This window comes from Enterococcus sulfureus ATCC 49903 (genome assembly GCF_000407605.1).
Classification (GTDB): Bacteria; Bacillota; Bacilli; order Lactobacillales; family Enterococcaceae; genus Enterococcus_G; species Enterococcus_G sulfureus.
Map to the genome: position 1 here is coordinate 346,029 of NZ_ASWO01000005.1, position 57,671 is coordinate 403,699.

Here is a 57,671-nt window from a genome sequence, read left to right on the forward strand (position 1 = left end):
TGAATAATCGCATCGCCTTCATACCATTTTGCTAACGTATCGCCAATTCCTGCGATCATATAGTCGATTGGCGATTCTAGTAGTACACTTGGCTCGATCAAAGTCAATGCGATCGCTTCAGGAAAAATATCGTAACGATCCATCGAGCCATCTTGATTGTACATCACGCTTAGAGGTGTATAGGCGGCGCACGTTGCAGCAAGTGTAGGCAAGATAAGAACAGGTACTTGAAGTTGATGTCCGATTTGTTTGGCAAGATCAGCGATTTTTCCGCCTCCAACAGCTAAGATCGCCTCACAGTTTTCTTGTACAAAGCGTGTGCGTAATTCTGCGACTTTTTCATCGCAACATTCACCGCCATAGTGAACATTTACTAAATCAAATGAGGTTAGATCGGGCAAATACTTCGTCGCAGCCTTTAGAGAACGTGTTCCGTGAATAAATAAAAGTTTATGCAAGTTTCGTTTGATTAAGTGTTCGGGTAAAGTCGCCCATGCGCCATCTTGGCAAACATATTCTTGTGGGGCACCGCGAACGATCAATGAATGGGTCATGATTTCACACTCCTTTAGTCCTCTATAGTGTAAAAGATATTGCATAAGGATACAATAGATAATCTTAAAAAAGCATAAAAAATCGAAAAAATACAAAATAGAAAAATAAAAAAGCAAAAAAATGAATGAATATTGAATAATATAAGAAAAAATAGAATAAAAAACAAATATTATACAAAAATATACTTTTCAAACTACTAATAACATGTTATGATAAGCGAGTCATTATTTTATGAATTTTTATACATTTCAAATCAAAGGGGTTTTTTTATGAAAGGAAAAAATAAAAATTGGTTGATGGTCGTATTCGCATGTTTACTCATGTTGGGTGTTGCCTTACCAAGTATGAGTGTGCATGCACAAGAAAGTGATCCAACATTTGATGCGATCAAGAAAAAAGGGGAAGTCGTCGTTGGATTATCTGCGGATTATGCTCCGTATGAATTCCACGCGCAAGTCGATGGCGAAGATACAATCGTCGGATTTGATATTTCACTTGCTCAAAAAATCGCGGATGATATGGGTGTAAAATTAAAAATCGAAGAACTAGGTTTTGATGCCTTACTAGGTGCGCTAAAAACTGGAAAAATCGATTTGATCATCTCAGGAATGTCACCAACTGAAGAACGTCTAAAAGAAGTCGACTTTTCAGATCCATACTTAGAAACAACTCAAAAAATCATCGTACGTAAAGATGATCTAAATAAATTTAAATCAGTCAATGATTTTGATGGCGTAAAAGTCGGTGCACAAAAACAAACGACACAAGAAGCACTAGCAAAATCAGAATTAAAAGGGTCAAATGTCGTATCGTTACAAAAAGTTCCAGATATCGTCTTGAACTTAACAAACAATAAAGTCGATGCAGCTGTGTTAGAAGGTCCAATTGCCGAAGCTTATGTGCAACGTGATGATTCATTAGCATTTGCCAATGTGGCTTTTGCGGATGATCATAAAGAAACTGCCATCGCGATGCCAAAAAATGCGCCGGAACTAAAAGCGGCAGTCAATAAATCGATCAAAGAAGTCAAAGATCAAAAATTGATGGATAAATACAAAAAAGAAGCCAATGAATTGATGTTCCAAAAAGATCAAAACTTCTTCCAAAAATATTATAAATACTATGTAAGTGGTGCGGGATATACATTATTCTTAGCCGTGATTGGGGTCGTGTTTGGTGCGATCGTCGGTGGGATCTTAGCATTAATGAAACTTGGAAAAGTTCGTGTGGTACGTTGGATCGCAACAGCCTACATCGAATATGTTAGAGGAACACCTTTATTGGTTCAAATCTTTATCGTGTACTTTGGTTCTGGCATCATCGGAATCGAATTATCAAAAGTTGCGGCAGGGTGTATTGCCTTAGCCTTAAACAGTGGAGCGTATGTGGCTGAGATCATCCGGGCGGGGATCAATGCTGTTAACAAAGGACAAATGGAAGCAGCTCGTTCTCTAGGGATGAACCAACGTCAAGCGATGCAATTTATTATTTTCCCACAAGCGATCAAAAATATTTTACCTGCTTTAGGAAATGAGTTCGTAACCGTAATCAAAGAATCTTCTATCGTATCTGTTATTGGGGTATCCGAGTTGATCTTCCAAGCCGGAAACGTTCAAGGCGCAAGTTTCAAACCATTCTTACCTTACTTGATCGTATCGTTGATTTACTTTGTGATGACCTTTACGTTATCTCGTTTACTAGGTGTTGCTGAAAGGAGAATGAATACAGATGCTTAATATTGAAAATTTACACAAAACATTTGGCAAAAATGAAGTCTTAAAAGGAATCGATATGACAATCGAAGCTGGTGAAGTTGTCGTGATCATCGGCCCTTCAGGAAGTGGGAAAAGTACGTTTTTACGTTGTTTAAACTTACTTGAAACCCCAACTGATGGGAAGATCATTTTTGAAGGAACCAACCTTTTAGATAAAGGGGTCAATATCGACCAATTGCGTCAAAAAATGGGGATGGTATTCCAAAGTTTCAATTTATTCCCACATAAAACGGTTTTAGAAAATATTACGATCAGTCCAGTCAAAGTCAAAAAAGAAGCCGATGCTAAAGCAAAAGCTGAAGCGGAACGTTTACTTGATCTTGTAGGATTGAAAGATAAAAGCCAAGCCTACCCATCAAGTCTTTCTGGTGGACAGCAACAACGTGTAGCCATTGCCCGTGCATTGGCGATGAATCCTGATGTCATGTTGTTTGATGAACCCACATCAGCACTTGATCCTGAGATGGTCGGGGAAGTATTAGCTGTAATGCAAGGGTTAGCCAATAATGGGATGACAATGGTTGTCGTGACACATGAAATGGGATTTGCTCGTGAAGTGGCCGACCGTGTGATCTTTATGGATGAAGGGGTGATCCAAGAAGAAGGAACACCAGAACAAATCTTTACGAATCCTGAAAACCCACGTACGCAAAGTTTCTTAAATAAAGTGTTATAAAAGGAAGTTAACTATGGATCAAACAAGAGTAGCCAAACGGTTTCAAACACCAGATGAAAATTTATTGATGGATATTGGGATCTTAGCCAAGCAAACAAGTGGTCTGATCGATTTATCGATTGGCGATCCTGATTTGAATACAGAGGCTGCAATCATTGAGTATGCAATGAATGCAGCAAAAGAAGGACATACGCACTATACACTTTCTGATGGAAGTGAAGAATTTCGCCAAGCGGTCGCTGATTTTTATCAGCGAACGTATCAAATGCCTGTCGATAAAAATCAGGTGCGTGCGACAGTAGGTGTTTCCCATGGGTTATACCTAGCGTTGATGGCGATTTTAGATCCAGGTGACGAAGTGATCATTCATGAACCTTACTTTTCACCGTATAAAGATCAGGTCGAATTAGCAGAAGGTGTTCCTGTGATCGTGCCAACGTATGAAAAAGACGGGTTCCAATTAGATCCTGAAATTTTAGCACAGGCCATCACCCCAAAAACCAAAGCGATCATTCTCAATAATCCGAATAATCCAACTGGAGCGGTATTTAGTGAAGCGACGTGTCAAGCGATCGCAGATCTTGCGATTCAACATGATCTGTTTATTTTATCCGATGAAATCTACGAAGCGTTCTCGTTTGATCAACCATTTTATCCAATGGCGACATTTGCACCTGAGCATACGATCACATTTAGTGGTTTTTCAAAAGCTTTTGCGATGACCGGATGGCGTATTGGTTATATGATCTCACCAGTTTTCGTCAATGATGTCGCGCGTTATTTGAACGAAAATATTTCGTATTCAGCTAATGCTTTGTCTCAACAAGGGGCGATCTATGCTTTAGAGCATGCAGAAGAGATCATACCAAGTGTGGTCAAGATCTTTAAAGAGCGTTTAGCTTATGTTGAATCTCGGGTCGCGCAACACCCAAGACTTGAGATGAATCCAGTCAAAGGGACGATGTATGCCTACATCAATGTGAAAAAAACCAAGATGAATGCACTAGAATTTACGAAAGTCTTATTAGAAGAAGCCAAAGTCTTAGTGATTCCAGGAGATGCGTTTAGTGAGACGAAACCCACGACACATATTCGGATTGCAGTGACACAAGATATCGAACAATTAAAAGAAGCATTTGATCGTATCGATCAGTGTGTTTGATCCATTGAAGAAAGAAGCGAAGATTCGCTTCTTTTTTTTAGATTTTTTTTATGAGAAATACGGTTACATAAGAAAGGCTATGCTATAATGAGAAAAATATTAAAGGGGGAACACCAATGAGAGCAGTATTAACTGTAATTGGACAAGATAAAGTGGGGATCGTAGCTGGTGTGAGTACACAATTAGCTGAATTGAATTTAAACATCGTAGACATGACGCAGACGATCATGCAAGATTTTTTTACGATGATGATGATGCTAGAAGTACCAGAAGATGTAGATTATGAAGTCCTTCGTCAAGCCTTAGATACATGTGGCGAAACGTTAGGTGTCAAGATCACGATCCAAAACGAAGCGATCTTTGATGCAATGCATAAATTATAATCAGGTGTAGACAGGAGAGAATCATGGAAAGCAATCAAATATTAGAAACGATTCGTATGGTCGAAGAAGAAAATCTAGATATCCGAACGATTACAATGGGAATTTCTTTATTGGACTGTATCGATGCAGATGTGGATGTCGCGTGTGAAAAGATTTATCAGAAAATTACCACAAAAGCCAAGGATTTAGTAGCAGTTGGTGAAGCGATTGAAACGGAATATGGAATCCCAATTATCAATAAACGAATCTCAGTGACACCGATCGCGTTGATTGCTGCGGCAAGTCATGTCGATAAAACGGAATGTGTGAAGTTTGCCAAAGCACTAGATCGTGCAGCCAAAGCAGTCGGAGTCAATTTTATTGGTGGATACAGTGCATTAGTCGAAAAAGGCTACCAAGCAGGCGATCTTCCGTTGATCCAATCGATTCCAGAAGCGTTAGCACAAACGGATTTTGTGTGTTCATCGGTCAATATTGGCTCGACTAAAGCGGGAATCAATATGGATGCGGTCAAATTGATGGGCGAGATCGTTAAGGAAACCGCCGATACATCCGATATGGGCTGTGCGAAATTAGTCGTGTTTGCCAATGCAGTTGAAGACAATCCCTTTATGGCGGGGGCATTCCATGGTGTTGGAGAAGCCGATTGTGTGATCAATGTGGGGGTTAGTGGTCCTGGTGTGGTCAAACGCGCGTTAGAAAAAGTCAAAGGACAATCGTTTGACGTGGTTGCCGAAACGGTTAAACAGACAGCATTTAAAATTACTCGAATGGGCCAACTCGTTGGTCGTGTCGCTTCTGAGCGCTTGAATGTACCCTTTGGGATCGTGGATCTATCCCTAGCGCCAACTCCTGCTGTAGGCGATAGCGTGGCTTTGATCCTAGAAGAAATGGGACTAGAGTCTGTGGGCACACATGGGACAACAGCGGCCCTTGCCTTGTTAAATGACGCAGTGAAAAAAGGCGGCGTCATGGCATGTAACCATGTCGGTGGTTTATCGGGCGCATTTATCCCAGTTTCTGAAGATGCAGGGATGATCAAAGCAGTCCAAAATGGATTATTAAATCTTGAAAAACTAGAAGCGATGACAGCGATTTGTTCAGTAGGTCTTGATATGATCGCGATCCCTGGTGAAACAAGTGCAACAACGATTGCGGCGATGATTGCAGACGAAGCGGCCATCGGAGTGATCAATCATAAAACGACTGCGGTACGTTTGATTCCAGCTAAAGATACAAAAGTCGGAGATATGGTAGAATTTGGTGGCTTATTAGGAACAGCTCCTGTCATGAAAACCAATCCCGCACAATCAAGTGACTTTATCACGCGTGGTGGTCGAATCCCAGCACCGATCCATTCATTTAAAAATTAACAAAAAGCAGCCTGTCTATACGACAAGCTGCTTTTTTTAGAAAATAAAGAGATTGACAAAATGAAGCAAAATAAATCCATAGATTGCAATCGAGATCGGTTTTAACGTTAAAATAATCAAGAGGTATTCTTTAAAATTCATACGACTGATTCCCGCGATAAAACAAGCGATATCGTCGGGGGCAAAAGGGATCAAAAAGGTCAACATCATAAATCGCTTGATGTTTTTATGATGTTTTTCAATTGAAGCTTCAAAACGTTCATAAGCTTTTTTCGATAAGACCATTTTAACAAAGGCATGTCCATAATGTTTGACTAAAAAATAAGCGATGATTTCACCAATCACTAGCCCGATATAGCTATAGACCAACCCATGAAATGTCCCAAAGAGCAACATGCCTGCTACAGTCGAGATTCCTCCAGGTAAAATCGGTACAATCACTTGGACGATTTCTAAGATAATGAAAAATAAAATGCCTAAATGGCCAAATTGTTCGATGAAAGTCTGTAATGTTTTTGTGGAATGGAAGATGCCTAAATGGATTCCGTATGCTACGACACCGATTAGAGAAAGTACTCCTATTAACGGTAAAATTTGTAAAAAGAGGTGCAACCATTTTTTCCAACCTGTTTTCATGAATTGTCTAAACTCCAATCTAAGTCTTATCTATCTATTTTAAACGATAACTTGGGTGATAGAAAGTCTAAAGTGGTGGATTTGTTTTTTTTAACGGTTTCGGCTACAATAAAACAGAACTAAAAAGGTAGGGTGATTATGAAGTATACACATTATATTTGGGATTTTGATGGCACACTGTTTGATACATATCCGATTATTTTAAAAGGATTTATGGACACGTTAAACACGTATCAGATTCAAGCAGACGAAAAAGAAATTTATTACTTATTGAAATCAAAATCATCAAAAGCAATTGCGGAGAAATATGGATTAGATTTCGCTGAATTTACACGAGTATTCAAATCATTTGAAGCCAAAGATACACGTGAACCAGTGCCATTTGAGGGTGCAAAAGCGATTTTAGAAAGAGTGATCGCAGAAGGTGGAAAAAATTATATTTTGACTCATCGGGATACACCGGGAACAAATGAACTGTTAGCAACATATGAGTTAACCGACTATTTCGTGGAAATCATTGGATCAGAACGACCATTTCCAAGAAAACCTGCACCAGATTCGCTCTTGTATTTAATCGATACCTACAAAATGGAAACATCTCAAGCAGTCATGATTGGAGATCGTTTTATGGATATCGATGCTGGAAAAGCTGCAGGGATCAATACCGTATTCTTTGATCAAGATCACTTGTTAGAAGATGTTTCCGCTACTCAAAATGTCACGCATTTACTGGATATAGACTAAGAAAAAACTAGTTTGTCTTTTGATGAATTAGTTTTTTTGCGTAGGTATCTATAAGGAGGAAATAGGATGCCTATAGAAGAATCGATTTTTAAACGTGTAAGCAAATGGATCAAAGACCATATCAGCTGGACCTTATTGATCGTAAGTATGGTTAGCGCTCTAGCACTTGTGTCATTCATACTCTATATGAAGCAATCTTCACCTGTACCACAACAATTACAAGAAGAGACGATAACTTCAACAAGTGAATCAACGGCTGAAAGTACGTCGTTTCTTTTTGTCGATGTCAAAGGTGCAGTAGTCAAGCCTGGCGTGTATCAAGTGGCACCTGGAGCACGGACACAACAAGTGATCCAATTGGCTGGAGGGATGACAAAAGAAGCTGAACAGCGTGCGATCAATCTAGCACAAAAAGTCGTCGACCAAGCCGTCATCTATGTGCCAACAACAGGGGAACAAACACCAGATACATGGTCGAATCAAACAAGCGCAACGAATAGTGAACGTGATTCAAAGAAGGTCAATTTAAATACAGCAGATGAAATGACCTTGATGACATTAAACGGTATCGGTGAGAAAAAAGCACAGGCAATCGTTGCGTATCGTACGCAGCATGGGCCATTTAAAACGGTCGAAGAATTAAAAGAAGTCGATGGATTTGGTGAAAAGACAGTTGAAAAATTGAAAGACTCGATTACAATAGAATAAAGTAGACAAATGTCTAGAAAGGAGGGGCAAAATGACGAAACGAATTCCTTGGGATCAATACTTTATGGCACAGGCTTCTTTATTATCGTTACGAAGTACGTGCACGCGTTTAGAAGTAGGCGCAACGCTAGTGAAAGACAAGCGAATTATTGCAGGTGGGTATAACGGTTCAGTCAGTGGGGATGATCATTGTATTGATCACGGATGTTATGTTGTTGACAATCACTGTATTCGTACGATTCATGCAGAAATGAATGCCTTATTGCAATGTGCAAAATTAGGTGTATCGACGAACGGAGCAGAGATTTATGTGACACATTTTCCTTGTCTACAATGTACTAAGTCGATTTTACAAGCTGGGATTAAGACGATCCACTATTTAAATAATTATCGAAATGATCCATATGCGTTAGAGCTGATTGAAAAAGTAGGCGCTAAAGTCCATCAAGTAACATTAGATCCGCAGTACTTCGAAAAGTTATCATTTATTCCTTCAGAAAGTCAGGAAGATGAGGCTTAAAAACTTCTTCTTCTTGCCTGTAGGGCTAGCTACTGTATTTTATTTTACCTTCCTCTCTTTTTCTATCTTTTCATTCATGACCACCCTCTTTTTTTTCAGTCTTACCGTGTATCGTAGACAATGGCATATCTTGCTGATTGCTATGGCCTTAACGACGATCTTCGTCGTAAGAAATCAATGGACAACCGTTTCATTGATACAAGAACAACCGGTTACAGGGTTAGTTCGTGTATATGCAGATACGATCGTAGTATCTGGAGATCAAGTGACATTTGATGGCGAATTATCAAGGCAAAAAACAAAATTTCGTTATCGTGTCAAGAATAAAGCTGAACAGCAACACTGGCAAAATCGTTCGCAAAAACACGTAGAATTTATGGCAACTGGAACATTTACAACCCCACTTCCGGCAACAAATCAACATGGTTTTGATTATCGACGCTATTTAATGAGCGAGCATTATCAAGGTGTCGTTATCATTACCGATATGAAGCATACGCATAAATTACATTATTTGACACTTTTTTCGCATTATCTTCGTATGCGAGCCATTGCTCATGTAGAAAAACATCTTCCTCATACAGCTGCTTTATGGATAAACGGACTGTTGTTTAATTACCGCCAAACAGAATATTATGAAAGTTTGAGTCAATTTACGAATAATGGTCTGCTTCATCTGTTCAGTATCTCTGGGATGCATGTGTACTTTTTTTTAGGTTGGTTAGATTTTTTCTTTCGGCGATCTGGCTTTACGGCAACTCGGCAATTGCCATTTTTTGTTGTGTTTAGTCTCTTGTTAGTCTCTTTATTCGGCGGATCGATCAGTATTCTTCGAGCCGTTTGTGCCTATTTACTTTACTGGAGTGTCCGAGAGTTTGCGCTTCAACTAAGTGGCACAGACCGCTACGCAATTATTTTACTGCTTTGTTTGATCATTGAACCTCAGACGTTATGGCAATTATCTGCACAACTTTCTTTTTTATTTTCCTTCTTTTTACTTTTCATTCCAATGAAAACGAATACAATAAAACAAAAACTATGGACGGCACAGTTGTTTCCGTTGCTTAGTATTCCCATGTTGCTGTATCATTTTTTTGATTGGCCACTTGCTAGTGGGATTTGGACGCTTCTACTCGTTCCTTATTTCGAACTGATTTTACTTCCTGGAGCAGTCTTTGTCTTTTTGATTGCAGGAGTTGAACCAATCAGTCATATTTTGGCCAATAGCTTAACCTTGAGTATGCACATGATCAGTCAAATCATAGCATGTATTCCATTGATAAAATGGCATGCGGGGACGATTCCTTTTTTTGTTGCCGTCAGTTGCACGATAGGAATGCTATGGGCGATCACGACAAAACATTATGGTTATTTTGTGGTGTGCTGTGTGCTGATTCCATTTGGTGTGACTCTAGTTCATCCATTCGAAAAAATCACATTTTTAGATATTGGACAAGGGGATTCGATTGTGATTCAAAGTCAATATAATCGGGAAGTATATCTAATCGATACTGGTGGAAGACTTCCATTTCAAACGGATAATTGGCGTCAGCAGACCAAAAAAGCCAATGCAGAGTATTCATTGATTCCATATTTAAAAGGAGAAGGAATCCATGTGATTACAGGATTGTTTTTGACACATGGAGATACGGATCATATGGGTGATGCTGCAAAGATATTAAAGGAGTTTCAGGTAAAGACGGTCTATCTTGGGTCAGGCAGTCAAACACATTCGAATATCAAGCGGTTGATCAAGCAGTTTCCAAAGCAAAACTTTCAGGTCGTAACGGTGAATCAACTGATTGGTAAAGAACTGCCTTTACAAGTATTAGCACCTAAAAATGTAGGAAAGGGAGAAAATAATGATTCGCTTGTATTGTATACGACAGTTGCCGGAAAAAGAGTGTTATTAACAGGGGATTTAGAAAAGTCTGGTGAACTTGAGCTAATCAAACGATATCCTAATCTGTTAGTCGATGTATTAAAAGTTGGGCATCATGGAAGCAAAACCGCAACAGATCCTTTGTTTTTAGACAAAATCAAACCAATAGAAGCAATCGTATCGGTAGGCCGAGAAAATCGCTACCATCATCCCCATCAAGAAACACTTGATACCTTACAAGATGCACATATCAAGATTTTACGCACCGATCAACTAGGAATGATCCAATATCGAAAATGGAGAACGATCAGCCAGCAAATTCATTGGTTAGATGACTAGAAATCCTTTAGATTCCGTGATAACATAAGTCTGAAAGTAGGAGGAAGTATGACGATTAAACAATTAGTAGCTACTATCGAACAAGAGCCACTTGCTTCTTGTTATTTAGTTGAAGGAAATGAGGAATATTTTCAACAATTTGTGCGCCAGGCATTCTTTAACCGATTAAAAATGGATGAAAATCATTTGAACTTTAGTCATATCGATATGGATACCCAAACGATAGATGCGTTATTAGATGAAGCAGAAACATTGCCTTTTTTTGGAGATGAACGACTGATTTTTATCGAACAGCCTTATTTTTTAACTTCAGAAAAGCGTACCGGTGCTCCAGAACAAAATCTTGATCGTTTACTGGCCTATCTAAAAGACCCAGTCCCTTCAAGTATCCTTGTGTTCTTTGCCAATTATGAAAAATTGGATGAACGAAAAAAAATAACAAAAGCCTTGCGAAAATCTAGTGTAATATTAGATGTTAAACCACCGAGCGATCAAGAAGTAAAAAAAATCGTACAAGCCAAAGTAAATGAAGCCAAAGTCGATATTGAACCAGCTGCCCTGGCTTACTTGCTAGAAGCAACTGAACTGAATCTAACGAAGATCATGCGAGAATTAGAAAAATTGGTCGTCTATGCCAATCAAACCAAACAAATCGATTATCAAGCTGTGACTCAATTGATCCCGAAAACATTAGAAAACAATGTCTTTGAACTAACACAAGGCATTTTACAAGGAGAAACCGAGCAAGCGATTCGTCAATATCGTGAATTGGTCGTACAAGGAGAAGAGACGATCAAAATCAATGCGATTTTGATTGGTCAAGTAAGATTGTATTTACAAGTAGCTTTACTGATGAAAAAAGGCATGCAACAAGGCGCAATCGCGCAGCAGGTCAAAGCGCATCCGTATCGTGTCAAATTAGCGATGCAGCAAGTTAAAAAATATACGACACGTGAATTGATGGCCTTATATGACGAATTAGTAGAAAATGACTATCAAATGAAGACAGGTCAAATGGCAAAAGAATATCTATTTGAATTGTTTATTTTAAAAACGACACGAAAAAGTGCATAAAAAAAGAAGCCACTAGTGGCTTCTTTTTTTAGACTTATTTCGCGATTTTTTTGCTTAAGCGAGATTTGTCACGACTAGCTTTGTTTTTGTGGATTAATCCTTTAGTTTCAGCCATGTCGATAGCTTTAACAGCATCTTTAAATAACGCATCAACGTTATTAGCACCAGCAGCTACAGCTTCGTCAAATTTTTTGATCGCAGTACGCATTGCGCTTACTTGTGCAGAGTTTTTTGCATTAGCAGTTTCGCTAGTACGTACGCGTTTGATAGCAGATTCAATGTTTGGCATATTTTTCACCTCCAAAAAAAATTCTTATACGAATACGAAAAACGTATAAATCAACACTAGTCATTATACCTAATGATCAACACGATTGCAATTAAAAGTTGTAAAGAATGTTTACTTAACACAAAAAAATAAAGAAAGCAGAAATTCTGCTTTCTTTATTTTTATTTGCTCATCCACCAATAGCCGATCAAGATGATACCTAATACAATACGATACCAACCAAAGACGGTAAAATCGTGTTTTTTGATATAAGACATCAAGAATTTAATCGCTAGAACGGATACGATGAAAGATACGACCGTACCGGTTAGTAAGATAATCAAACTTTCTGTACTAAATGTATTTCCAGCATGGAAGAATTTGTACATTTTAAGTAAACTTGCACCAAACATCGTTGGAATACCTAAAAAGAATGAGAATTCAGCTGAAACAAAACGAGAACCACCTAAAATAATTCCACCCAAAATCGTTGATCCAGAACGAGAAGTACCGGGGATCAAAGCAAGGACTTGGAACATTCCGACTAAAAAGGCAAAACGATAACTGATTTGGTTTAAAGTACTAACTTTAGGAGTTACCGTACGATTGCGACGTTCGACGACAATAAACGCGATCCCATAAACGATCAAGACGATAGCTACAGAAATAAAATTATAAAATGTAGCATCTAACCAATCATCTAGGAACAATCCAATGATAGCAGATGGGATAATCGCAAAGATTACTTTAAACCAAAGGCTCCATGTATCGCGTTTTTCTTCTAGTGTTTTACTAGGCGCAAACGGATTTAGTTTTGTAAAATACAAGACGACTACAGCTAAGATCGCACCAAGCTGAATGACCACATTAAACATAGTCATAAATTCAGTCGATTCTTTGATTTTTAAGAATTCATCGGCTAAAATCAAATGTCCCGTACTACTGATTGGAAGCCATTCTGTGATTCCTTCAATGATCCCAAAAATAATAGCTTTAATAAAATTTTCAATAAACAAGTAGTTCATTCCTTTCAAAAAAATTTCACCTTTTTTAGTATACCTTGTTTAGATTCAGAAAAAAAGAAAAATTGTAGCTTAAGACCTGATCTACGGGCATAAAACTACAACTTTTCTTAAAATACTTAAGATTGTAATAAGGTACGTGAAATTTCTTTACCTTGTTCGATAAATTTAGTACTTGCGAAATCTTCAATCGTAAATTGACCGTTCTCAAAACTTAAACGCGTAACAGAACCATTGTCGATATCCACTCTAACATTGTTTTCATCATTGATGAGATGCATCAAAAAGGAGATCGTTAAGCCATGAGAGACGACGAGTGCTTTTCCGCCGCCTTTTTTTTCTACACGATGGGCGATATCTTCAAATCCAGTTCGCACGCGATGACTTAATGTTTCGTAAGTTTCTGCCCAATTTGCGGTATCGACATCGTAAATCGCTTCGCAGATCTCTTTAAACGTTACTTTTTTCGCAATCATCTCGTCATAATCCGGAAAATTCAGAATGCGTGGGATCACGCCCCACATTTCAGCATCATACCCACCTTCTAATGAACCAAAGCACCATTCGCGAATTCTAGGATCCACGCGGTAATCAATGGTTGACGCTTCTGGATGTTCGCCTAAAATCAAACGCATCGTTTCGATTGCGCGGCCACTATCACTAGAAACAGCTTCTACGAATGGAGTTTCTTTTAGTCCTAAACCAAGATAATGGATGCCTTGTACACCTGATTTTGTAAGGGGTGTATCGCACCACCCTTGGACGCGTTGAATCGTATTGAACATCGTTTTACCATGTCGTACTACATAGAGTTCTGTTTTTGCCATGAAAATTCCTCCTTTTTATTCGTTAAAAAATGGATTCGTTTGTTTCTCATCGCCAATCGTGGTTTTCTCGCCATGCCCTGGGAATGCTTGGGTCTCATCAGGTAACGTAAACAGTTGTGTGGTAATGCTACTTAACAGTTGTTCTAGATCCCCACTGTATAAGTCTGTACGACCAATACTTCCTTTAAATAAAGCATCGCCACAAAAGACGATACCGTCAAAAATAAAGCTGACGCTGCCAATCGAATGTCCCGGTGTAGGGACGACTGTAAAGTGAAAAGGACCGATCGTATACGGTGTAAATAGATCAAATTCATGTTCTGCAGGCTCTAAAATCAGCGGAGCCATCTCTGGATGACGACCAGAAAGATTTTTGATTGGATCTTGGAGCCATTCTTGTTCAGCTGAACTGACGTACACAGGAACCTCAAATGTCTCTCTGACACTTGTTACTGCACCAATGTGGTCATAATGAGTATGGGTCAATAAGATCGCTAGTAATTGTGTACCAGATTCTTTGATAGCCTGAATCAAGGTCGTCTCTTCGGCACCAGGATCAATAATCAAAGAAAAACCACCATGCTCGATTAAATAGCAATTTTCTTGGGCAGCTCCAGTAATGTAACGCGTAATTTTCATTGCGTCTCCTCCTTTAAACGGGTTGACTTCAGTATAACGTAAAACCGTAGACAAACAAAGAGACGACACTTTTTTAAATCAGCAACAAAATAGCAAAAATTTACTAAGAAAAAACTAAAAAATTTCACAAAAAAATATGTCTGCTTACTAGATACGCTATGATAAGACAAAAGGGGGGACTGCCAATGAACAAAATCATACGAGTGTCTTTATTAGGCCTCCTTTTTGTCGTGCTTTCTGCTTGTCAACGAACAGAACAAGCTTTTTTAACTCAACCAGTAAAAGAAGTGTTGCCGACAAAAGAAAATTTAACGACACAGCAAAATTTTTTATTGTTGCAAAAAGATAGTCAACTTTTCCCACAAAGCCAAGGTGTTTATGATGTCATCGGAGATCAATTAACGATTGTGAAACAGTATGTCCCTGCAGTCGATTCGACCAAGATGCAAGCCAATACGATAGTGATCGAACAAAAAAAATTAGAACAAGTCAAACAAGATTTTCAGCGTAGTTTTCCAGGACTTCAATACGAAGATGATCCTTATAAAGTATATGAACAAAAATTTACTCAAACGAAAGTCGAGTTACATGATGGATATTTCGTATTGCGCGCACAGCCTTCATTTGAGCAAACGTTCCAATTTGTCGACAATAGTGATACAAAAGTTATCGATGATAATGGAACGATCTATGAAATTCAATATAGCGACTGACACATAAGAATTTTTCTTATGTGTTTTTTTGACATTTCATCACTTTCCTTCGTTTATAAACATAAAGGAGGAATTTGAATGGATATGTATATGTTAGAATTACGTCAAGCTAAGGTGTTGTATATTTTGGTATTGATCAGTATTGCGATGGCTTTTGATTTTATTAGTGGAGTCTTTGCCGCGCGATATACCAAAACGGTTACGTCAAAACAAGGTATCAATGGAATCCTTCGTAAAATCGCCAGTTTATGTTTATTGTTGTTTTTTCTACCGATTGCTTTACTGATCCCGATGAAAGCTGGAGTCGGGATGTTGTATTTGTTTTATTTAGGTTATCTATGGTTTGAGGTCCATTCGATTTTAGAAAATTATCAAAAACTTGGGATTGATACACAATTATTTCAAGCATTTATCGTCCAGCTCAAAAAGCTCCTTACGAACTATACCAAACGCAAATAAATGTGAAATACCTGTCCAAATCCTAAAAAAATCCTAACCAAAACCATCTTCTCGTTACCTTTTTTTTAAAAAACTGCTATGCTTTGAAAGCAAACTATATGGGTGAGGGAGTGTACAAAACGTGGCACAAAAAAAAGGAACGTTTGGATTGGAACAAATCAAAAAAATCATCGTGATGATATTTACTGGGATTGCAGGTGCATTAAGTATCAATTTCTTTTTGAATCCAGCGCATGTGTTTTCAGCTGGAATGAATGGGCTTGCACAAATCATCGTAGGGTTAGCGCAACAATATTTAGGGATCTCGTTAAGTATTGGACTATTTATTTTGATTTTAAATATTCCAATTTTTATTTTAGGCTTTATTAAATTAGGTGGAAGTTCTACTTTTTTAAGTTTTATCAATGTGGTGCTGATTTCAGTATTTACGATTTTATTGCCAGAAGGACAAGTCACGGATAATATTTTATTAAATGCTTTAGTCGGTGGTGTTTTGATTGGGATCGGAGCGGGATTTTCACTAAAAATGGGATTTACAACAGGTGGGATGGATATTTTATCTTTAGTTTTTTCTAAGATCACAGGAAAGACGGTCGGCAGTTATATGTTGTTGCTCAATGGGATTATTGTATTGATCGCCGGATTTTTATTCTCATGGGAAAGTGCACTTTACACCATTATTTCGATCTATGCCATGAGTCGTGTGGTGGATACGATTCATACGAGCCATCAAAAAGTTACGGCGATGATCACGACACGCCATGCAGACCAAGTAGGAAAGAATATTTCAAAACATGTCTTTCGCGGAATGACCTTACTTCCTTCTATTGGTGGGTATTCTGGGATCAATAGCCAAACGATCATGATGGTCATCACACGTTATGAATTATATGATTTGGAACAAGCTGTTCTTGAAATCGATGAGAATGCGTTTATCAATATTTTACCAACACAATCAATCACTGGACGATTTGCTTCGGATGATGAGCAACGGATTTTTAAAGCAACAGGCGCTTTTCCAGAATTAAAAAGAAATAAGCGATAAGCAATTTACAAATTGTAAAAAAACAAGTATCATTTGTCTAAATAGAGGACAGGGGGATACGACATGAGTCAAGAACCAGAAGAAGTAGGGGTAGACGAAGAATTAGAAGAAATTAAAGAGCGTATTTTAATGGCTCTAGAGACCGTAATCGATCCAGAGCTTGGGATTGATATCGTAAATTTAGGATTAGTATATGAAGTTGATTTTGCAAAAGACACGGGAGATACGATCATTAAAATGACTTTAACTACAATGGGCTGCCCGTTAGCAGATGTATTGACTGAAAATATCCATGATGCATTAGCAGAAGTCGATGAAGTCAATAAAATCGAAGTCAAATTAGTCTGGTATCCAGCGTGGACAACCGATAGAATGAGTCGTTATGCACGGATTGCTTTAGGGATTCGCTAAGGATAATATAAGAAAAAACCAACCGCCTGTTCATCATTCAGACGGTTGGTTTTTTTATACGGTATAAAAAGCGTAAAGTTGAGATAGATAAGCGAGTAAACCGATTGTTATCAATAAAAAAGTCGCAATAGTTCGGACTCTAGTAGAGACGATCGTATTTAGGATACTCAATATCAATAGACTGAACAATCCTAGCGTAAACAAATAAGTGCGCCCAGAAGAAGCCCAAATAGTTGGGGAGAAAGCTAAAATCATGCGTACTACGATCGCCGCACAAAACATCAAGACCCAAATTATTCTTAGCGTAAACGAAGTCTTTACACGCAAGTAACACCATAGAATACTGATAGTGATGCCAAGTAAGATCAGTTCTGGAATCCAAGTCTTAAAATTTGAGAATTGAAAGGTCGTTCCGTACTGTGTGAATTGCGCGTAAAAGAATTCTCTAAAGGTACTTGGGATAAACTGAAAGAGATTATAGGTGAGAAAAAGACTAATGGCGATCGGAATCAACGGTAGAATATAATCAAGCTTAGACAGTTTTTCTTTGGTATATAGTGCGAGTGCTAGCACAAATAATAAGACAACGGGTAAAGCAAGCTGATCAAAAAATAAATGACGGACCGTCGATGAAAAACCTAACTCAAGTTTACGAAACAAACTTAAGGCTTCATAATCCGGAAACCATTGTGCTACTTCTGATGCATAGCGTACCTGATTTCCATTAGAAAAGAGGATAACCCCTAAATTTGCGAGGGTAATTCCTAAAAAAGGCAGAATGCGGGCAACAAGTAAATCTGATCGATAAACTAAATAACCGAGAACAAGTACACTATATGTTCCAAATAAAGGAAGCATTTGTTCGTGATTGGTCGCATAAATACTAGCAAGCAGGCCAACAATATAAAGTGTTTTGTTGCATCGTTTTTGTAGCAATGCCCAAATACTATAACTTGCTAATAAAGCGCTAGCGTAGACCCATAAGTAATTGGTGCTTGTGGCAATCCAACCAGTATCATAAAATAAAGAAAGGGGGATGCAACAAAATAGCGCAGTCGAGACTAGAAGATCACACGTACGTGTTTTAGATCCACGAACAAAAAACGCTGGTAAAACACTAGCGATCGTCATCATCAATGCATTGATCAGACGGAAAAACCAAAAGTGGGTCACGCTATAAAGGGTAAATGTTTCGATAACCAATCGTGAACTCCAAGTGCTATAGCGATGGGCTAAAAACTTAAAGTAGTTACCGTTATAGTCATGACGTAACGGTTCGAAAAAAAGCAATTGATCATCTTTAACATGGGTCAAAGGAATCGTAAGATGAAATAGCAAAAAGAATAGAAAAATCAAGAAAATTGTGATATAAGATGATCTATATCGGGTATGGAACCATTCCATAAAGACACTCCTAACATAATAGCATTCTAGTTTATTCTATCGGTTCTATATTAGAAAAGCTAGACATAATCAAAGAAATGAGGAATATTCTATGCAAGTAAAATGGGTAGTAAAAAAATTTTCTGAACTAACCCCACAAGAACTTTATGCGATCATGGTCGTCAGACAAGAAGTATTTGTAGTTGAACAAGCATGTGTCTATCAAGATGCAGATGGGTGGGATCCAAAAGCGTTGCACTTATTTTGTATGGACGAACAACAACATGTTTTAGGATATAGTCGTTTATTTTTAGCAGAAACGAAATATCAAGAGGCGTCTATAGGGCGCGTCGTTGTGGCAAAAAAAGCTCGTAAAACAGGCTTAGGTCGTGCATTACTTAAAGAAGGACTACGTTATTTAATTGAAGAAAAAAAACAAAAAATCTTTTATATCCAAGCGCAGCACTATTTAGAATCATTTTATGCGAGTTTTGGATTTCAAACGACATCGACACCTTATGAAGAAGACGATATCTTACATGTAGACATGATAAAAACGATATAGATTTAGCTTTTATTTGCGGATTTATAGCGTTTCAAGTATGATACGTGTAAGAAGAAGAAGGGACTGTATTTGATGGAAGAAAAACAAAATAACGTGTTGATTCACGGGATTTTTGAATATTTAGATATCCCGGATGCGATTGCACAAGAAACAATCCAAGAGAATGTCGTATATTGTTATGAAAACGGCTCATGGACACACCATGAACACGAGCAAGAAATCATCCAAGCAACAATGGAACTTGGCTTTCGTCCATTTCTATTGATCCAACAAGATCAAGAAGTCGTGGTGTTGTATGTAGATAAACTAGTTGAAAATGCAGATGCAATCAAAGAAACGCAAAAACAAGCACATGAGCGAGTAAGCCAATGGTTGAAAGACGCTGAAGAAGAATGCTATCATGTGCTAGTCTTTTCAGATAATCAGCTAGTTGATCCTGTACAAAAAGAGGTCGTGATTCGTAAAAATGCTTCACAATCCTTTTCGATTTTGTAAAAAACAACAAGTATGAGAAAATGAAAAAGAGAGAAACGTTTGAATAAAGCGGATTCTTCTCTTTTTTTTGTAGTTTTCTGAAAAAAATATTGCAATCATTCACATTATTCTCTAATATGAGTAAGAGTCGTTTAGATAGAGAGGGTGCATTATGGAAAAGGAACATTTACAAAGAAAACTAGGTGCGCGTCAGATACAAATGATTGCACTTGGAGGAGCCATTGGTGTTGGCTTATTTATGGGATCAGGAGCTACAATTGCGTGGACCGGTCCTTCAGTGATTTTAGCTTATCTAGTAGCGGGTATGTTTTTATATTTGATCATGCGTGCGTTAGGCGAAATGTTGTATATTCAACCAAATTCAGGTTCATTTGCGCATTTTGCTAGCAATTATTTAGGAAAACCATATGGCTATTTGACCGCATGGAGTAATGTATTTGAGTATTTGATTGTAGGGATGAGTGAAATCATTGCAGTCGGAGAATATATGAAGTTTTGGTGGCCAGATCTTCCAGCTTATATTCCAGGGATTATCGCTATTGTGACATTGGGACTGGCTAACTTGATTTCGGTCAAATTTTTTGGGGAATTAGAATTTTGGTTCTCCTTTATTAAAGTCTTTACGATCATTTTAATGATCATTGCTGGATTTGGATTGATCTTCTTTGGATTTGGAAATGGCGGAGAAGCTATCGGATTTTCAAATCTATGGTCGCACGGAGGATTTTTTACAGGTGGAGTAAAAGGATTCTTCTTTGCCTTATCGATTGTGGTCTCTTCCTATCAAGGGATTGAACTGTTAGGTATGACCGCTGGGGAAGCTGAAAATCCACAATCTACCATTACAAAAGCCATTAAATCAACAGTTGGTCGGATTTTAGTCTTTTACGTGGGAGCGATTTTTGTCATCGTGACGGTCTATCCGTGGAATGAATTAACGACGCTAGGTTCACCGTTTGTACAAATCTTTTCCAAAATCGGAATTACGTTTGCGGCAGGATTGATCAATTTCGTGGTCTTGACCGCGGCACTTTCAGGCTGTAATTCAGGAATTTTTAGTTCAAGTCGAATGTTATACAGCATGAGCTTACGTGGTGAAATGCCTAAAGCGTTTAGTAAATTAACTGCTCATGGGGTGCCGTTATTTCCAGTTGTCACGATGTCGGTTGGGATCTTAGTCGGATTTGTTTTGAATGAATTACTCCCCCTTGTTTTACCGAATGTGAGCAATTTGTTTATTGTCGTGTATAGTTCTAGTGTCTTACCTGGGATGATTCCTTGGATCGTCATTTTATTGAGTCAAATCAAATTCAGAGAGCAACATCAAGACCTAATGGCTGATCATCCATTTAAAATGCCATTCTCACCTTATAGCAATTATATCACTCTAGGATTTTTGATGATTGTGTTGATTTTTATGTTGATCAACCCAGAAACTAGAATTTCCTTATTGGTCGGTATCATCTTTTTAATTTTGGTACGTATGGATTACTATCGTCGTTTTGAACGAAGATAACGTATCGAAAGCTTAGTCAATTGTCGTCTTCTTTACGTGTTGCTGGTTGAAGAAGACGACAATTGGATAAGCTTTTTTGTGCTTTTTATCTAATTGTTTTATAATAGAATTATCATAAAAAAGGGGCGTGATAAAGATGAAATGGCAAGCGTTACTTACGAAACGTTCCGAGCGAAAAAAAGAAAAGCTCCGACAGAAAAATGCTAAACTTCGCGCACAAGGAAAAGACCCGCTAAAAGGGTGGAACACGATGGTCGACAGTGGGTATGGTGGAATGAATACCCACACTAGTAAACTCGATACGACGCCTTTTTTATTGGAAGAACAAAACCGGATCAAAAAGACTAATGACAAGGAATAAGGCTTAATTAGAGTTTTTTAAAAGTTTTTTATAAAGCCACAGATCAGGATGTGAAACGATGAGAGAGATAAAAAAATTACGTCAATTTATGACAATTCATCCACAATTAACCCCACAAGAACAGCATATGATCCTTCACTATATTGAAAAAATCGAAACCAATCAAATTCCATTCGAACAAGCACGTATCCAAATGATCAATGAGTTAAGAGAGGCTTCATTAGCGAGTACGCTTTCTATTTCTGGGCGGAAGTTATTGTCCACACTTCAACGTAAAGAATGGTTATTTGGATTATTATCGCAAATGCCGTTTTCTCATCATTGAAATAAAATAACGAGTAGCGCACCAATCAAAAAATCTTAGAAAAAAGATTGACGCTAAAAATTGCTTATGGTATATTCTCTATAACGTTTTGACGTTACCGAAATAACGAAGTAGATTGGTCAATCCCTCTATCAGAAAGTCGATGGTTGCTGTGAATCGATGAAATTGACGAATCGAATTACATTAAAGTAGGTTACAATTGCATAGAGTCAGAGTGGAAAACGAATTGTTTTCAATTAAGGTGGTACCGCGGAATATTCTTTCGCCCTTAGCATAAAGCTAAGGGCGTTTTTTTATACCCTTTAATTGACCAAACTACGAAATTTTGAAATCAGAAAGGAAGAAATATTATGAGTTTTGAAGCATTAAGCAGTCGGATTAATTTAGACTTAGTAAAAAATACCTCGACATTAACGGTGGAACAAGCAGCGTATAAACAACAACGCGATACGGAATTAGCCAATATCATCAAAGGAGAAGATTCACGCTTTCTACTCGTGATTGGCCCTTGTTCAGCAGATAATGAAGTGGCTGTAATGGAATATGCGAAACGTTTGTCTCAATTACAAGAACAAGTAAAAGATAAAATTTTTATCGTTCAACGTGTGTATACAAATAAGCCACGTACTAATGGGGACGGCTATAAAGGTTTATTGTACCAAAAATCACCTGAAGAAGAAGTAGACTTGATCCAAGGCTTGGTGTCTGTACGTAAAATTCATCGTCGCGTGTTGACAGAAACGGGATTAACAACAGCTGACGAAATGTTATATCCTGAAAACTTTGAAGTAGTTTCTGATTTAGTAAGTTATCATGCCGTTGGTGCTCGCTCAGTAGAAGATCAACAACACCGATTTGTTGCAAGCGGAATCGATGCTCCAGTAGGATTGAAAAATCCCACAAGTGGGAACTTATCGATTGCATTCAATGCACTTCATGCTGCACAAAGAAAACAATCCTTTATCTATAATGGAATGGAAGTATTAACAAGTGCCAATCCATTGGCCCATTTGATTTTACGTGGAGGAGTCAACGAATTTGGTAAAGTGATCCCAAATTATCACTACGAAGATTTATTAGAAGCTGCCACACTTTATGAAAAAGAAGCATTCCATAACCCAATGATTATGGTGGATACAAACCATGACAATTCTGGTAAAAAATATTTAGAACAAGTTCGCATTACCAAAGAAATTTTATCTAGTCGTAAATGGAACGATAAAATTGCTAAAACAGTACGCGGCTTGATGATCGAAAGTTATTTAGAAGATGGTCGTGAAGAACCAGGTAAACAAGCATTCGGCCAATCGATTACCGACCCATGTTTAGGATTTGAGAAAACAAAAGAATTAGTAGAGTACATGTATAAAGAACTATAAACAGACACGCGTCGTTTGACGTGTGTTTTTTTTTATCTTTAAAATAGCGTTCTCAATTTTGTTTTCATAGTGAAAAAAAGTAATTTTCCTAATTATTAGATTTTGATGATAAAAAACGTATTAAATTAAAATTAAATGAGTTAAAGTGAACACAAGCCAAATTTCAACCTATCAATGTTTAAAAGGAGGGACAGCAGATGTCACAATTTTTTCAGCCAGAACTTGTTATTCAGTATTTCCCCAAAATCCTAAGTGCCCTACCGATCACGTTAGGTATCGTGATTGTAGCAACGGCTATCGGATTAATACTTGGAGGGCTTATCGCATGTATACGTGTGGAAAAAGTTCCGATCCTGACACAGCTCAGTAGTTTATTTGTTTCTTTTATTCGAGGAACGCCGATCTTAGTACAATTGTATATCGTCTATTACGGGATTCCAGCGTTATTGCAAATAATCGGAGTAGATGTTTCAAATTGGAGTAAATTGATTTTTATTTATATTACGTATGGACTCAATACCGCAGCATTTCAGTCTGAAACGATTCGGGTTGCGATTTTAAGCATTCCTGAACATCAAAAAGAAGCTGCTATCGCATGTGGTTTATCGCAAGGACAATTTTATCGACAAATCCTCTTTCCTCAAATGTTAAAAGTTGCATTACCTTCGTTTGCAACAACTACGATCGCTCTTTTACAAGATACTTCACTAGCCTTTACGATTGGATTGATCGATGTGGTTGGAAAAGCAAAAGCGATTGGTGCAGTGACCTATCATACATTAGAAGGCTATATTGGAGCTGCCATTATCTTTATCGTCTTAAGCTTTACTCTTGAACAAGGTTTTCGCATTTTGGAACGAGTCGTTCAATATGAGCGTGTCGCTCCACTAAGCAAACCACGTTTAGTGTTTTTCAAAAAAAATACCTTACCGACAGGTTACAAAGGAGAAAATATATGAGAAAACAAGCACAGATTATGATGACTACGATCGCGTTACTGACAATCGGTGTGGCATTGGCTGGATGTAATGCTAGCAGTGATGCAAAAGCCGACAGCAAGACGAAAACAATTAAAGTAGGAACAGGAAATGATGCTTTGCCTTATGCCTATTTAGATGAAAATGGAGAATATGATGGGTACGATGTGGCCGTGGTAAAAGCCGTCGCAAAAAAATTACCAGAATATACGTTTGTTTTTGAAGGGGCCGATTTTCCTACGACGTTATCCAATTTAGAAAGCGATAAAGTCACTATGGCTGCTTATGAATATGAAATGAATGATGAACGCAAAGAAAAATTCGTCTATGGCGACGTTGGTTATGCTACATGGGATACGTTTATCGTCTACGATGCAGACAAAAAAGAATCCTATGCCAATTTTGAAGAGTTGAAAGGAAAAAAAGTTTATGTCACAACTGCTACAAACCAAGCTAGCATGGCAGAAAATTATTTAAAAGAACATCCAAAGGCATTCACATTAGTCTATGGGGAATACAATAACGAGCAGATCGTACAGGCCTTGACGTCAGGTGCGGTAGATGCAACGCTAGCACCGAAATATCAAGTTGATAACTATAATCGCACATTCGATACAAATCTAAAAATTGGTGAAAAACCAGTTCATCAATCAGATGCCTATTTGTTATTCAATAAAAAAACAGATGCAGCATTTATTAAACAAGTCAATGATGCGTTAACACAATTAAAAAAAGATGGAACACTAAAGGCACTATCTGAACAATATCTAAAAGGTGATTATGTCAGTAAATAGAAAGTGTGGGGATGAAGATGAGTTTTCATATCGACGTGATGATTCAAACATTGATCGTAGCGAGCCGTTATATCTGGGTTACCTTGTGGATGTCAGGTAGCGCCTTAGTGATTGGAGGGATTTTGGGATTAGGAATTGCTCTGATTCGCTATTTAAACGTTCCAATTCTTGCAAAATGTTGTCAATGGACGATGCCAATCTTTAAAGGAACACCAGTTGTACTATTGATTTTAGGGATGTACTTGATTGCTTCGAAAACATTTGATGACTTTGCACAAATGATGCACTGGACGATTCGCTTTAAAGATTTTCCGATGATGACGATCGTGATTGTAGCGTTAAGTTTTATGGCGATGATCAATAGTAGTGAGATCTTTCGTGGGGTATTTCAAGCTGTGAAACCAGGTCAACTAGATGCTGCACGTTCATTAGGGATGACAAGGAACCAACTCATTATTAGGATTTTACTTCCCCAAGCCTTTCCTGCAGCGATTCCGATGTTGAGCAATCTTTTTATCCAACTGATTAAAGCTTCGGCATTGGCTTCGATGGTAAGTGTCGTGGATGTCTTTTCAGCAGCCAAAATTACAGCACAACAAAATTATCGTTTTTTAGAAGCGTATATCGCGGTCGCTATCGTCTATTGGGGATTAAGCGTGGCGATCGAACAAGTGACAGGTTTATATGAACGTCTCCAAGCAAAAAAATTTAGGAGGATGCCGCTATGAGTTATATCGAAATTCGCCAATTAAAAAAATCGTTTCACAACCATCTTGTACTAGATGGTCTGGATCTAGATATTGAAGAAGGAGAAGTCGTCGTATTGTTAGGGCCAAGTGGCTCAGGAAAAACAACATTCTTACGTTGTTTGAATATCTTAGAGCGACCGGATTCTGGGACGATCAAATTAGATCAGACACAAATCGACGGGATGCGTTTGACTAAAATGAAACGAATGACGTATCAAAAGCAAACGGCGATGGTATTTCAACACTATGCATTGTTTCAAAATAAAAATGCTTTGGAAAATATTACAACACCGTTACGTGCCAGAGGAGCATCTAAAGAACAAGCCTTTGCCACAGCCAACCGGTTATTAGAAGAAGTTGGCTTAGCTCATCGTGCACAATTTTATCCTCATGCATTATCTGGTGGTCAACAGCAACGGATCGGTATTGCTAGAGCACTGGCGTTAGAGCCTAAATTGATGCTATTTGACGAACCTACGAGTGCGCTTGATCCCGAATTGGTACAACAAGTTCTTGTTGTATTAAAAAAAATCGCCCAGCAAAAGCAAACGATGGTTATTGTGACACATGAAATGCGCTTTGCTTATGAAGTAGCTGATCGTATCGTCTTTATGGAACATGGGAAAATTGTGGAGCAAGGGTCTCCAAAACAATTTTTTCACTCACCTCAACAAGAACGAACGAAAGCTTTTGTTGCAAAATTTAGAACACAACTCAACTTAACGAAATTGGAGGATGCAGTATGAAGTATACCTTTGCGAAACGAATTCAACAATTAACCGGATCTCCTTTACGTGAGAATGCTAAAAAACGCCAAGCGACTTCACAAGTAATTTCATTTGCTTATGGCTATCCTTCGATCGAAGCTTTTCCAATGGATACGTTACAAAAAATTTCTAATCGATTGTATACGCAGCTTGATCCAGAATCATTTTTACAATACGGCGCTACAGAAGGAGATCCAGTTTTAAGACGATTGATTGCCAAACGTCTTAAGACGATGTCTTCGATCGATACCACAACAGATCCTTTAATTGTTTCTGGATCGACACAAGCAATCGATTTAGTGATCAAAACGTTATGCAATGAAGGGGATATCGTATTGTGTGAAGCCCAAACCTTTTCGGGAGCTGTCAATGCCATCAAAAGTTACGGTGCTGTGGCACAGGCAGTAGCATTTGATTTTGACAGTCAGTCGATGGATCTAGTGCTTTTAGAGGAACAACTCGCACAAGATGAACAACATAAAATCAAATTGATCTATGTGATTCCCACCTTTCAAAATCCACTCGGCACTTCAATGCCGCTTGAAAAGCGAAAAGCGCTATATGATTTAGCGTGTCGATACGATGTGCTTATTTTAGAAGATGATCCATATGGAGATTTGCTTTATACAGGAAAAGCAATCCCAAAAATCAAAAGTTTTGATCGAGAAGGGCGTGTGATCTACACTGGATCTTTTTCCAAAATTTTAGCCCCTAGTACGCGTTTAGGATTCATTGCTGCAGCAGATCCGTTAATGGAAAAGTTTGGTTTAGTGAAACAAACTGCAGATTCCCATACTAATTTTTATTGGCAAGTGATGTTAGCAGAATTTATGCAACATTATGAGTTTGACGCACACGTCGAACAATTAAAAATGCTATACAAAAAACAAGCCATGACGATGTTACGTGAGCTTGCAACGTGCCCATCAGAACTTTTGACATACATTACACCGACTGGCGGTTACTTTATTTGTTGTCAGTTGAGCGAGAAAGTCGATCCAAGTCGTTTTTATGCATACCTTGAAACACATGGACTGGCTGTGATTCATGGAGATATTATGAGTGTTTCTGGTGTCGGATATGAGACGTATTTTCGTTTGAATTTTACCAAACCTACGATCGAAGAAATCGTGAAAGGATGTGCGATTTTAACTAAAGCCTTGTATCAAGCAAGTCGTATCAATCAACGAATCGGTTAGAAAGGAGAATGCACATGAAAATTATTTATTATGGTGTACAGCCAGAAGAAGAGAAGACGATTCAACAATGGTCGTTTCGCCACCGCATCAGAGTCACCATCGTTTCTGAAGTAATCGATGTAATCAATGTCCATCTTGCCAAAGGGCATCAAGGAGTGTGCTTATTTCCTAGTCAAGACATGCGGACTTCAGAAGAAATCTATCGTGTATTGGCACATTATCAGATTCAAACCATCGCAATCAAGTCAACTGGTGTAGACAGTGTGAATTTTGACTGGGCTAAAAAATATGGACTAACGATCACAAACGTTCCTACGTATAGCCCGACTTCAGTAGGGCATTATGCCGTCATGGCGATTTTGATGGGATTACGTCACCTCCCACAACTCATGCATCAGCAAGGAATGCCCGCAGGTAAAGAAATGAATGAGGTCACGATTGGTTTGGTTGGAATGGGGAGGATTGGGCAAGTCGTGGCAGAGACTTGCCAAGCGCTAGGGGCAAAAGTTATAGCGACAACTCGAACAAAACAAAGTGGACAAGTAGCAGGAATTCAGTATGTGTCGTTAACGCAATTGGTAACGCAATCTGATGTCGTCTCGCTTCATCTTCCGCAAACTAAAGAAAGTTATCATTTATTTGATGAAACTGTATTTGAGCAACTTGCAGACGATGTGGTATTAGTCAATACAGCAAGAGGTGCGATCATAGATACCCAAGCGCTTCTTCACTGGCTTGCGCGCCATCCGTATGCTTCAGTGGTGCTAGATACTTTAGAAGATGAAGAAATATACCGTATGACCAATTATACAGACAATCCTTGGTATCAACGCTTGTCGATTCATCCTCAAGTGATGATCACGCCACATATTGCGTATTATACACAACGAGCGGTAGATGAGATCGTTTGGACGACATTAACGAATACAAAAGATGTCATTACGACAGGAAAGTCAGCAAATCAGGTGTTTTCATAAGGAGGTAAATAATGATTAAAGCGCAGATTAAAGCCTTACGCAAACAGTTTGGGAAACAAGAAGTACTAAAAAATATTGATCTGACGATTCAAGCAGGTGAAGTCATTTGTATCATCGGACCTAGTGGGTCTGGAAAAACGACTTTTTTACGTTGTTTAAACGTACTGGAACAACCAGATGAAGGAGAATATCAATTAGGCGAAGTCCAATATGATTTTGCACGGATTGGACGAAAACAAGCACAAGAAATCGCACGGCAGACTGCAATGGTATTCCAATCCTATGAACTGTTTGAACACTTGACCGTATTAGAAAACATTATGGAAGGCTTACGTGTCGTACAACGCTTGTCTAAGCAAGAAGCAAAGAAAATCGCGACAGAAAATCTAGCAAAAGTTGGGCTGAGCGATAAAGCAGATGCATATCCTATCCAATTATCAGGAGGGCAGCAGCAACGAATAGGGATTGCTCGTGCGATGGCATTGTCTCCAGAAATTTTATTGTTTGATGAACCCACTAGCGCACTTGATCCAGAATTAGTCGATGAAGTGTTAGCTGTCATGCGTCAGTTAGCACATGAAGGACAAACGATGGTGATCGTAACGCACGAAATGCAGTTTGCCCAAGATGTAGCGGATCGTGTGGTCTTTATGGCAGATGGGGTGGTGGTGGAGTCTGGAAGTCCAGAAACGATGTTTCAAACACCGCAAGAAGAACGTACGCAACACTTTTTAGCACAATTACGATTCCAAGAACTTCAAGTGTAAATGATTTGTTTACATAATAAATTTATTGTAAGTGTTATAAAATGTAACATGTAAAGGGAGGTGTGACTTGCATCTTTGTTCTAAGCTCGCTAAAATAGAAAAAAAGGTGAGGTGTAGCGGATGGATGCAATTGATCAAAATATATTGAATATTTTACAACGAAATGCGCGAGAAACAGTCAAACAAATGGCAGAAGAGTGTTTTATTTCTTCGCCGTCCGTATCTGTACGCTTGCAAAATTTAGAAAATCAAGGATATATCAGTTCCTATCAAGCGATTTTAGATTATCAAAAAATCGGGTTTGCTATTAAGGCGTATATTCATTGTGCAGTGAATGCAAAAGATAAAGAGGCATTTTATGGGTATATTGAAGAAATTCCGAATGTCGTAGAGTGTGATTGTATTACGGGCGATTATTCGATGATGTTAAAAGTATATTTTAATAATACTGTTGAATTAGATGAGTTCATTAACCAGTTGCAACGTTTTGGAGATACAAAAACAAATGTCGTATTTTCTACTAGAGTTGCTGCGCGTGGGTTGCAATTAGACCATGAAGAACTTGCGAATAAGAAAATAAAATAATCCATAATAACTGCCATTGTTTGTGTAAACAGTGGTTTTTATTATGGATTACTTGCCGTCCAACGCAAATGCTGTTTATGTGTGAGTTGTTCAAGTTCAAGCTGTTCTAAAATCGAAGTAGGGATGCGTGTTAACTTGATTTTCTTAGGAGCACCGATTGGATGTCCAAATAGCATAAACATTCTAACATAGGTATTTGGTTCTAAAGGAATCGCTGTTTCTCCAGAGCATTCATAGGTCAACTGTTTCATTTCGTGTTGCTTTGTAATTCCTGTCAAATGATAGGTATACGTATAGGAGTCTAAAATCGGTTTTCCTTGATCGTCTAATGTATGGAGTTTTAAAGGGATTTGTTCGGGGACAGACGCGTAGACAACAAACGAATGAGAAAACTCGATCATGGTTTGTGCAATCGTTTGATGAAAATACAGTATCGCACCAAAAAGTACGACACAAAGACCTACAATCCATTTTTTCATACTCGTCATCCTTTCTCTTTTTCTATATAAAACTATACAAAAAAAGAACAAAAAAATTCCATCGAAAAGCGTAACAATTCTGTCACACGTTCGATGGAGTGGTTGGCTAATCGATAAAACATCTAAACTGTGTGACATGTTCGATCAGCGGTTTTTGATTGTGAGTGAATTCGATTTGAACTAAGTGCTCACCGAGTGCTGTTACACTGGCGATTTTATTGCCGTATTGATCTGTAAGGGCTTGGCTTGCTTTTAACGTGTGCAATAAATCGTTGATCGTATGTTCAATATTTTGTGCAGGTGACATTATCATTCCCTCCTTCTTGTTAGTTTCATTATAGCAAATTCTATAAAAAAGCGATTATGTTGAGGTACGTCGTTTTAATTTAGGCTGTTTCAAACGAGCGATCGTTTGCTCGAGTTCGTCTAGTACAAGCGGTTCAGATTCACGTTCACGAAATTCTTCAAAAAGTAAAATCGTATCTTCTGGGTAACGCTTCGTCAATTCCCCAATCGCCCATATTGCGGTAGCACGGATGACCGGACGAGGATCTTTCAAACAACTCATGATTTCAGGTAAATGTTCTTTTGCTCCGAGGTTAGCTAGTGCCATAATAGCATTTCGTTGTAATGGTTTTTTTCCACGCCAAGAACCAGCTAAATGCCCAAATTGTTCTTTGAATTCTTTATTGGATAATTGAAGCATAGGCGCTAGTTTGGGAAATGCTTCATCGATTTTTGGTTCCATTTCTTGGTGGAAATGAAAATCCTTTCCTTGATTATAAGGGCAGACTAATTGGCAAATATCGCAGCCATAAATGATATTGCGAATCTTTTTACGATAGTCTAAGGGCATCATATCTTTTGTTTGCGTTTGATACGAGAGACATTTTTTAGCATTCATTTGGCCATTTCCTAAAAGTGCATTTGTAGGACAGCCAGTAATACAACGCGTACACTCTCCACAGCCGTTTGCAATTGGGGTATCTGCTTCGAATTCTAAATTGGTCACGATCTCACCTAAATAGACAAATGAACCAAATTCTTCGGTGATCAAGAGACCGTTTTTACCAATAAACCCTAATCCAGCACGTTGCGCAACGGCAACATCGATAAATTCCCCCGTATCGACTTCCGCCTTAAATCGAGGATCTTCTTGACTAGCTTCTTGTTTGATGAAGTCGATCAGCTTGTTTAACCGTGATTTCAATACATCGTGATAATCGATTCCCCAAGAAGCTCGTGCAAACTGGCCTCGTTTTTCTTTACGATCTGGTTCTTCATGTAGTCGAGTAGGGTAGGCTAATGCAATCGAAATGATGGATTTGGGTTGCGAAAATGTCAACGCAGGATCAATTCGTTCTTCAATATTTGGATGTTCGAATCCTGAGGTGTGTCCAGCTTCTTTTTGCGCATAAAGTGATTCTTTGTATTCTGTAAACGGTTCTGCGGTGGTAAACCCGATTTTATCAATACCGATTCGTTTACTTTCCGTGATGATCCGTTCTTTTAATGTAGTCATAAACGACCTCTCCTTTACCGTAATCATACCGATAAATCACAAATTATTCAAAGAAATATCGGTCTTTTTCAGATAAAGTATAGTTTCTTTTTTAAATAAATGATAAACTAATGAAAATTACGAGTGAATGAAAAGAGGACTGTTATGACAACACATTATGCAAGTACGCGTGGAGGACAACAAGGCGTCAGTGCTTCACAAGCGATTTTACAAGGCCTAGCCAGTGATGGAGGCTTGTTTGTTCCTGAAGTCTTTCCAGAAATCGCATTAGATTTTGACAAACTCAAAGAACAATCGTATCAAGAGATTGCCTTGTTGATTATGAAAGCTTTTTACAGTGATTTTTCAGAAAAAGAATTAATCGCGTGTATCGAGGCTGCGTACGATGAGAAATTTGATACACCTACGATTGCACCGGTGAAAAAAGTCGGAACAGACTATTACTTAGAATTATTTCACGGTCCAACATTAGCTTTTAAAGACATGGCGTTATCGATTTTACCTTATTTAATGACAACTGCAGCAAAGAAAAATCAATCAACGAATGAATTGGTGATTTTAACTGCAACTTCTGGCGATACTGGTAAAGCTGCAATGGAAGGGTTTGCGGATGTTGAGAATACAAAAATCATTGTCTTTTACCCTAAAGAAGGGGTAAGTAAAATCCAAGAGCAGCAAATGCGTACACAAAAAGGCGACAATACATTTGTTGTTGCGGTAAATGGCAATTTTGATGATGCACAAACACGCGTCAAAGAAATGTTTAATGATACAACATTACGTGATGAATTAGCAGCCAATCAAAAACAATTCTCTTCGGCTAATTCGATCAATATCGGGCGTTTGATTCCTCAGGTAGTCTATTATGTTTATGCATATGCGCAATTGGTCAAAGAAAATGAACTGAAAAATGGTCAAGCGATGGATATCAGTGTACCAACAGGGAATTTTGGAAATATTTTAGCAGGCTATTATGCAAAAAAATTAGGTGTTCCAATCGGGAAATTGATTTGTGCCTCAAATCAAAATAATGTGTTAACCGATTTCTTTACGAATGGTACTTACGATCGTAACCGTGAGTTTTATGTAACAAGCTCTCCTTCGATGGATATCTTGATCTCAAGTAATTTAGAACGTTTGCTGTACGAAGTGTCCAATCAGAGTGCAACAGTGACAAAACAGTTGATGGATGATCTTACGAGTAAAGGAAGTTATGCATTAGATGATACTTTGCGTAAAGGATTGGCCGATTTCTTAGTGGCTTATGCAACTGATGAACAAACACAAGATGCGATCCAAAGGGTGTTTGATCAAGAACGCTACGTGATCGATCCACATACCGCTGTAGCAAAACATGCGTTAGATCAAATGACACAACTTGAAAATCCAGCACTGATCGTCTCAACAGCAAGTCCTTATAAGTTTCCAGAGTCAGTTGTTCGGGCATTTGATGAAGTGAAACAGGTAGAAAATGAATTTGATTGGGTGACGTCACTTTATGAAGAAACGCACTTAACGATTCCTCCAGCGGTTAAGACACTATTTGAATCGCCGATTTTACATGACCGAGTGATTCCAGTCGATGACATGTTAGCTTGCGTGAAAGAGATTTTAAATCTCGATTAAAAAAACGTTCTTAGCAAGTTTTTACTTGCTAAGAACGTTTTTTTGAATAGTTTAAGCTGGATAATCACTACGATAAAAACGTAAAACTAAAATCGTTTGGCTAATGGACAAATAAAGGAATAAAAATGCCACGATCAAAATGGATTTTTCAGCGAACAGACGATAACTAATACCTAAAACAACTGCTCCGATCAAGAAAGCTGCAACGACTAAAGCAAAATGGATAAAGGTAGCTAGTGCTTTATGATCTTTTGTCAATAAATAATCGTACAACCCAGAGGCCATTCCCTTTAAATTTCCAGTAGTAAATAGACTGGTATACACACGTCCATTGATTTTATCAAATGAGATCCACTGTGCTGCTGTGATAAAGGAAATAATGATCGTCACAAGGGTAGCTTTCGTATGGATAAAGGATAAACTAAATAAAAAAAATAAGAGCGTTTCTGTATATAAAATAATCAAGCGCCAAAATGGCCAATTTCGTTTTCTGAAATAATGCATCAGTGCTTTTCCAAAAAAAACACCTAAAAAGAAAAAAAGAGTCGAGAGAAATTTTTTCCACACACTGCCCCATTGTCCGTCGATCGTTTGCATAATTGCCAAAATCAAATTTCCAGTTTGTGCCGAAGCGAAAGAGTCGTAGTGCATATAGGTATACAAATCAACTGCTCCACCAATAAAAGCGAGAATCAGACCTACTGAACGAAACTCGTGAATTTCTTTACGCACATCATCACCTGCATTTTCTATTATTTTGGTTTCACTATAACAAATATTCTGAAAATTTCAATAAAAATGAAAAAATCATCATAAAAAAGGCTGTGACAGACATTTGTCACAGCCTTTTTTGATTTAACGTGAACGAATCGACGTAATTAGTGTTTCGATACCAGACAAGATAATGACGATACCGGCTAATTGTAAAGCAAATAAAATACTTTGGAATGGATTAAATAACAATATTAATCCTACAGCTAGTAAACAAAGGCCAAATATGACACGAGGCCATCTACTTTTGTTGACTACTCGAGGCCCTTGAGGTTGTTGCATCAAATACACAAGTCCTTGAATGATCAAGATGATTCCAAAGAAAATCGGGAAAATTGAAATAATGGGTTTTGTCAGAACTAAAATTGCTAAAGCAGCAATTAATAGCAAAACGCCACTTGTGACACCAAACCCTACGAATCCAGTATCTTTACGCATGCGATAAGTTGTAATCAAATTCATGATCCCCATGATAGCAATATAAGCAGCGAGTACATACACGACACCGTTAAAAAATTTCTTAGGTTCGATAAGCAATAAAAAACCGATAATGACATACACGATAGTGCGTACCCAAGCGTAACGTTGCATGTGGTCTAAAAATTGTCTCATTTTTCTTCACCTCTTTTGATTTGTCTGAATCGACTTGTGTATAGTATAACATACTCTAAAAAAAACAGAACACTGAAACGAACTCTGAAGGTGCTATCGGGAATTTTTAGAAAATCAGAGAGAAAGACTAAGAAAAGAGTCTGTTTAATGGTAAAATGAACATATGTTTCGTTTTACTAAATCTGAAAGGACGGGAGATAATGGCGCTACAATTTATCTTAGGAGATGGTGTGGTCGACCACACCCAAGCATTAGTGCAAAAAGCAGATGAATGGCTACAACAAAATCAAGCGCATCGCGTATTTTTCTTGGTACCCAATTACAATAAATTTGAGCGAGAAATCGAGCTCTTGCATGCCTTAAAAGAACAGCAACAAAAGCAAGGATTTAGTAGTATCAAAACACAAGTCTTTAGTTTCCAACGTTTATCTTGGTATTATTTTCAAGCAAGTGGTCAATATCAAAAGGATACGGTCACAGAAATTGGGGCGATGATGCTAATGCGAAAAACGCTAGCCAAATTAAACCCTCATTTGCATCTATTTCGTGGAGAAATCGAAAAAGTTGGTTTTTTAACTCAACTATTGGAATTGTATCAAGAATTTCAATTAAGCGGATTGACGACAGAGCACTTAGCGTTTATTGAAACTTCTCACGCTACGTTGAATCGAGAATTGCAAACCAAATTAGCTGAACTCACGATGATTTTTCGAGCCTATGAGCAAGAATTAGATCAACATCAAGTTTCACTATCGGACCCTTTGCATTGGCTAATTGAATACTTGAATGAACCTGACGAACAGTTACAGATGCAGCTAAAACATACTTTGTTTATTGCGACTGGTTTTTCGTCTGTCCAAGCCAAAGAGTTTCAGTTATTGAGTCAGTTGATGGAAAAAAGTACCCTAAATATTGACTTAGTCTTGGACCAGCCTTTAGCCAATAGCGAACCTCTAGATTTGTTTTATGACGCCAATCGTACGTATCATCAAATCAGAACAGCTGCTTTACGCCAAGATGTCGTCGTACTACCAGATTATCCGATTGTTCAGCACCAAGTACATGCGCGAGGTAGACATGCATTGGCTGAATTTTGGCTTCGTACACAACAACATCAAACCGTACAACATGATCCTACGCTAAAAGAGTATTTAGAGATTTGGCAAGTCGACACGCCAGAAGAAGAAATTCGTCAAATCGCGTTAGAAATCAAACGACTGATTAGCGGTGAAAAACCAAGTGAAATCAAGCTTACTTATAAAGATATTCAATTGTCGACGTTAGATATGGAACTTTACGCTCCTTATATCGAACCGATTTTTAATGAGTTTGAGATTCCTTATTACTTGGATCAAGACAAATTATTGCGGCAACATCCGATCGTTCAATTTTTAGCGACTTGGTTTGATTTAGATCGTTATTATTATCGCGAAACCGATATTTTTAATTTATTAAAATCAGAATTGTTTATTCCGCAAAATTATATGCAAGTCAACGAAACGCTACCATTTCGTGAAGTCGTCGACCAAACCGAAAATATTAGTTTAGCCCATCATTTGACTGGGAAATTATGGATCAGAACAGAGGATTGGGAGATCTATTCTTACGATCCTATTTTAGGACAGCCGGTAGTAGATGACGTACTGACACAACAAACCAATCAATTACGTCGAGCGTTTTATACACAACTACATCAACCACTGCAACGATTAAAACAATCTAAAACGATGGAAGAAGCTGCGCAACGATTCTATCAGTTTTTAATCGACCAACAAATCGAACAGCAATTGTTACACTGGCGAAATGAAGCAGTGGAGCAAGGCAAACTAGATGAAGCGCGAAATCATGAACAAACTTGGCAAAACTTGATGGATATTTTGGATGAGTTTGTTGAAATCTATGCACAAGAAGCTTTTGATTGGGAACTGTTTACAACATTATTAATAAGTAGTTTAGAAAATATGAGTTTTGGGAAAATCCCCACGTCATTAGATCAAGTGCAAGTCAACCGATTAGATCTAGCTCGACCAAATCAAAGTAAGGTAACGTTTGCTTTAGGGTTAAGTGAGACCGTTTTTCCTCGAAAAGTTGAAAATCATACGTTGTTAGATTTAACCGAACGAGAATGGCTAAATGAACAATTAGGTGAATTGGGTTATTTATATGATCGAGCTCAAGAAACAAGACAAAAAGAGCCATTTGTAGCCTATAGTGTCTTTTTATCCAGTACTACATGGTTATACCTAACCTATCCAGCTACTTCTGAAACTGATCATACGTTGAATCCATCTACTTATGTCACACGTATTTTACATGAGTTTCCGGAAGTGTTTAAGAAAAAAGAAGGATTGGCGTTAACATCTGATCCACTTCAACACGTGGCCACTTATCGAGGTGTGATTCGCCAAGTCAATCAATTGACACGCCAAGCAAATGCGCAAAAACAGGATTTACCAACAGTTTGGCTACAACTAGAAAAGAAAGTCAAACAAACCAAATGGTCCAAATTAGCTCAGCGTGTGTTTAAAAGTAGAGAAGATGAAAATATCCCAGTTGCACTCACACCAGAACAAGCACAACGTTTATATGGTCGTGAGATGTACAGTTCTGTATCTCGTCTTGAAACGTTTCATGAATGTGAATATCGCTACTTTATGCAGTACGGGCTACAATTAAAAGAACGTGAAATCTACGGGATCACTCCAGCCGTAACAGGTGAGTTCTTCCATGATGCACTCGATCGTTTTTTAAACGTGTTGATCAAAGAAAAATTGAGTTTGACGAATTTAACGGCGGAAATGAGACAACAGTTCATGGAGCAAGTACTAAAAGAAATTTTTGGACAAACACGTTATCGATTATTGAGTCGTTCTGCGCGTTTAGACTTTTTATTTCAACAACTTTCCCAAACGATTAATCGTGTCAGTTGGGCACTGCATGCTCAAAGCCAAAAAACTAAATTAACCCCGGTCCAGACAGAAGTATTATTTGGACAACTTGCCGCCAAACAAGGAATCAAAGGACTAGAGATTGACTTAGCAAGTGGAGGACGGCTACATGTTCGCGGGAAAATCGACCGAATCGATCAAGTTGAGGTTGACGATACAACGTATTTATCGGTTGTCGATTATAAATCAAGTAAAAAAGAATTCGATCCGACTGAAGTGTATTATGGACTGGCGATGCAATTGGTGACCTATTTAGATGTTGCGTTGCGCGATGCCGCACAATTAGTCGGAACGCAACACGTTCGTCCTGGTGGAGCGTATTATTTAAAAATGCATGATCCTGTGTTAAAAGGCACGGTCGATCAAGAAAAACGCGAAACAGAACGACTAAAAGAATACAAATACTCCGGACTATTCATTAATGATCAAGCACTATTTTCGGCGTATGATAGTAGTCTAATGAAAAGCCAACATTCAGAGGTTTTCCCGATTCGTAAAGATAAAGATGAACAGTATACGATGATTACCCAAAGTAAAGATCGTTTTTATACAAAAGAAGAACTCGATGTTTTGCGAACGTATAATCAAGAAAAAATGCGTCAAAGCGCCAATCGTTTGCAACGTGGAGAATTGGAACTCCAGCCAAGTCTTCGAGTAGAAAAACAACGTCGCGCGTGTGATCATTGTCCGTTTCGAAGTGTATGTAAATTTGATGCGATGCTACCAGAAAATCATTATCGAAAAATCGAAACCAAACCGAAAGAAGAAATTTTAAAAAAAATGGAGGGAGTTCTTTATGAATAAGATCCCCGAAAAACCCAAAGATGCAATGTATACTGATGAACAATGGCAAGCGATTTTTGAAACGGATCATCATTTGTTAGTTTCGGCATCTGCTGGTTCTGGAAAAACTAGAATTTTAGTGCAACGTGTGATTGAAAAAATCAAACAGCATCAATCGATCGAACAATTACTGATCGTAACGTTTACTGAAGCAGCAGCTAGAGAAATGAAACAACGAATCGAGATCGCTTTACGAGAATTGCTTCAAGAAGCACCGATCGGCGAACGTCAGTGGTGGATACAGCAGTTACAATTACTGCCTACTGCTACGATCTCGACGTTACATGCATTTTGTTTGCGGGTCATTCGTAAATATTATTATGTTCTAGATCTGGAACCGGGTTTTCGTTTGTTAACCGATGATACAGAACGATTATTATTACAAGAAGAGATCATGGAAGATATAATCGAAGAAGCTTATGAGAGTAAATCCGAAGCGTTTTATACTTTTGTCGCGAATTTTATCAGTGACCGTTCCGATCAAGTTTTATCGGAGCTATTGTTGCAATTATATGACTTTGCACGAGCCAATCCAGATCCGATTGCTTGGTTAGACGCACTGCCTCTAGCGTATCAGACGACAGATATGGCAACGATGCCTTTATATACTTCATTTATAAAAGTACAGCTTGAAGAGAAATTTGCAGAAGCACATGCACAACTACAAGTAGCAAAAGACTATAGTGTAGGATTAGATAAACTAGTCGCGGTGATTGAAGAAGAGTTGACGCAAATTGAACAGTTACAGCAAGTGTTGGCTTTAAATGAAGTGGATCAGGTCTATCAAGCGTTGACAAACATAACATTTAGTCGTTTTCCAGCGTATCGTAAGGCGGAGGAAAAAGAGGTTGCACAAACGGTTAAACCGATGCGTGAATTGGCCAAACAATTAGTACAAGAAGCGAGTACGATTTTTCCTTATCCCCCAAACGTGTTACTCGATACATTGAATCAAGCTTATCCGATCGTAGAAGAAGCGGTACGCTTAGTGAAACTGTTTATGGCGCGATACCAAAAAAGTAAGGCACAAAAAAATGTACTTGATTTTAATGATTTAGAGCATTTAACCCTTGCGATTTTACAAGTCAAAACACCAGAAATCGATGTACATGCTTACTACCAAGAACTGTTTCATGAGGTGTTGGTCGATGAATACCAAGATATCAATCGGTTGCAACAAGCGATTTTAGAACAAGTTGCCAAACAAGAACCAGGGAATTTATTTATGGTAGGAGATGTGAAACAATCGATTTATGCGTTTCGCTTAGCAGATCCTACGCTTTTTATTGAAAAATATGCACGCTATAAACAACATCAAGAAGGCGAAAAAATCGATTTAAAAGAAAACTTTCGTTCACGTAAAGAAGTATTAGCCTTTACCAATTTGATTTTTGAACAGCTAATGGACCAGCAAGTAGGACAAATTGATTATCAAGATGAAGCGCGCTTGATCAGTGGAGCTACCTATTATCCAGAACAAGATGCTACTTTAGTACAACCAGAAGTATTGATTTATGAAAAACAACAAACGACCCCTTCAATGATCACGACAAAATCAGAAGGTGAGATCCATTTAGTTGCACAAAAAATTCGCGAATTACTAGCACAAAATCGTCAAATTTTTGATCGAAAAACAAATCAATTACGAGCACTTTCTTATCAAGATATTGTGTTATTGACCCCAACGCGTAGTGCACATTTAACGATGATCGATATCTTTCAAGAATATGATTTACCGATTGCCATAAAAGATGCCCAAAATTATTTTCAAGCGACAGAGATTCAAGTGATGTTGAGTTTACTACAAATTATTGACAATCCTATCCAAGATATTCCGCTTGTTAGTGTTTTACGTTCACCAATCGTGGGATTGAATGAATCAGAACTAGCCGACATTCGCTTAGAAAATCAAGACATGACATTTTATCAAGCTGTGGTGAATTATCCGGACGAACATGTGAGTCTAAAACAAAAATTAACATCCTTTTTAACGCAATTGACAACTTGGCGAAAATTAGCTAAACGACAACCGATCGCGACCTTGTTACAAGATATTTATGCACAGACAGCTTATCCTGATTATGTGTTGGGCTTGCCTTCTGGCGAACAGCGTTATGCGAATTTAATGGCGCTGATTCAACGTGCACAACGCTACGAAGAGACGAGTTTTAGAGGATTGTATCCATTTGTACGATTCATTGAAAAAATGCGCGAAAAAAATAAAGATCTGTCTCAACCAGTAGCAAAAGTTCAAGAAGAATCGATCCAAGTGATGACGATTCATGCAAGTAAAGGGTTGGAATTTCCTGTTGTTTTTGTGATGGACATGACCAAAGAAGTCAATACTCAAGATTTGACGAAGCCTTATTTGATGGATGAACAACTTGGGCTTGGGATCAAATGGATCGATTCAGAACGTATGAGTTTTACGAGTTTACCTTATCTTGCGATCCAACAAACGAAACTAGTAAAGACGTTATCTGAAGAAATGCGTAAGTTATACGTCGCGTTAACGAGAGCAGAGCAAAAACTCTTTTTAGTAGGTTCTTATAAAACGAAAGAAGAAGCGATAAAAAAATGGTCGAAAGCACTGACGCAAACGCAACAGTTTTTAGATCCGCAATTACGTTTATCTTCTAAATCGTCATTGATGGATTGGGTAGGGATGACGCTAGTACGGCATCCTTCGTTTGAACCGTATATAGACGATATCACGTTAAGAGGGAAAAAAATTGTGCATGAAGCCGATTTTCACTGTCAGTTTGTCGATAGTCAATCATTGGATACGACTTATGCCTACTGGAAAGAGCAAATGCACACACCGTCCAAACAAATCTTGACGACAAGCGAATTCGGAGCAGTATCGGATGTCTTATTAAATCGATTAGCGTATCAGTATCCATATCCTAAAGCGACAAAAACGACCAGTTATCAATCTGTTTCAGAAATTAAGCGACTCTACAATGATCCGGATGAACAAGATTTGCAATTGCTGGATTGGAATGAACCCAATCCACAAAGCTATCGACAAGTCGAGCAATTAGCTAAACCTAAGTTTTTAGCCACGCAAGACATACAGGCTACAACGGTCGGACAAGCAACACATTATCTATTGCAACAGATTTCGCTTACTAGACAACCGACAAAAGAAGCCTTGTTGAGACAGCAACGCGACTTGATCCAAACACAGCAGTTTCCAGAACATATCGTGACGGCAGTAGATCTAGACAGTATTTTATGGTTTTTTGATACCACATTAGGTAAAGACTTGCTTGCTTATCCACAACGAGTGTTTCGTGAGCAACCTTTTTCAATGTTAAAGGCCGCTAGCGAAATCTATCAAGATTTTGATGATCCTACTTCTGAATTGTTGATCCATGGAATCATCGATGGCTATCTAGAATTTGAAGATCATGTAGTGTTGTATGATTTTAAGACAGATCACCTCACAAAACAGCAAGATGCTTCACAAATTCTAGCGCGTTATCGTGGGCAATTGCGCCTTTACGCACAAGCATTAGAACAAGCATTAGAAAAACCTGTGAAAGAAACTTATTTAGTATTGCTTTCTGCACGAAACGTGCTATCCTTATGACGGCCACTATATTGCAAGCGGCATTTCTTACAAAAGGTAAGAGATATGATACACTATAGTCAAAGAGGTGAGACAAACATGGAAACAAAAAAAATAAACTATACTCTTTGTCCAAAATTTGAGAAAGCTTTTTCCATTCTAGGAAAAAAATGGAATGGTTTGATCATTGACGTGTTATTAGAAGAGCATGGTCAACGTTTTGTAGAATTGTCTAAAACCATTCCGATGTTAAGCGATCGCGTTTTAGCTGAGCGCTTAAAAGAGTTAGAAGAAGAACAAATCGTGAAAAAAGAGGAACATCTGTATGTTTTGACGGATAAAGGTGTTGCGTTACAAGAAAGTTTTGCTTCAGTGAAACGTTGGAGTGAAGAATGGTGTGACGCAAAAGAAGCCTAGTTGCTTTTTTGACTATTTTTTAGTACACTGTCAGTAATTGGATAAAGAAAAACGTTGATGGAAACAAGTAATTTTTACCCAGCTGTACAGGGAAATTTGCCATAGACTGCAAGCAAATTCAGTATGAAAAAATGAAATTCACTTCCTAGTTAGCATTTGAGAAAATGCCGGTAGATGACTGCCGTTATGAAAGTAAGAGCGTGAGTTTCTCACGAATTAGGATGGTATCGCGAGCCTTCGTTCCTTTAATGGAATGAAGGCTTTTTTTATTTGATTGAAAAGCGCTAAAGGAGGAAAATTCCATGTCGTTACAAGAAAAATTGGAAGCATTACAAGTGGAAACACTTGCTAAAATCAAGGAAATTACGGATTTGAAAGCATTGAATCAAATTCGTGTGGAAATTTTAGGAAAAAAAGGTCCTATTACCGAAGTGTTAAGAGGGATGAAAGATTTATCTGCTGAGGAACGTCCTAAAGTCGGAAGTTTTGCAAATGAGATCAGAGATCAAATTTCAGCACAATTAGAATTGCGTAAAGCGGATTTAGAAGCGAAAGCACTTGAAATGGCGCTAGCGAAAGAAACCATCGATGTGACGTTGCCAGGAAAGCAAATCAAACAAGGCACACGACACATCTTAACGCAAATCATGGAAGAAATTGAAGATATTTTTATTGGAATGGGCTATCAAGTGATCGAAGGATATGAAGTCGAACAAGACGAATATAATTTCGAGCGCATGAATTTACCTAAAGATCATCCAGCACGCGACATGCAAGATACATTTTATTTAACTGAAGAATTGTTGTTGCGTACACATACCTCACCGGTACAAGCACGTACCATGGAAACACATGATTTTACTAAAGGACCGTTACGTATGATTTCACCGGGAAAAGTATTTCGTCGTGATACAGATGATGCGACACATAGTCATCAGTTCCACCAAATCGAAGGATTAGTGATCGATCAACACGTGACGATGGGAGATTTAAAAGGTACCCTTGAAGTCTTGATGAAACAAATGTTTGGTGAGGAGCGCAGCATTCGCTTGCGTCCAAGTTATTTTCCATTTACAGAACCTTCTGTCGAAGTGGACGTAAGCTGTTTCAAATGTGGTGGAAAAGGATGTAATGTCTGCAAACATACAGGATGGATTGAAATTTTAGGGGCTGGGATGGTTCATCCAAACGTCCTAGAAATGTCTGGAATCGATTCAAGTAAATATAGCGGATTTGCTTTTGGACTAGGACCAGATCGAATCGCGATGTTGCGTTATGGCGTAAACGATATCCGGAATTTTTATTTAAATGATCAACGCTTTTTAGCGCAGTTCAAGGGGGAATAAAGAAATGTTAGTATCCTATAAATGGTTAAATGAGTATGTGGCATTAGATGGACTTACACCAAATGACTTAGCCGATAAAATGTCTGTGACAGGTATTGAGGTTGAAGGTGTCACCGTTTTAGAAGAAGGACTGAAAAAAATCGTCGTAGGACATGTCGTAGAGTGTATCGATCATCCAGACTCAGATCACTTGCATATTTGTCAAGTCGATATTGGAGAAGAAGAACTCTCACAGATTGTCTGCGGTGCTCCAAATGTGAGAGCGGGCATCAATGTGATTGTGGCATTGCCTGGTGCACGTATTGTCGATAATATCAAAATCAAAAAAAGTAAAATGCGTGGCGAAGTCTCAAATGGGATGATTTGCTCATTAGAAGAAATTGGGTATTCCGATAGTGTGATTCCAAAAGAATATGCAGACGGGATCTATTATTTGCCTGAGACAGCGAAAGCAGGAGATGCTGTTTTCCCATATTTAGAGATGGAGGATGCGTTAATCGAATTGTCGATTACACCAAACCGTGCAGATGCACTTAGCATGCGAGGAGTAGCGTATGAAGTGGCAGCAATTTATGGAAAAACGCCAACTTTTCCAGCTGTTTGTGTGACAGAAAATGACACACAAGCTACAGATCAATTGAGCATTACGATTGACGAAAAAGCACTCGTTCCGGCATATCAAACACGAATTATTGAGAACGTCACGATAGCACCTAGCCCACAATGGTTACAAGTTCGTTTAATGAATGAAGGAATACGTCCAATCAATAACGTAGTAGATGTGACAAACTATATTTTATTAGAGTACGGACAACCTTTACATGCGTTTGATGCAGACAAAATCGGTTCTAATCAATTAACCGTACGTTTAGCACAAGAACAAGAAATGTTAGTGACACTAGACGGTGAAGAACGTCAATTGACTCCAGAAAATTTAGTGATCACTAATGGTACGACACCGATCGCATTAGCTGGTGTGATGGGTGGATTAGATTCAGAGATTACGAATACTACGACACGTGTTGTGTTAGAAGCGGCTTTATTTGATCCAATCAGCATTCGTCGTACATCAAAACAATTTAATTTACGTAGTGAATCTTCTGCACGTTTTGAAAAAGGAATCAACCAGGCAACAGTAAACGAAGCCTGTGATAAAGCGGCGATGATGATTGCAGAACTTGCTAATGGAGAAGTTTTAGCTGGACGTGTGATCGGGTCTTCTGTAACAGTAAAAGATACAACGATTGACATTACAGTAGAGCGTATCAATCAATATCTAGGGACAACTTTGACAGTTGCTGAAATCGAACAAATTTTTGCTGATTTGGCATTTGGATGTGAAGTAAACGAGCATACGTTCACTGTTAGCGTTCCTCCACGTCGTTGGGATATTACGATCGAAGCAGACTTGATTGAAGAAGTGGCACGTATTTATGGATATGATCGTTTGCCATCAACGTTACCTAGTGGTGAAACTGTTATGGGAACCTTGACGCAAAAACAACGGTTCACACGTCGTATCCGCCACGTATTAGAAGGCGCTGGCTTAACCGAAAATATCAGCTATGCCTTGACGACTCCAGAAAAAGCGCAACAATTTATGTATCAATCAAGTGCGGTGACGAGATTAGATTGGCCAATGACAGAAGATCGTTCAGCATTAAGAATGAATTTAATTTCTGGATTATTAGACAATATTGCATACAATACTGCACGTAAAAATACTAATGTAGCGACTTATGAAATCGGTCGTGTCTTTTATGCTGAATCTGGGGTGCGCCCAACGGAAGAAACACACGTTGCTGGTTCACTAACAGGAAACTGGACTGAAAAAGATTGGCAAACCAAAGCGACACCAGTTGATTTTTACTATGTGAAAGGCATTTTGGATACATTAGTTGATGAGTTTTATTTTGATGGGCTAGTAGTAGAGCAAACAGATCAATTTGCAGAATTGCATCCAGGTCGTACAGCCATGATCAAAGTGCACGATCAAGTGATTGGATTTATTGGGCAAGTGCATCCAACTGTAGCCAAACAATATGGTATTTCAGATACGTATGTTTTTGAATTGTCTTTAGATGTATTAAGTACATTGCCAATAAAACAAGCTTATCAAGCAGTAACGAGATTCCCAACGGTTACACGAGACGTAGCCTTTGTTGTTGACGAACACGTTGCACATACTACGATTGTAAGTACGATCCAAGCCGTAGCAGGACGCTTCTTAAAATCGATTCATTTATTTGATGTGTATCAAGGTGCATCGATTGAATCTGGATCAAAATCCATGGCCTATAGTTTATTATTTGAAAATCCCGAAGCCACTTTGACGGATGAAGAAATTACAAAAGCAATGGAAAAAGTAGAACGTGCACTCACTGAGACACTACATGCGGTAATCCGTTAACAAATAACCCCCGATACATCACGTATCGGGGGTTTTGTTATTTAAAAATATTGGATTCCCATAGCACGCTTCACTTCATCAAGTGTTTTAGCAGCGACTTGTTGTGCTTGTTGGCTACCAGTTTTTAACATATCCATTACATAAGCTGGATCTTTTGCTAATTCTTCACGACGTGTACGGATTGGAGATAATACGTCTTCTAACACCTCGATCAAATAGCGTTTGATTTTAACGTCTCCTAACCCGCCGCGGCGGTAATGCTCTTTTAGTTCAGCGATATATTCTTTATCTGTACCAAATACATCTAAGTACGTAAAGACCATATTGCCTTCGACTTGACCAGGGTCTGCGACATGGATATGATTTGGATCTGTATACATGCTCATGACTTTCTTTTGTAACACGTCACTAGGATCTGCAAGATAGATCCCGTTATTTAACGATTTACTCATCTTACCATTGCCATCGATACCAGGTAAACGGCCCATACCTTTAGGTGGTAAGACTGCTTTTGGTTCCACTAAGACTTCTTTGTAGGTTGAATTAAAGCTGTGGACGATTTCTTGTGTTTGTTCGATCATTGGTTTTTGATCTTCACCTACAGGTACAAGGTTTGCTTTAAATGCGGTAATATCTGCGGCTTGCGAGATAGGATAAATGAAAAAGCCTGTTGGGACACCTTCACCAAATTGCTTTTGCTCGATTTCAGTTTTTACAGTAGGGTTACGGCGCAAACGATTGACGCTAACTAAATTTGCATAATAGATCGTCAATTCAGCCAGTTCAGGAATTTGAGATTGTAAGAATAACGTCGATTTTGTAGGATCGAGACCGACAGCTAAATAATCTAAAGCAACTTGCAATACATTTGCTGAAACTTTTTCAGGATTCTTAGCATTATCTGTGAGTGCTTGGATGTCTGCGACCATAATAAATAACTTGTTTTCTGGGTCATCTTGCATTTCCACACGTTTTTTAAGTGATCCTACATAATGGCCAAGATGTAGTTGTCCGGTAGGGCGATCTCCGGTTAGGATTGTGTTCATGTATTTCACTTCACCTTTTCTATATGATTTCTTTCATCTTACCTTTTTTTATCAGTGAATACAATAACTCTGTTAGACAAAGTCGTAAATGCATCATTTTTTAAGATAAAACAATCTACTCATGTTATATTATGTGACAAATAACAAGAAAAAGATTTACAAAACCTGAAAAATGCGGTTATACTATTAAAATAATATTAAAAAAAGATTGGATTTTAGGGGGATTTAAGATGATTGAATTTAAAAACGTTGAAAAATATTACGGAAAATTCCATGCGTTGAAAAATATTAATTTACATTTTGAAAAAGGGGAAGTCGTTGTAGTAATTGGTCCATCTGGATCAGGAAAAAGTACGATGCTTCGTACAATCAATGGGTTAGAGACGATTAGTTCAGGGGAATTGCTGATTGATGGGGTAAATATTCGCAGCAAAGAAAGCAAATTAAGTGAAATTCGCAAAAATGTTGGTATGGTCTTTCAACACTTTAATCTGTATCCTAATAAAACGGTGCTAGAAAACATCACATTAGCGCCAATGAAAGTCTTGAAACAAAGCGAGACAGAGGCAAATGATACCGCAGAAAAATTACTAAAACGAGTAGGAATGTGGGATAAAAAAGATTCTTATCCGTCTATGCTATCTGGAGGACAACAACAGCGTATCGCGATTGCAAGAGGATTGGCGATGAAACCTGAAGTGTTATTATTCGACGAACCGACATCAGCTCTTGATCCAGAAATGATCGGGGATGTCTTAGATGTAATGAAAAAATTAGCCAACGAAGGCATGTCGATGATCGTGGTCACACATGAAATGGGATTTGCACGTGAAGTAGCAGATCGCGTTGTATTCATGGCCGATGGCGAAGTATTAGAGGATAGTCGCAATGTAGTTGAATTTTTTGAGAATCCAAAAGAAGAGCGAGCAAAACAATTTATTAGTAAAGTAATCAATCACTAGGAGGAAGTCAGATGCAAAAGAAAATTATCGTTTCACTACTGATGGTTTTTGCCGTATTGGTTAGCCTAAGTGGTTGTAAATCAGCGAGTGTTGCGTCAAAAAATGTATTAGAAACGGCTAAAACACAAGATCGAATTATTTGGGGAGTAAAAAATGATACGCGTTTATTTGGATTGATGGATGTTGCGTCTAGAGAAGTAAAAGGATTTGATATTGACATTGCAAAAGCATTGACTGAAAAAATCTTAGGTCGTGATGGACGGGCAGATTTTGTAGAAGTAACGTCAAAAACCAGAATCCCATTGTTAAAAAATGGAAACATCGATGCGATCATTGCCACGATGACGATTACCGATGAACGAAAAAAACAAGTTGATTTTTCAGATGTTTACTTTGATGCAGGTCAAGCCTTACTTGTAAAAAAAGGCAGTCCGATCAAAAGCGTAAAAGACTTGAATGCAAATACAACTGTCCTTGTTGTAAAAGGCTCCACTTCTGCTGTCAACATTCGTAAAGAAGCGCCAGATGCAAAGATTTTAGAGATGGAAAATTATGCAGAAGCCTTTACTGCTTTACAAGCCGGACAAGGTGAGGCGGTATCCACAGATAATGCGATTTTATTAGGAATGGCAAGTGAAAATCCTGATTACGAAATTGCAGGCGGTACATTTACCAAAGAACCGTATGGAATTGCGATCAACAAAGGCCAAACAGAATTTGTAGAGGCTGTCAATCAAGCATTAAAAGAGATCCATGAAGATGGAACTTATGACAAGATCTACGACAAATGGTTCCCAGAGGATCAAAGTGGGAAAGTGAACTAGGAGGAGAGGGAATGATTCAATTATTTCAACAAAATAGCCAGTTATTTTTTGATGGCTTTAAATATACGATTTTAGCAAGTTTGATTGCATTGATTGCGAGTTTGATTATTGGGACATTGATGGCGATTTTTCAATTGTCAACAAATGCTATCGTCAAAAATCTAGCACGCGCCTATGTCGAATTTTTTAGAAATATCCCGCTATTGATTATTGTAATGTTTTTTTATGTTGTGATTCCACTATACTTTTTACCAATTACAGGGTTTCAAGCAGGAACGATTGGGTTAACGATCTATACGTCCGCGTTTATCGCTGAAACTGTCCGTGCGGGAATTCAAACAGTGCCAAAAGGCCAAACAGAAGCTGGACTTTCTTCTGGATTAACCTATAGTCAAACAATGCGCTATATTATTTTACCGCAAGCGTTTAAAATCGTGATTCCCCCACTAGGAGGTCAATTCATCAATTTGATCAAAAATTCCTCTATCTTAGCGATGGTGGCTGGATTGGATATCATGTATCAAGGAGACTTGATTGCAAGTACGACATTTAACACATTTGATACGTATATTATTGTGGGGATCTTTTACTTGATTTTGACGTTGCCATTATCTTATTGGATGAGTTATCTAGAGAAAAAATGGGCGGTTCGTTCATAGGAAGGAGGAAGTAAGATGAGTTTTTTTGATGCATTTTCTTGGGTCAATGTTCGATTTTTATTAGATGGATTATGGGTGACGATCGAAGTATCGGTACTTTCCATCGTGTTTAGTTTTATTTTTGGGGCATTATTAGGAACACTTCGTTTTTCAAAAATCCCCTTTGCCTCTAGAATCGTGGGAATCATCGTGGATATTATTCGTAATCTCCCGTTACTACTCATTATATTCTTTACGTATTTTGCATTGCCACAAATTGGGATTCGCTTTGATATTTTCTGGTCTGCGGTGATTGCCTTAACAATTTTTGAATCGGCGATGTTGTCGGAAATTTTTCGTGCAGGATTGAATGCCGTACCAAAAGGTCAAATGGAAGCAGGACTTTCTACTGGACTGAGTTATGTGGAAGTGATGCGTTCAATTGTGATCCCACAAGCCTTTCGCTCGATGATTCCAGCAATCGTGAGTCAATTGATCTCGTTAGTAAAAGATACATCGTTAGCGATCATCATTGCATTGCCAGAATTTACACATAATGCGAAAATTATTTATGGTCAAAATTCAAATTACGTGATTCCGATGTACGTTGCCTTGACGTTAGGTTATTTTGTGATCTGCTACCTGCTGTCGCTGTTATCCCGTTTCTTAGAAACAAAACGCTATTCGTATTAACAATAAAAGTTTTCGAAAAGAGATAGTGCCCAAGGGTAGCTATCTTTTTTTGTTTAGGATAAAATAACGATAGATTATAAAATCAATCGAGGGATGAAGATGACAAAAGAACAACCCATTGGTTTTATCGATTCTGGTGTTGGCGGTTTAACTGTCGTCAAAGAAGCGATGAAGCAATTACCAAATGAACATATCCTTTATTTAGGGGATACAGCGCGATGTCCGTATGGGCCTAGACCTGCAGAGCAAGTCATCGAATATACATTTGAGATGGCTAATTTTTTGATGGAACAACATATCAAGATGTTGGTGATCGCCTGTAACACGGCGACGGCTGTTGCCTTAGAAGCGATTCGAGCTGCATTACCGATTCCAGTAGTCGGGGTTATTTTACCTGGTGCCAGAGCGGCTGTTAAAGCGACTAAAACCCAACAAGTTGGCATCATTGGGACAATCGGAACGGTTAAAAGTCAGTCTTATTACCAAGCCTTAAAAGCAAAACAACAAGAAATTACGGTTACCAGTTTAGCATGTCCTAAATTTGTACCGATCGTTGAAAGCAATCAATTTCAAACCGCCGTGGCAAAAAAAATCGTCGCGCAAACTTTGCAACCGTTAGTGCATAAACAATTAGATACCTTAATTTTAGGCTGTACTCATTATCCACTGTTACGTCCATTGATCCAAAATATGATGGGGGATGGGGTAACGTTGATTGATTCTGGCGCAGAGACAGTCAGTGAAGTCAGTGTCTTGTTGGATTATTTTCAACTAGCTAATCCTAATCCATTAAAAAAACGTGCTATTTTTTATACGACTGGTTCAACAGCTTTATTTGATGAGATTGCCACGCAATGGTTACCGATTACTCGTGCACAATCCAAAAAAATCCATTTAGGAGGTACGACAAATGAGATATAATGGTCGTTACGCATTCGATCACCGCGAAGTTTCATTTACAACTCAAGACAAAAAATATCCGTTTGCGACAATTACTTACACACAAGGAGAAACAAAGCTTACTATATCTTTAGTTGACTGTGACACACCTGCAGCATCGATCCTTTATTTTCCAGAAGATGCTACGGCACTTGACGAGGTCACACGTCAGCATACAGCAGCTGAACTATCACGTAACCTTGACCAACTGCTTCAAAAAATCGTGATCAGCGAGCAACCATTTGCTTTCAAAGTGATCGTAACGATAACTCAAGCAGACGGTAGTTTAACGGCTGCTACAATTAATGCTTTGTATCTTGTATTGAAACAAGCCATCGCCAAACAAGCGATGAGTAAACAGGAAACATTTGCATTAGTCGATGATTTTGCCGCAGTGACCTTAGCACAGCAAGAAGCTGAAATCCTTGTTGATCCGGATGCATTCGAAGAAGCGCAAGCGCGATTTTCAACGACAATCGTGATGTGTAAAGATGGTCGTTTTCTTGAATGGTACAACCAGTCATCAGAAGCATTTAGAATCGAGCGTATCAATGAAAGCTTTATTTTTGGTCAACGTGCTGCAGAGTCATTATTAGCTGAATTGATGACTACCTCACAACAAGAGGTTCCAACTCTTGAAGACAAAACGATCATGATCGCAACCAATAACCAAGGAAAAGCCAAAGAATTTGAAGCGTTATTTGCACAGGCGGGCTATAAGATCAAAACATTAGCCGATTACCCGGAATTACCAGAAGTAGAAGAGACGGGACAGACGTTTGCTGAAAATGCTCGTTTGAAAGCTGAAACGATTGCGCAACAACTGAATATTCCTGTATTAGCAGATGATTCGGGATTAAAAGTCGATGCGTTAAATGGGTTGCCGGGTGTATATTCTGCTCGATTTGCTGGTCTACAAAAAAGTGATGCAGCCAATAATGCGAAATTACTCCATGAATTGACAGACGTCCCAGATGAAGCGCGAACGGCGCAATTTCATTGTACACTAGCCTTTGCGGCACCAAAACACGAGACACTTGTTGTTTCGGCAGAGTGGCCAGGAGTGATTGGACGTATCCCAAGAGGAGAACATGGTTTTGGCTACGACCCATTGTTTATAGTACCAGATACCAACAAGACAGCTGCTGAACTGACTGGACCAGAAAAAAATGCTATTAGTCATCGTGGACAAGCGATGACCAAATTGGCTGCGGTTTGGCAAGAGTGGTTAGAAGGAGACGAAAAATGAACTATTTAGTAGTAAGCGACAATCATGGAGATCGCGAGATTTTAGAAACGATTGCGTCAACATTTTCAAACCAAGTAGATCTCATGCTTCACTGTGGCGATTCTGAACTGCCTGGAGATGATCCTTTATGGCAAACTTTTACAGTTGTAGGTGGAAACTGTGACTTTGATCCACGTTTTAAAGATTACCAAGTCATCACTACCAAAGAAGATACGATTTTGATTACACATGGACATCGTTATCAAGTCAATCAATCGATGACAGCACTTGGATTGCTTGCACAACAAGTTCAAGCAACGATTGTCGTGTTTGGGCATACGCATCGTTTGGGGTGTGAACAGTTAGGCGAGCGCTTATTTTTAAATCCTGGAAGCATTAGTCAGCCTAGAGGACTACCGCATAAAAGTTTTGCGATCATTAATAGTACACCAGCACAAGATGTGGTGACGTACTATGATCGCACGATGCAACCGATTGAAGGTCTCACGTTCACATTTGAAAAACATAAGAATGCTTAACAAGTCTATCGTTTTAAGAATGTCTGTACTACACTAAAGAAAAGAATGAAAGACTGGAGGGTATCACTTGATAGGCGAGAAAACCGAGCAGCTACTCTTAGAGAATCAAGAGAATTTAGTGATTCCTGCCGAGAACGTAGCCACAGTGCTCTATACACATGGGTTAGAACATGCATTATTAGTATTATCTAAAGTGGGATACAATCAAATTCCAGTTTTAGATCATGAGGATCGTTTTATTGGTGTGATCGGATTGTCCGATGTGGTGAATAAAATGATGGGGCTGACGGGTCTAGATGTTGCCGCATTAGAAAATTTAACCGTAGCGGATGTAATGGAAGTCAATATTCCTTGTATCACGCATAATGATGTGGAAGAAATTTTGCATCAATTGGTGAATCGACCATTTTTACCACAGGTTGATGAAAATGGCGTGTTTACAGGAATTGTAACACGCAAAGAAATTTTAAAATCAGTCAATCATTTAGCACATCAACTAGAACGACGCTATGATTTAGTTGAAAAAGTGACGGTACACTAAAAAAACGCTTCGCAATTTGCGAAGCGTTTTTTTTAAACTGTTGGTAAAATAGGTGTCGTAGGAATCGTGAAGCCAGCTTTTACTAAGGCACTGACTGAAGCATTCAGCAGTTCTTCTTCGATTTGATATTGAAAGCCGTTTTTGACATAAAGCGTACTACGTAACGCAAACATCCCATTGCCTAAATCGACCATTCCAAAAATAGAAGGAGGTGTGGTGATGCTGTCTTCATATTTCATTTCGATCTCATGATTGACTTTGCCAATCACTGCGCGAATCTGTTCTAGATCTTCAGCAGGATCGATACGGACATCAACTAATACACGCATGTTTGCTCGCGAAGCATTACTGACGGTCGTGATATTTCGATTGGGAATAAAATGAACCGTCCCATCAAATGCCTTCAGCTTCATCGTTCTAAGACCCACGCCCGTAACGGTTCCTTCGATATTTAAATTGGCTAATTTGATATAATCACCAACGGATACTTGTTGTTCCATAATAATAAAAAATCCAGTAATAATATCATTCATAAACCCTTGTGCACCTAGACCAATGGCTAACCCAATGATCCCAGCCCCAGCAAGTAAGGAGCCCACAGGAACACCTAAAGCTGAGAGTAATGAATAGACAAATAAAAAGCCTACCGTGTACTGCATGATGTTTCCGATCAAATTAAACATTGTATTCATCCGACTTGCATTCACACTATTTTTTCTATCATAGGATTTATGCGCTCGATTTAAAATCGCCAGAGATAATTTCCAAATAATTAAAAATAAAATAATAAGAAAAATGACCATAATCGTTTTTTGGATCACCAATGCGATCAATGCTTCCCAATCGATCGACGCCCACCATTTTTGCAGGGCATTTAATTGTTTGGTAGTTGGTTCAATAATTGAATTGGTACTGTCTGAGCTGACAGTAGACGTAACGCTTAGTAAAAGTGACATCGAGTCAGTCCTTTCTGTTTTATCTGTCCATTATTGTAACATAGGGATAAAAGAAAGGTCGATAAATTAAGATAAATGAACACCTTTATCTACAAAGATTGTTTCGCCGATAATGCCGCTTGATAGTGGACTGATTAAGAAGGCACAAGTATTTCCAACTTCTTCGATGGTCACACCCACGCTATCTGGTGTACGACTTTCAGATAATTGGATCAATTTTTGGTAGTCTTTTACGCCAGTTACAGCCAATGTTTTAATAGCACCTGCAGAAATTGCGTTCACACGGATTTTTTCTGGAGAAAGATCAGCCGCCATGTAACGTACTGCAGCTTCTAAAGAGGCTTTAGCAATTCCCATCATATTGTAGTTTGGTACCGCACGTTCTGAACCTAAATACGTTAAGGTTACGATTCCGCTGTTTTCAGCTAAGATTGGTTTTGCGTAGTGGCTAACCGCGATAAATGAATAGCTACTTACATCTTGTGCTAAAGCAAATCCATCACGAGATAAGTCTAATACGCTTCCTTGTAAATCTTCTTTATTTGCATAGGCGATAGCATGCACTAACCCATGAATTTCTGATGTATAGTCTTTGATTGTCTCAAATGCTTGTTTAATGCTTTCATCATTAGCAACATCACATTCAACTAAAAATTCTGATCCGTCTAATAATTTTTCTAAAGATTTTTTCATACGGTCATTTTGGTACGTATAGATCACTTCTGCACCTTGGTCGCGTAGTGCTTGAGCACAACCCCATGCAATACTGCGTTTGTTTGCGACGCCCATTACGACGACTTTTTTACCTTCTAGAAAACCCATAATGTCACTCCTTAAGTGTAAATGTATAGTAATATCATAAAACATCCATGATTTCTTATTATTATCGAAAAAACTTTGATTGTCAAACTAATTTTTAATTCTCTTAATAGTTATTGAATATTTTAGTAAAATATGATACTTTGATAACCAAAGTATTTATTTATGGATTCGAAAAGAGGATGACTCATGAAAAAATTGTTGACTGAAACTGAAGTAATGGATTTGATCCCAAATCGTTACCCGATTATTTATATTGACTATGTAGATGAAATTGAATCTGGGAAAAAAATTATCGCAACAAAAAATGTAACGATCAATGAAGACTTTTTCCAAGGACATTTCCCTGGAAACCCAGTCATGCCTGGTGCATTGATTTTAGAAACTTTAGCACAAGCAGGTTCGATCCTGATTTTAAAATCAGAAGAATTTTTAGGACGCACCGCGTATATCGGAGGCATCAATAAAGCCAAATTCCGTCGCAAAGTCGTTCCAGGTGACACGATGAAATTGTCATTTGAGATTACAAAAATCAAAGGCTCAGTTGGGATTGCTGATGCTGTAGCTACTGTGGAAGGTAAAGTATGCGCACAATGTGAATTTACCTTTATCGTAGGAGAACAAAAATAAAGCACACGAATTTCGTGTGCTTAACGCTTACTTCACTCGAGGTAAGCTTTTTTTATTTTTCTGTAGCTTCTTGTAATACTTCAATAGACGTAATTTTAACTGGATCTACAGGTTTTGAATTTTCGCCTGTTTCACTTGTTGTCACTTTTTCTTTGGCGATTTTATCGACGACATCCATACCGTCGATGACTTGACCAAACACAGCGTATTTGCCATCAAGTTCAGGTCGGCCACCATCTTTATACGCATCGATGATTTTTTGCGGGTAGTATTGGATGGCTAGACCGTCTGATTTGTCTTCGTGATTTTGAACGATGAAGAATTGGCTTCCTAGACTATCTGGTGCACTGCTGCTGGCCATGGAAAGGGCACCATTTAAATGATACAATTGATTTGAGGTCTCAGCTTCAAATCCTTTGCCCCAAATACTCTCTCCCCCCGTACCGTCACCTTTTGGATCACCACTTTGAATCATAAAATCTTCAATAACACGATGGAAAGTCACGTTATTATAGTAGCCTTCTTTAGCGTGAGTGATAAAGTTCTCCACAGCTTTAGGAGCAATTTTGGGAAATAGTTTGATTTTAATCGCGCCATCTGTAGTATTGAGTTGGACAAGATCTTCATCTGCTTTGACGTTTTTATCCAATTGCGGCAAGTCTAATGCATTTAGATCTACGGAATCGCTTGTTTTGGTTTCACTTTGAGTCGTAGTCGTACTCGTTGCTGTCGTTTTTGTATCGTTGGTACAGGCACTTAATGCAACAGTGGTTAAGGCAAGTGTTGCAAGTGTCCACATGATTTTTTTGTTCACAGTCATTGCTCCTTTTATTCTGATACTCTTATGATACCAAAACATTTAAGTAACGTAAGTAAAAAACAAGAAGTTTTAAGAAAAATATTGAGAAACGAGAAGCTTTTCTCTATACTACCTATAGAAAGAGGTGGAACATGAAGATTTTTATCCGGATATTTTTTGTTTTGTTATTTATAGTAGTGGTGGGATTGATATTTGCAGGAAATTATTTTTATAATTATGCCGTCGTTCCATCAGAAAAAAGTTTTTTAGAATCGGATACACCCGGAACTAAAGTGAAAAAATCGGCTGATCAAGAATGGTTTGAACAAGCCACTGGCCGAACCGATTGGCATTTAACGGCTGAAGATGGGTTAAAATTGCGCGCTATTTATATTCCAAGTGATAGTCCCTCAACAAAGACGGCTCTAGTGGTACATGGGTACATGGGCAAAGCAGACA

Annotated in this window: 60 protein-coding genes and 1 other annotated feature (2 of these 61 cut by a window edge); of the genes, 44 read left to right on the forward strand and 16 right to left on the reverse strand. The window is 38.3% G+C overall.

Annotation, left to right across the window (positions count from 1 at the left end; genetic code table 11):
- Positions 1-554, reverse strand: the 5' portion of a protein-coding gene (locus tag I573_RS07670; RefSeq protein WP_016185589.1) for an iron-containing alcohol dehydrogenase family protein. The gene continues 532 nt to the left of window position 1, outside the view; the window shows 554 of its 1,086 coding nt (coding positions 1-554); its start codon is at positions 552-554; its stop codon lies beyond the left edge, outside the window.
- Positions 555-824: 270 nt separating this feature from the next.
- Here I573_RS07670 and I573_RS07675 point away from each other — a divergent pair, with 270 nt between their 5' ends.
- From I573_RS07675 to I573_RS07695, 5 genes are all read left to right on the forward strand, one after another.
- Positions 825-2,291, forward strand: a complete 1,467-nt coding sequence (locus I573_RS07675) for an ABC transporter substrate-binding protein/permease (RefSeq protein ID WP_016185588.1) — start codon at positions 825-827, stop codon at positions 2,289-2,291.
- Positions 2,284-3,006, forward strand: a complete 723-nt coding sequence (locus I573_RS07680) for an amino acid ABC transporter ATP-binding protein (protein WP_016185587.1) — start codon at positions 2,284-2,286, stop codon at positions 3,004-3,006. Before I573_RS07675 ends, I573_RS07680 begins: the two co-directional genes overlap by 8 nt.
- 13 nt (positions 3,007-3,019) lie before the next feature.
- Positions 3,020-4,168, forward strand: a complete 1,149-nt coding sequence (locus I573_RS07685) for an aminotransferase class I/II-fold pyridoxal phosphate-dependent enzyme (protein ID WP_016185586.1) — start codon at positions 3,020-3,022, stop codon at positions 4,166-4,168.
- 116 nt (positions 4,169-4,284) lie between these two features.
- A complete protein-coding gene (locus I573_RS07690) occupies positions 4,285-4,551 on the forward strand; it encodes an ACT domain-containing protein (RefSeq protein WP_016185585.1) in 267 nt (88 codons plus the stop codon).
- A gap of 23 nt (positions 4,552-4,574) precedes the next feature.
- On the forward strand, positions 4,575-5,924 hold the full coding sequence (locus tag I573_RS07695) for a PFL family protein (RefSeq protein ID WP_016185584.1): 1,350 nt from the start codon (positions 4,575-4,577) through the stop codon (positions 5,922-5,924).
- 36 nt (positions 5,925-5,960) lie between these two features.
- On the opposite strand, the gene I573_RS07700 is transcribed toward I573_RS07695, so the two are convergent.
- The gene (locus I573_RS07700; RefSeq protein ID WP_016185583.1) at positions 5,961-6,560 is read right to left on the reverse strand and encodes a TVP38/TMEM64 family protein; all 600 of its coding nucleotides are present in this window, start codon (positions 6,558-6,560) and stop codon (positions 5,961-5,963) included.
- A gap of 138 nt (positions 6,561-6,698) precedes the next feature.
- On the opposite strand from I573_RS07700, the gene I573_RS07705 reads away from it, so the two are divergent.
- The 5 genes from I573_RS07705 (at position 6,699) to holA (ending at position 11,827) form a co-directional block, all read left to right on the forward strand.
- Positions 6,699-7,304 carry an HAD-IA family hydrolase gene (locus I573_RS07705; RefSeq protein ID WP_016185582.1) on the forward strand — a complete coding sequence of 202 codons (606 nt, stop codon included), beginning with the start codon at positions 6,699-6,701 and terminating at the stop codon, positions 7,302-7,304.
- A 66-nt stretch (positions 7,305-7,370) separates the two neighbouring features.
- Positions 7,371-8,012, forward strand: a complete 642-nt coding sequence (locus I573_RS07710) for a ComEA family DNA-binding protein (RefSeq protein ID WP_016185581.1) — start codon at positions 7,371-7,373, stop codon at positions 8,010-8,012.
- 31 nt (positions 8,013-8,043) lie between these two features.
- Positions 8,044-8,532 (forward strand): ComE operon protein 2, encoded by a 489-nt coding sequence (locus tag I573_RS07715; protein ID WP_016185580.1) that lies wholly within the window; start codon positions 8,044-8,046, stop codon positions 8,530-8,532.
- Positions 8,533-8,638: 106 nt separating this feature from the next.
- Complete coding sequence (locus I573_RS07720; RefSeq protein ID WP_245555076.1) at positions 8,639-10,753, forward strand: DNA internalization-related competence protein ComEC/Rec2; 2,115 nt, start codon at positions 8,639-8,641, stop codon at positions 10,751-10,753.
- Positions 10,754-10,801: 48 nt separating this feature from the next.
- Positions 10,802-11,827, forward strand: coding sequence for a DNA polymerase III subunit delta (holA, locus tag I573_RS07725; RefSeq protein WP_016185578.1), 1,026 nt, complete (start codon positions 10,802-10,804; stop codon positions 11,825-11,827).
- Between the two features lie 34 nt (positions 11,828-11,861).
- On the opposite strand, the gene rpsT is transcribed toward holA, so the two are convergent.
- From rpsT to I573_RS07745, 4 genes are all read right to left on the reverse strand, one after another.
- On the reverse strand, positions 11,862-12,116 hold the full coding sequence (gene rpsT, locus I573_RS07730; protein WP_016185577.1) for a 30S ribosomal protein S20: 255 nt from the start codon (positions 12,114-12,116) through the stop codon (positions 11,862-11,864).
- A gap of 161 nt (positions 12,117-12,277) precedes the next feature.
- On the reverse strand, positions 12,278-13,111 hold the full coding sequence (locus I573_RS07735) for an undecaprenyl-diphosphate phosphatase (protein WP_016185576.1): 834 nt from the start codon (positions 13,109-13,111) through the stop codon (positions 12,278-12,280).
- A 125-nt stretch (positions 13,112-13,236) separates the two neighbouring features.
- Positions 13,237-13,944, reverse strand: a complete 708-nt coding sequence (locus I573_RS07740) for a histidine phosphatase family protein (protein ID WP_016185575.1) — start codon at positions 13,942-13,944, stop codon at positions 13,237-13,239.
- A 15-nt stretch (positions 13,945-13,959) separates the two neighbouring features.
- On the reverse strand, positions 13,960-14,583 hold the full coding sequence (locus tag I573_RS07745) for an MBL fold metallo-hydrolase (RefSeq protein ID WP_016185574.1): 624 nt from the start codon (positions 14,581-14,583) through the stop codon (positions 13,960-13,962).
- Positions 14,584-14,768: 185 nt separating this feature from the next.
- Here I573_RS07745 and I573_RS07750 point away from each other — a divergent pair, with 185 nt between their 5' ends.
- The 4 genes from I573_RS07750 (at position 14,769) to I573_RS07765 (ending at position 17,211) form a co-directional block, all read left to right on the forward strand.
- Positions 14,769-15,296: a hypothetical protein gene (locus I573_RS07750; RefSeq protein ID WP_016185573.1), complete on the forward strand. Its 528-nt coding sequence runs from the start codon at positions 14,769-14,771 to the stop codon at positions 15,294-15,296.
- 78 nt (positions 15,297-15,374) lie between these two features.
- Positions 15,375-15,755, forward strand: coding sequence for a phage holin family protein (locus I573_RS07755; protein ID WP_016185572.1), 381 nt, complete (start codon positions 15,375-15,377; stop codon positions 15,753-15,755).
- 175 nt (positions 15,756-15,930) lie between these two features.
- Positions 15,931-16,800 carry a YitT family protein gene (locus I573_RS07760; protein ID WP_211213406.1) on the forward strand — a complete coding sequence of 290 codons (870 nt, stop codon included), beginning with the start codon at positions 15,931-15,933 and terminating at the stop codon, positions 16,798-16,800.
- 63 nt (positions 16,801-16,863) lie between these two features.
- Positions 16,864-17,211: a metal-sulfur cluster assembly factor gene (locus I573_RS07765; RefSeq protein ID WP_016185570.1), complete on the forward strand. Its 348-nt coding sequence runs from the start codon at positions 16,864-16,866 to the stop codon at positions 17,209-17,211.
- Between the two features lie 54 nt (positions 17,212-17,265).
- Here I573_RS07765 and I573_RS07770 read toward each other — a convergent pair whose 3' ends face one another.
- On the reverse strand, positions 17,266-18,615 hold the full coding sequence (locus tag I573_RS07770) for a hypothetical protein (protein ID WP_016185569.1): 1,350 nt from the start codon (positions 18,613-18,615) through the stop codon (positions 17,266-17,268).
- A gap of 91 nt (positions 18,616-18,706) precedes the next feature.
- Between I573_RS07770 and I573_RS07775 the strand changes: the two genes are divergently transcribed.
- The 14 genes from I573_RS07775 (at position 18,707) to I573_RS07840 (ending at position 30,050) form a co-directional block, all read left to right on the forward strand.
- Entirely contained in the window at positions 18,707-19,159 is a 453-nt protein-coding gene (locus I573_RS07775) for a GNAT family N-acetyltransferase (protein WP_016185568.1), read from the forward strand.
- A 72-nt stretch (positions 19,160-19,231) separates the two neighbouring features.
- Positions 19,232-19,654, forward strand: coding sequence for a hypothetical protein (locus I573_RS07780; RefSeq protein WP_016185567.1), 423 nt, complete (start codon positions 19,232-19,234; stop codon positions 19,652-19,654).
- Positions 19,655-19,805: 151 nt separating this feature from the next.
- Positions 19,806-21,170 carry an amino acid permease gene (locus I573_RS07785; protein WP_016185566.1) on the forward strand — a complete coding sequence of 455 codons (1,365 nt, stop codon included), beginning with the start codon at positions 19,806-19,808 and terminating at the stop codon, positions 21,168-21,170.
- A gap of 136 nt (positions 21,171-21,306) precedes the next feature.
- On the forward strand, positions 21,307-21,531 hold the full coding sequence (locus tag I573_RS07790; RefSeq protein ID WP_016185565.1) for a hypothetical protein: 225 nt from the start codon (positions 21,307-21,309) through the stop codon (positions 21,529-21,531).
- Positions 21,532-21,589: 58 nt separating this feature from the next.
- Complete coding sequence (locus tag I573_RS07795; RefSeq protein WP_016185564.1) at positions 21,590-21,856, forward strand: hypothetical protein; 267 nt, start codon at positions 21,590-21,592, stop codon at positions 21,854-21,856.
- A 350-nt stretch (positions 21,857-22,206) separates the two neighbouring features.
- A complete protein-coding gene (locus tag I573_RS07800; RefSeq protein ID WP_016185563.1) occupies positions 22,207-23,235 on the forward strand; it encodes a 3-deoxy-7-phosphoheptulonate synthase in 1,029 nt (342 codons plus the stop codon).
- A 197-nt stretch (positions 23,236-23,432) separates the two neighbouring features.
- Complete coding sequence (locus tag I573_RS07805; RefSeq protein ID WP_016185562.1) at positions 23,433-24,194, forward strand: amino acid ABC transporter permease; 762 nt, start codon at positions 23,433-23,435, stop codon at positions 24,192-24,194.
- On the forward strand, positions 24,191-25,006 hold the full coding sequence (locus I573_RS07810; protein ID WP_016185561.1) for a transporter substrate-binding domain-containing protein: 816 nt from the start codon (positions 24,191-24,193) through the stop codon (positions 25,004-25,006). The genes I573_RS07805 and I573_RS07810 overlap by 4 nt, the downstream gene beginning before the upstream one ends.
- A 17-nt stretch (positions 25,007-25,023) precedes the next feature.
- The gene (locus I573_RS07815; RefSeq protein WP_016185560.1) at positions 25,024-25,734 is read left to right on the forward strand and encodes an amino acid ABC transporter permease; all 711 of its coding nucleotides are present in this window, start codon (positions 25,024-25,026) and stop codon (positions 25,732-25,734) included.
- The gene (locus I573_RS07820; RefSeq protein ID WP_016185559.1) at positions 25,731-26,501 is read left to right on the forward strand and encodes an amino acid ABC transporter ATP-binding protein; all 771 of its coding nucleotides are present in this window, start codon (positions 25,731-25,733) and stop codon (positions 26,499-26,501) included. The genes I573_RS07815 and I573_RS07820 overlap by 4 nt, the downstream gene beginning before the upstream one ends.
- Positions 26,498-27,721, forward strand: a complete 1,224-nt coding sequence (locus I573_RS07825; RefSeq protein WP_016185558.1) for an aminotransferase-like domain-containing protein — start codon at positions 26,498-26,500, stop codon at positions 27,719-27,721. The genes I573_RS07820 and I573_RS07825 overlap by 4 nt, the downstream gene beginning before the upstream one ends.
- A gap of 14 nt (positions 27,722-27,735) precedes the next feature.
- Positions 27,736-28,698, forward strand: a complete 963-nt coding sequence (locus I573_RS07830) for an NAD(P)-dependent oxidoreductase (protein WP_016185557.1) — start codon at positions 27,736-27,738, stop codon at positions 28,696-28,698.
- Between the two features lie 11 nt (positions 28,699-28,709).
- On the forward strand, positions 28,710-29,465 hold the full coding sequence (locus I573_RS07835; RefSeq protein WP_016185556.1) for an amino acid ABC transporter ATP-binding protein: 756 nt from the start codon (positions 28,710-28,712) through the stop codon (positions 29,463-29,465).
- Positions 29,466-29,585: 120 nt separating this feature from the next.
- On the forward strand, positions 29,586-30,050 hold the full coding sequence (locus I573_RS07840) for an Lrp/AsnC family transcriptional regulator (protein WP_016185555.1): 465 nt from the start codon (positions 29,586-29,588) through the stop codon (positions 30,048-30,050).
- Between the two features lie 41 nt (positions 30,051-30,091).
- Here I573_RS07840 and I573_RS07845 read toward each other — a convergent pair whose 3' ends face one another.
- The 3 genes from I573_RS07845 to queG all read right to left on the reverse strand — a co-directional run bounded on the left by I573_RS07845 (position 30,092) and on the right by queG (position 32,051).
- Positions 30,092-30,529, reverse strand: coding sequence for a DUF1093 domain-containing protein (locus tag I573_RS07845; RefSeq protein WP_016185554.1), 438 nt, complete (start codon positions 30,527-30,529; stop codon positions 30,092-30,094).
- 106 nt (positions 30,530-30,635) lie between these two features.
- A complete protein-coding gene (locus I573_RS07850; protein ID WP_016185553.1) occupies positions 30,636-30,836 on the reverse strand; it encodes a hypothetical protein in 201 nt (66 codons plus the stop codon).
- Between the two features lie 54 nt (positions 30,837-30,890).
- Positions 30,891-32,051 carry a tRNA epoxyqueuosine(34) reductase QueG gene (queG, locus tag I573_RS07855; RefSeq protein ID WP_016185552.1) on the reverse strand — a complete coding sequence of 387 codons (1,161 nt, stop codon included), beginning with the start codon at positions 32,049-32,051 and terminating at the stop codon, positions 30,891-30,893.
- Between the two features lie 144 nt (positions 32,052-32,195).
- Between queG and thrC the strand changes: the two genes are divergently transcribed.
- Positions 32,196-33,677, forward strand: coding sequence for a threonine synthase (thrC, locus tag I573_RS07860; RefSeq protein WP_016185551.1), 1,482 nt, complete (start codon positions 32,196-32,198; stop codon positions 33,675-33,677).
- A 51-nt stretch (positions 33,678-33,728) separates the two neighbouring features.
- On the opposite strand, the gene I573_RS07865 is transcribed toward thrC, so the two are convergent.
- Both I573_RS07865 and I573_RS07870 read right to left on the reverse strand, forming a co-directional pair.
- Positions 33,729-34,409, reverse strand: a complete 681-nt coding sequence (locus I573_RS07865) for a YoaK family protein (protein WP_016185550.1) — start codon at positions 34,407-34,409, stop codon at positions 33,729-33,731.
- Positions 34,410-34,532: 123 nt separating this feature from the next.
- Positions 34,533-35,060 (reverse strand): HdeD family acid-resistance protein, encoded by a 528-nt coding sequence (locus I573_RS07870; RefSeq protein ID WP_016185549.1) that lies wholly within the window; start codon positions 35,058-35,060, stop codon positions 34,533-34,535.
- A 200-nt stretch (positions 35,061-35,260) separates the two neighbouring features.
- On the opposite strand from I573_RS07870, the gene I573_RS07875 reads away from it, so the two are divergent.
- From I573_RS07875 to pheT, 5 genes are all read left to right on the forward strand, one after another.
- The gene (locus I573_RS07875; protein WP_016185548.1) at positions 35,261-38,812 is read left to right on the forward strand and encodes a PD-(D/E)XK nuclease family protein; all 3,552 of its coding nucleotides are present in this window, start codon (positions 35,261-35,263) and stop codon (positions 38,810-38,812) included.
- A complete protein-coding gene (gene addA / locus I573_RS07880; RefSeq protein WP_016185547.1) occupies positions 38,805-42,446 on the forward strand; it encodes a helicase-exonuclease AddAB subunit AddA in 3,642 nt (1,213 codons plus the stop codon). The genes I573_RS07875 and addA overlap by 8 nt, the downstream gene beginning before the upstream one ends.
- Positions 42,447-42,524: 78 nt before the next feature.
- Complete coding sequence (locus tag I573_RS07885) at positions 42,525-42,842, forward strand: winged helix-turn-helix transcriptional regulator (protein WP_016185546.1); 318 nt, start codon at positions 42,525-42,527, stop codon at positions 42,840-42,842.
- A gap of 45 nt (positions 42,843-42,887) precedes the next feature.
- Positions 42,888-43,090 (forward strand) — a binding site (T-box leader).
- 54 nt (positions 43,091-43,144) lie between these two features.
- The gene (gene pheS, locus I573_RS07890) at positions 43,145-44,188 is read left to right on the forward strand and encodes a phenylalanine--tRNA ligase subunit alpha (RefSeq protein ID WP_016185545.1); all 1,044 of its coding nucleotides are present in this window, start codon (positions 43,145-43,147) and stop codon (positions 44,186-44,188) included.
- Between the two features lie 4 nt (positions 44,189-44,192).
- Positions 44,193-46,598, forward strand: coding sequence for a phenylalanine--tRNA ligase subunit beta (gene pheT, locus I573_RS07895; protein ID WP_016185544.1), 2,406 nt, complete (start codon positions 44,193-44,195; stop codon positions 46,596-46,598).
- 41 nt (positions 46,599-46,639) lie between these two features.
- Here pheT and trpS read toward each other — a convergent pair whose 3' ends face one another.
- A complete protein-coding gene (trpS, locus tag I573_RS07900) occupies positions 46,640-47,644 on the reverse strand; it encodes a tryptophan--tRNA ligase (protein ID WP_016185543.1) in 1,005 nt (334 codons plus the stop codon).
- Positions 47,645-47,874: 230 nt separating this feature from the next.
- Here trpS and I573_RS07905 point away from each other — a divergent pair, with 230 nt between their 5' ends.
- The 8 genes from I573_RS07905 (at position 47,875) to cbpB (ending at position 54,008) form a co-directional block, all read left to right on the forward strand.
- Entirely contained in the window at positions 47,875-48,606 is a 732-nt protein-coding gene (locus I573_RS07905) for an amino acid ABC transporter ATP-binding protein (RefSeq protein ID WP_016185542.1), read from the forward strand.
- 11 nt (positions 48,607-48,617) lie between these two features.
- Positions 48,618-49,430 carry a transporter substrate-binding domain-containing protein gene (locus I573_RS07910; protein ID WP_016185541.1) on the forward strand — a complete coding sequence of 271 codons (813 nt, stop codon included), beginning with the start codon at positions 48,618-48,620 and terminating at the stop codon, positions 49,428-49,430.
- A gap of 11 nt (positions 49,431-49,441) precedes the next feature.
- Positions 49,442-50,089, forward strand: coding sequence for an amino acid ABC transporter permease (locus tag I573_RS07915; protein WP_016185540.1), 648 nt, complete (start codon positions 49,442-49,444; stop codon positions 50,087-50,089).
- A gap of 15 nt (positions 50,090-50,104) precedes the next feature.
- Positions 50,105-50,761 carry an amino acid ABC transporter permease gene (locus tag I573_RS07920; RefSeq protein WP_016185539.1) on the forward strand — a complete coding sequence of 219 codons (657 nt, stop codon included), beginning with the start codon at positions 50,105-50,107 and terminating at the stop codon, positions 50,759-50,761.
- A gap of 93 nt (positions 50,762-50,854) precedes the next feature.
- Positions 50,855-51,682, forward strand: coding sequence for a glutamate racemase (gene racE / locus I573_RS07925; RefSeq protein WP_281168760.1), 828 nt, complete (start codon positions 50,855-50,857; stop codon positions 51,680-51,682).
- The gene (locus tag I573_RS07930) at positions 51,672-52,949 is read left to right on the forward strand and encodes an XTP/dITP diphosphatase (RefSeq protein ID WP_016185537.1); all 1,278 of its coding nucleotides are present in this window, start codon (positions 51,672-51,674) and stop codon (positions 52,947-52,949) included. Before racE ends, I573_RS07930 begins: the two co-directional genes overlap by 11 nt.
- Positions 52,946-53,467 carry a metallophosphoesterase gene (locus I573_RS07935; protein ID WP_016185536.1) on the forward strand — a complete coding sequence of 174 codons (522 nt, stop codon included), beginning with the start codon at positions 52,946-52,948 and terminating at the stop codon, positions 53,465-53,467. The genes I573_RS07930 and I573_RS07935 overlap by 4 nt, the downstream gene beginning before the upstream one ends.
- A gap of 67 nt (positions 53,468-53,534) precedes the next feature.
- On the forward strand, positions 53,535-54,008 hold the full coding sequence (gene cbpB, locus I573_RS07940; protein WP_016185535.1) for a cyclic-di-AMP-binding protein CbpB: 474 nt from the start codon (positions 53,535-53,537) through the stop codon (positions 54,006-54,008).
- A 32-nt stretch (positions 54,009-54,040) separates the two neighbouring features.
- On the opposite strand, the gene I573_RS07945 is transcribed toward cbpB, so the two are convergent.
- Both I573_RS07945 and fabI read right to left on the reverse strand, forming a co-directional pair.
- Entirely contained in the window at positions 54,041-54,964 is a 924-nt protein-coding gene (locus tag I573_RS07945) for a mechanosensitive ion channel family protein (RefSeq protein WP_016185534.1), read from the reverse strand.
- A gap of 66 nt (positions 54,965-55,030) precedes the next feature.
- Entirely contained in the window at positions 55,031-55,786 is a 756-nt protein-coding gene (fabI, locus tag I573_RS07950; RefSeq protein WP_016185533.1) for an enoyl-ACP reductase FabI, read from the reverse strand.
- Positions 55,787-55,972: 186 nt separating this feature from the next.
- Here fabI and fabZ point away from each other — a divergent pair, with 186 nt between their 5' ends.
- Complete coding sequence (fabZ, locus tag I573_RS07955; protein WP_016185532.1) at positions 55,973-56,413, forward strand: 3-hydroxyacyl-ACP dehydratase FabZ; 441 nt, start codon at positions 55,973-55,975, stop codon at positions 56,411-56,413.
- A 52-nt stretch (positions 56,414-56,465) separates the two neighbouring features.
- On the opposite strand, the gene I573_RS07960 is transcribed toward fabZ, so the two are convergent.
- Positions 56,466-57,233 (reverse strand): peptidylprolyl isomerase, encoded by a 768-nt coding sequence (locus I573_RS07960; RefSeq protein ID WP_051109570.1) that lies wholly within the window; start codon positions 57,231-57,233, stop codon positions 56,466-56,468.
- Between the two features lie 131 nt (positions 57,234-57,364).
- On the opposite strand from I573_RS07960, the gene I573_RS07965 reads away from it, so the two are divergent.
- A protein-coding gene (locus I573_RS07965) for an alpha/beta hydrolase (protein WP_016185530.1) crosses the window boundary here: on the forward strand, positions 57,365-57,671 show its start. The gene runs 620 nt beyond the window's last position; the window shows 307 of its 927 coding nt (coding positions 1-307); the start codon lies at positions 57,365-57,367; the stop codon falls past the right edge of the window.

Coding starts and splice junctions, on each gene's coding strand:
- I573_RS07675 (WP_016185588.1), top strand. CDS start 825: ATGAAAGGAAAAAATAAAAATTGGTTGATGGTCGTATTCGCATGTTTA.
- I573_RS07680 (WP_016185587.1), top strand. CDS start 2,284: ATGCTTAATATTGAAAATTTACACAAAACATTTGGCAAAAATGAAGTC.
- I573_RS07685 (WP_016185586.1), top strand. CDS start 3,020: ATGGATCAAACAAGAGTAGCCAAACGGTTTCAAACACCAGATGAAAAT.
- I573_RS07690 (WP_016185585.1), top strand. CDS start 4,285: ATGAGAGCAGTATTAACTGTAATTGGACAAGATAAAGTGGGGATCGTA.
- I573_RS07695 (WP_016185584.1), top strand. CDS start 4,575: ATGGAAAGCAATCAAATATTAGAAACGATTCGTATGGTCGAAGAAGAA.
- I573_RS07700 (WP_016185583.1), bottom strand. CDS start 6,560: ATGAAAACAGGTTGGAAAAAATGGTTGCACCTCTTTTTACAAATTTTA.
- I573_RS07705 (WP_016185582.1), top strand. CDS start 6,699: ATGAAGTATACACATTATATTTGGGATTTTGATGGCACACTGTTTGAT.
- I573_RS07710 (WP_016185581.1), top strand. CDS start 7,371: ATGCCTATAGAAGAATCGATTTTTAAACGTGTAAGCAAATGGATCAAA.
- I573_RS07715 (WP_016185580.1), top strand. CDS start 8,044: ATGACGAAACGAATTCCTTGGGATCAATACTTTATGGCACAGGCTTCT.
- holA (WP_016185578.1), top strand. CDS start 10,802: ATGACGATTAAACAATTAGTAGCTACTATCGAACAAGAGCCACTTGCT.
- rpsT (WP_016185577.1), bottom strand. CDS start 12,116: ATGCCAAACATTGAATCTGCTATCAAACGCGTACGTACTAGCGAAACT.
- I573_RS07740 (WP_016185575.1), bottom strand. CDS start 13,944: ATGGCAAAAACAGAACTCTATGTAGTACGACATGGTAAAACGATGTTC.
- I573_RS07745 (WP_016185574.1), bottom strand. CDS start 14,583: ATGAAAATTACGCGTTACATTACTGGAGCTGCCCAAGAAAATTGCTAT.
- I573_RS07750 (WP_016185573.1), top strand. CDS start 14,769: ATGAACAAAATCATACGAGTGTCTTTATTAGGCCTCCTTTTTGTCGTG.
- I573_RS07755 (WP_016185572.1), top strand. CDS start 15,375: ATGGATATGTATATGTTAGAATTACGTCAAGCTAAGGTGTTGTATATT.
- I573_RS07760 (WP_211213406.1), top strand. CDS start 15,931: ATGATATTTACTGGGATTGCAGGTGCATTAAGTATCAATTTCTTTTTG.
- I573_RS07765 (WP_016185570.1), top strand. CDS start 16,864: ATGAGTCAAGAACCAGAAGAAGTAGGGGTAGACGAAGAATTAGAAGAA.
- I573_RS07770 (WP_016185569.1), bottom strand. CDS start 18,615: ATGGAATGGTTCCATACCCGATATAGATCATCTTATATCACAATTTTC.
- I573_RS07775 (WP_016185568.1), top strand. CDS start 18,707: ATGCAAGTAAAATGGGTAGTAAAAAAATTTTCTGAACTAACCCCACAA.
- I573_RS07780 (WP_016185567.1), top strand. CDS start 19,232: ATGGAAGAAAAACAAAATAACGTGTTGATTCACGGGATTTTTGAATAT.
- I573_RS07785 (WP_016185566.1), top strand. CDS start 19,806: ATGGAAAAGGAACATTTACAAAGAAAACTAGGTGCGCGTCAGATACAA.
- I573_RS07790 (WP_016185565.1), top strand. CDS start 21,307: ATGAAATGGCAAGCGTTACTTACGAAACGTTCCGAGCGAAAAAAAGAA.
- I573_RS07795 (WP_016185564.1), top strand. CDS start 21,590: ATGAGAGAGATAAAAAAATTACGTCAATTTATGACAATTCATCCACAA.
- I573_RS07800 (WP_016185563.1), top strand. CDS start 22,207: ATGAGTTTTGAAGCATTAAGCAGTCGGATTAATTTAGACTTAGTAAAA.
- I573_RS07805 (WP_016185562.1), top strand. CDS start 23,433: ATGTCACAATTTTTTCAGCCAGAACTTGTTATTCAGTATTTCCCCAAA.
- I573_RS07810 (WP_016185561.1), top strand. CDS start 24,191: ATGAGAAAACAAGCACAGATTATGATGACTACGATCGCGTTACTGACA.
- I573_RS07815 (WP_016185560.1), top strand. CDS start 25,024: ATGAGTTTTCATATCGACGTGATGATTCAAACATTGATCGTAGCGAGC.
- I573_RS07820 (WP_016185559.1), top strand. CDS start 25,731: ATGAGTTATATCGAAATTCGCCAATTAAAAAAATCGTTTCACAACCAT.
- I573_RS07825 (WP_016185558.1), top strand. CDS start 26,498: ATGAAGTATACCTTTGCGAAACGAATTCAACAATTAACCGGATCTCCT.
- I573_RS07830 (WP_016185557.1), top strand. CDS start 27,736: ATGAAAATTATTTATTATGGTGTACAGCCAGAAGAAGAGAAGACGATT.
- I573_RS07835 (WP_016185556.1), top strand. CDS start 28,710: ATGATTAAAGCGCAGATTAAAGCCTTACGCAAACAGTTTGGGAAACAA.
- I573_RS07840 (WP_016185555.1), top strand. CDS start 29,586: ATGGATGCAATTGATCAAAATATATTGAATATTTTACAACGAAATGCG.
- I573_RS07845 (WP_016185554.1), bottom strand. CDS start 30,529: ATGAAAAAATGGATTGTAGGTCTTTGTGTCGTACTTTTTGGTGCGATA.
- I573_RS07850 (WP_016185553.1), bottom strand. CDS start 30,836: ATGTCACCTGCACAAAATATTGAACATACGATCAACGATTTATTGCAC.
- queG (WP_016185552.1), bottom strand. CDS start 32,051: ATGACTACATTAAAAGAACGGATCATCACGGAAAGTAAACGAATCGGT.
- thrC (WP_016185551.1), top strand. CDS start 32,196: ATGACAACACATTATGCAAGTACGCGTGGAGGACAACAAGGCGTCAGT.
- I573_RS07870 (WP_016185549.1), bottom strand. CDS start 35,060: ATGAGACAATTTTTAGACCACATGCAACGTTACGCTTGGGTACGCACT.
- I573_RS07875 (WP_016185548.1), top strand. CDS start 35,261: ATGGCGCTACAATTTATCTTAGGAGATGGTGTGGTCGACCACACCCAA.
- addA (WP_016185547.1), top strand. CDS start 38,805: ATGAATAAGATCCCCGAAAAACCCAAAGATGCAATGTATACTGATGAA.
- I573_RS07885 (WP_016185546.1), top strand. CDS start 42,525: ATGGAAACAAAAAAAATAAACTATACTCTTTGTCCAAAATTTGAGAAA.
- pheS (WP_016185545.1), top strand. CDS start 43,145: ATGTCGTTACAAGAAAAATTGGAAGCATTACAAGTGGAAACACTTGCT.
- pheT (WP_016185544.1), top strand. CDS start 44,193: ATGTTAGTATCCTATAAATGGTTAAATGAGTATGTGGCATTAGATGGA.
- trpS (WP_016185543.1), bottom strand. CDS start 47,644: ATGAACACAATCCTAACCGGAGATCGCCCTACCGGACAACTACATCTT.
- I573_RS07905 (WP_016185542.1), top strand. CDS start 47,875: ATGATTGAATTTAAAAACGTTGAAAAATATTACGGAAAATTCCATGCG.
- I573_RS07910 (WP_016185541.1), top strand. CDS start 48,618: ATGCAAAAGAAAATTATCGTTTCACTACTGATGGTTTTTGCCGTATTG.
- I573_RS07915 (WP_016185540.1), top strand. CDS start 49,442: ATGATTCAATTATTTCAACAAAATAGCCAGTTATTTTTTGATGGCTTT.
- I573_RS07920 (WP_016185539.1), top strand. CDS start 50,105: ATGAGTTTTTTTGATGCATTTTCTTGGGTCAATGTTCGATTTTTATTA.
- racE (WP_281168760.1), top strand. CDS start 50,855: ATGAAGATGACAAAAGAACAACCCATTGGTTTTATCGATTCTGGTGTT.
- I573_RS07930 (WP_016185537.1), top strand. CDS start 51,672: ATGAGATATAATGGTCGTTACGCATTCGATCACCGCGAAGTTTCATTT.
- I573_RS07935 (WP_016185536.1), top strand. CDS start 52,946: ATGAACTATTTAGTAGTAAGCGACAATCATGGAGATCGCGAGATTTTA.
- I573_RS07945 (WP_016185534.1), bottom strand. CDS start 54,964: ATGTCACTTTTACTAAGCGTTACGTCTACTGTCAGCTCAGACAGTACC.
- fabI (WP_016185533.1), bottom strand. CDS start 55,786: ATGGGTTTTCTAGAAGGTAAAAAAGTCGTCGTAATGGGCGTCGCAAAC.
- fabZ (WP_016185532.1), top strand. CDS start 55,973: ATGAAAAAATTGTTGACTGAAACTGAAGTAATGGATTTGATCCCAAAT.
- I573_RS07960 (WP_051109570.1), bottom strand. CDS start 57,233: ATGACTGTGAACAAAAAAATCATGTGGACACTTGCAACACTTGCCTTA.